Annotated in this window: 52 protein-coding genes (1 of these 52 running past the window's edge); 25 read left to right on the top strand and 27 right to left on the bottom strand. The window is 62.2% G+C overall.

Translation table 11 applies throughout. The annotated features are described in order from the left end of the window. The first annotated feature begins 23 nt into the window (after window positions 1–23). On the top strand, window positions 24–161 hold the full coding sequence (locus AC3WTO_RS10370) for an entericidin A/B family lipoprotein (protein ID WP_129414570.1): 138 nt from the start codon (window positions 24–26) through the stop codon (window positions 159–161). Window positions 162–218: 57 nt separating this feature from the next. Here AC3WTO_RS10370 and AC3WTO_RS10365 read toward each other — a convergent pair whose 3' ends face one another. Beyond that, on the bottom strand, window positions 219–917 hold the full coding sequence (locus AC3WTO_RS10365) for a corrinoid protein (RefSeq protein WP_492460615.1): 699 nt from the start codon (window positions 915–917) through the stop codon (window positions 219–221). A gap of 258 nt (window positions 918–1,175) precedes the next feature. On the opposite strand from AC3WTO_RS10365, the gene AC3WTO_RS10360 reads away from it, so the two are divergent. The 8 genes from AC3WTO_RS10360 (at window position 1,176) to AC3WTO_RS10325 (ending at window position 9,697) form a co-directional block, all read left to right on the top strand. Further along, complete coding sequence (locus AC3WTO_RS10360) at window positions 1,176–2,753, top strand: trimethylamine methyltransferase family protein (RefSeq protein ID WP_492460614.1); 1,578 nt, start codon at window positions 1,176–1,178, stop codon at window positions 2,751–2,753. Window positions 2,754–2,877: 124 nt separating this feature from the next. Beyond that, window positions 2,878–3,579 carry a hypothetical protein gene (locus tag AC3WTO_RS10355; RefSeq protein ID WP_492460613.1) on the top strand — a complete coding sequence of 234 codons (702 nt, stop codon included), beginning with the start codon at window positions 2,878–2,880 and terminating at the stop codon, window positions 3,577–3,579. A gap of 129 nt (window positions 3,580–3,708) precedes the next feature. After that, complete coding sequence (locus AC3WTO_RS10350; protein WP_492460612.1) at window positions 3,709–4,386, top strand: FadR/GntR family transcriptional regulator; 678 nt, start codon at window positions 3,709–3,711, stop codon at window positions 4,384–4,386. 44 nt (window positions 4,387–4,430) lie between these two features. Next, window positions 4,431–5,690 carry a CynX/NimT family MFS transporter gene (locus AC3WTO_RS10345; RefSeq protein WP_492460611.1) on the top strand — a complete coding sequence of 420 codons (1,260 nt, stop codon included), beginning with the start codon at window positions 4,431–4,433 and terminating at the stop codon, window positions 5,688–5,690. Between the two features lie 68 nt (window positions 5,691–5,758). Beyond that, window positions 5,759–6,496, top strand: coding sequence for a dienelactone hydrolase family protein (locus AC3WTO_RS10340; protein WP_492460610.1), 738 nt, complete (start codon window positions 5,759–5,761; stop codon window positions 6,494–6,496). A 106-nt stretch (window positions 6,497–6,602) separates the two neighbouring features. Continuing rightward, window positions 6,603–7,163, top strand: a complete 561-nt coding sequence (locus AC3WTO_RS10335; RefSeq protein ID WP_492460609.1) for an RNA polymerase sigma factor — start codon at window positions 6,603–6,605, stop codon at window positions 7,161–7,163. A gap of 2 nt (window positions 7,164–7,165) precedes the next feature. Beyond that, a complete protein-coding gene (locus AC3WTO_RS10330) occupies window positions 7,166–9,232 on the top strand; it encodes a vWA domain-containing protein (protein ID WP_492460608.1) in 2,067 nt (688 codons plus the stop codon). A 198-nt stretch (window positions 9,233–9,430) separates the two neighbouring features. Then, complete coding sequence (locus AC3WTO_RS10325; protein WP_492460607.1) at window positions 9,431–9,697, top strand: hypothetical protein; 267 nt, start codon at window positions 9,431–9,433, stop codon at window positions 9,695–9,697. 114 nt (window positions 9,698–9,811) lie between these two features. On the opposite strand, the gene bmt is transcribed toward AC3WTO_RS10325, so the two are convergent. From bmt to AC3WTO_RS10310, 3 genes are all read right to left on the bottom strand, one after another. Further along, window positions 9,812–10,834, bottom strand: coding sequence for a betaine--homocysteine S-methyltransferase (gene bmt / locus AC3WTO_RS10320; RefSeq protein WP_492460606.1), 1,023 nt, complete (start codon window positions 10,832–10,834; stop codon window positions 9,812–9,814). Window positions 10,835–10,955: 121 nt separating this feature from the next. Next, entirely contained in the window at window positions 10,956–11,552 is a 597-nt protein-coding gene (locus tag AC3WTO_RS10315) for a DUF1989 domain-containing protein (protein ID WP_492460605.1), read from the bottom strand. A 37-nt stretch (window positions 11,553–11,589) separates the two neighbouring features. Further along, window positions 11,590–12,447, bottom strand: a complete 858-nt coding sequence (locus AC3WTO_RS10310) for a helix-turn-helix domain-containing protein (RefSeq protein ID WP_492460603.1) — start codon at window positions 12,445–12,447, stop codon at window positions 11,590–11,592. 230 nt (window positions 12,448–12,677) lie between these two features. On the opposite strand from AC3WTO_RS10310, the gene AC3WTO_RS10305 reads away from it, so the two are divergent. Together AC3WTO_RS10305 and AC3WTO_RS10300 are read left to right on the top strand one after the other, a co-directional pair. Beyond that, the gene (locus AC3WTO_RS10305) at window positions 12,678–13,688 is read left to right on the top strand and encodes a fatty acid desaturase (protein ID WP_492558410.1); all 1,011 of its coding nucleotides are present in this window, start codon (window positions 12,678–12,680) and stop codon (window positions 13,686–13,688) included. Window positions 13,689–13,755: 67 nt separating this feature from the next. After that, window positions 13,756–14,568: a phosphate/phosphite/phosphonate ABC transporter substrate-binding protein gene (locus tag AC3WTO_RS10300; RefSeq protein ID WP_492460600.1), complete on the top strand. Its 813-nt coding sequence runs from the start codon at window positions 13,756–13,758 to the stop codon at window positions 14,566–14,568. A 26-nt stretch (window positions 14,569–14,594) separates the two neighbouring features. Here AC3WTO_RS10300 and AC3WTO_RS10295 read toward each other — a convergent pair whose 3' ends face one another. From AC3WTO_RS10295 to AC3WTO_RS10280, 4 genes are all read right to left on the bottom strand, one after another. Next, window positions 14,595–15,620 (bottom strand): purine-nucleoside phosphorylase, encoded by a 1,026-nt coding sequence (locus AC3WTO_RS10295; RefSeq protein ID WP_492460599.1) that lies wholly within the window; start codon window positions 15,618–15,620, stop codon window positions 14,595–14,597. A 102-nt stretch (window positions 15,621–15,722) separates the two neighbouring features. Continuing rightward, window positions 15,723–17,102: a M24 family metallopeptidase gene (locus AC3WTO_RS10290; RefSeq protein ID WP_492460598.1), complete on the bottom strand. Its 1,380-nt coding sequence runs from the start codon at window positions 17,100–17,102 to the stop codon at window positions 15,723–15,725. Between the two features lie 3 nt (window positions 17,103–17,105). Further along, a complete protein-coding gene (locus AC3WTO_RS10285; RefSeq protein ID WP_492460597.1) occupies window positions 17,106–19,691 on the bottom strand; it encodes a GcvT family protein in 2,586 nt (861 codons plus the stop codon). Between the two features lie 81 nt (window positions 19,692–19,772). Then, on the bottom strand, window positions 19,773–21,350 hold the full coding sequence (locus AC3WTO_RS10280; RefSeq protein WP_492460596.1) for a trimethylamine methyltransferase family protein: 1,578 nt from the start codon (window positions 21,348–21,350) through the stop codon (window positions 19,773–19,775). Window positions 21,351–21,629: 279 nt separating this feature from the next. Here AC3WTO_RS10280 and AC3WTO_RS10275 point away from each other — a divergent pair, with 279 nt between their 5' ends. The 4 genes from AC3WTO_RS10275 (at window position 21,630) to AC3WTO_RS10260 (ending at window position 26,860) form a co-directional block, all read left to right on the top strand. Next, window positions 21,630–23,534 carry a phospholipase D-like domain-containing protein gene (locus AC3WTO_RS10275; RefSeq protein ID WP_492460595.1) on the top strand — a complete coding sequence of 635 codons (1,905 nt, stop codon included), beginning with the start codon at window positions 21,630–21,632 and terminating at the stop codon, window positions 23,532–23,534. Window positions 23,535–23,646: 112 nt separating this feature from the next. Then, window positions 23,647–24,837, top strand: coding sequence for an MFS transporter (locus AC3WTO_RS10270; RefSeq protein ID WP_492460594.1), 1,191 nt, complete (start codon window positions 23,647–23,649; stop codon window positions 24,835–24,837). Window positions 24,838–25,024: 187 nt separating this feature from the next. Beyond that, window positions 25,025–26,404 carry an aspartate aminotransferase family protein gene (locus AC3WTO_RS10265; protein ID WP_492460593.1) on the top strand — a complete coding sequence of 460 codons (1,380 nt, stop codon included), beginning with the start codon at window positions 25,025–25,027 and terminating at the stop codon, window positions 26,402–26,404. 87 nt (window positions 26,405–26,491) lie between these two features. Further along, window positions 26,492–26,860 carry a hypothetical protein gene (locus AC3WTO_RS10260; protein ID WP_492460592.1) on the top strand — a complete coding sequence of 123 codons (369 nt, stop codon included), beginning with the start codon at window positions 26,492–26,494 and terminating at the stop codon, window positions 26,858–26,860. 312 nt (window positions 26,861–27,172) lie between these two features. On the opposite strand, the gene mmsB is transcribed toward AC3WTO_RS10260, so the two are convergent. Together mmsB and AC3WTO_RS10250 are read right to left on the bottom strand one after the other, a co-directional pair. Further along, window positions 27,173–28,057, bottom strand: a complete 885-nt coding sequence (gene mmsB / locus AC3WTO_RS10255; protein ID WP_492460591.1) for a 3-hydroxyisobutyrate dehydrogenase — start codon at window positions 28,055–28,057, stop codon at window positions 27,173–27,175. 117 nt (window positions 28,058–28,174) lie between these two features. Continuing rightward, the gene (locus tag AC3WTO_RS10250; RefSeq protein ID WP_492460590.1) at window positions 28,175–29,353 is read right to left on the bottom strand and encodes an isobutyryl-CoA dehydrogenase; all 1,179 of its coding nucleotides are present in this window, start codon (window positions 29,351–29,353) and stop codon (window positions 28,175–28,177) included. 145 nt (window positions 29,354–29,498) lie between these two features. Here AC3WTO_RS10250 and AC3WTO_RS10245 point away from each other — a divergent pair, with 145 nt between their 5' ends. Together AC3WTO_RS10245 and AC3WTO_RS10240 are read left to right on the top strand one after the other, a co-directional pair. Continuing rightward, window positions 29,499–30,101: a dimethylsulfonioproprionate lyase family protein gene (locus tag AC3WTO_RS10245; protein ID WP_492460589.1), complete on the top strand. Its 603-nt coding sequence runs from the start codon at window positions 29,499–29,501 to the stop codon at window positions 30,099–30,101. A 2-nt stretch (window positions 30,102–30,103) separates the two neighbouring features. Further along, a complete protein-coding gene (locus tag AC3WTO_RS10240) occupies window positions 30,104–31,573 on the top strand; it encodes a cobyric acid synthase (RefSeq protein ID WP_492460588.1) in 1,470 nt (489 codons plus the stop codon). A 105-nt stretch (window positions 31,574–31,678) separates the two neighbouring features. Here the strand turns inward: AC3WTO_RS10240 and AC3WTO_RS10235 are convergent, their stop codons facing one another. The 4 genes from AC3WTO_RS10235 to AC3WTO_RS10220 form a co-directional block, all read right to left on the bottom strand. Continuing rightward, window positions 31,679–32,092, bottom strand: coding sequence for a VOC family protein (locus AC3WTO_RS10235; protein WP_492460587.1), 414 nt, complete (start codon window positions 32,090–32,092; stop codon window positions 31,679–31,681). A 105-nt stretch (window positions 32,093–32,197) separates the two neighbouring features. Next, complete coding sequence (locus AC3WTO_RS10230; protein ID WP_492460586.1) at window positions 32,198–33,019, bottom strand: helix-turn-helix domain-containing protein; 822 nt, start codon at window positions 33,017–33,019, stop codon at window positions 32,198–32,200. Window positions 33,020–33,175: 156 nt separating this feature from the next. Beyond that, window positions 33,176–33,346, bottom strand: a complete 171-nt coding sequence (locus tag AC3WTO_RS10225; RefSeq protein ID WP_492460585.1) for a hypothetical protein — start codon at window positions 33,344–33,346, stop codon at window positions 33,176–33,178. Window positions 33,347–33,502: 156 nt separating this feature from the next. Next, window positions 33,503–34,288 carry a TSUP family transporter gene (locus AC3WTO_RS10220; protein ID WP_492460584.1) on the bottom strand — a complete coding sequence of 262 codons (786 nt, stop codon included), beginning with the start codon at window positions 34,286–34,288 and terminating at the stop codon, window positions 33,503–33,505. A gap of 279 nt (window positions 34,289–34,567) precedes the next feature. Here AC3WTO_RS10220 and AC3WTO_RS10215 point away from each other — a divergent pair, with 279 nt between their 5' ends. Beyond that, window positions 34,568–34,993, top strand: coding sequence for a tellurite resistance TerB family protein (locus AC3WTO_RS10215; RefSeq protein ID WP_492460583.1), 426 nt, complete (start codon window positions 34,568–34,570; stop codon window positions 34,991–34,993). Window positions 34,994–35,016: 23 nt separating this feature from the next. Then, entirely contained in the window at window positions 35,017–35,502 is a 486-nt protein-coding gene (locus AC3WTO_RS10210) for an NUDIX domain-containing protein (RefSeq protein WP_492460582.1), read from the top strand. Here the strand turns inward: AC3WTO_RS10210 and AC3WTO_RS10205 are convergent. The 5 genes from AC3WTO_RS10205 to AC3WTO_RS10185 form a co-directional block, all read right to left on the bottom strand. Further along, on the bottom strand, window positions 35,499–36,218 hold the full coding sequence (locus tag AC3WTO_RS10205) for an isochorismatase family protein (protein WP_492460581.1): 720 nt from the start codon (window positions 36,216–36,218) through the stop codon (window positions 35,499–35,501). The genes AC3WTO_RS10210 and AC3WTO_RS10205 overlap by 4 nt on opposite strands. A gap of 4 nt (window positions 36,219–36,222) precedes the next feature. Then, complete coding sequence (locus tag AC3WTO_RS10200) at window positions 36,223–37,926, bottom strand: ABC transporter ATP-binding protein (protein ID WP_492460580.1); 1,704 nt, start codon at window positions 37,924–37,926, stop codon at window positions 36,223–36,225. After that, entirely contained in the window at window positions 37,923–38,792 is an 870-nt protein-coding gene (locus tag AC3WTO_RS10195) for an ABC transporter permease (protein ID WP_492460579.1), read from the bottom strand. Before AC3WTO_RS10195 ends, AC3WTO_RS10200 begins: the two co-directional genes overlap by 4 nt. Further along, window positions 38,789–39,736: an ABC transporter permease gene (locus tag AC3WTO_RS10190; protein ID WP_492460578.1), complete on the bottom strand. Its 948-nt coding sequence runs from the start codon at window positions 39,734–39,736 to the stop codon at window positions 38,789–38,791. Before AC3WTO_RS10190 ends, AC3WTO_RS10195 begins: the two co-directional genes overlap by 4 nt. Window positions 39,737–39,887: 151 nt before the next feature. Next, a complete protein-coding gene (locus AC3WTO_RS10185; protein ID WP_492460577.1) occupies window positions 39,888–41,369 on the bottom strand; it encodes an ABC transporter substrate-binding protein in 1,482 nt (493 codons plus the stop codon). Window positions 41,370–41,694: 325 nt separating this feature from the next. Between AC3WTO_RS10185 and AC3WTO_RS10180 the strand changes: the two genes are divergently transcribed. Next, window positions 41,695–42,204: an OsmC family protein gene (locus AC3WTO_RS10180; protein WP_492460859.1), complete on the top strand. Its 510-nt coding sequence runs from the start codon at window positions 41,695–41,697 to the stop codon at window positions 42,202–42,204. A gap of 97 nt (window positions 42,205–42,301) precedes the next feature. On the opposite strand, the gene AC3WTO_RS10175 is transcribed toward AC3WTO_RS10180, so the two are convergent. Further along, on the bottom strand, window positions 42,302–43,579 hold the full coding sequence (locus AC3WTO_RS10175; RefSeq protein ID WP_492460576.1) for an acetylornithine deacetylase/succinyl-diaminopimelate desuccinylase family protein: 1,278 nt from the start codon (window positions 43,577–43,579) through the stop codon (window positions 42,302–42,304). Window positions 43,580–43,808: 229 nt separating this feature from the next. Here AC3WTO_RS10175 and AC3WTO_RS10170 point away from each other — a divergent pair, with 229 nt between their 5' ends. Together AC3WTO_RS10170 and AC3WTO_RS10165 are read left to right on the top strand one after the other, a co-directional pair. After that, window positions 43,809–44,240, top strand: a complete 432-nt coding sequence (locus tag AC3WTO_RS10170; RefSeq protein ID WP_492460575.1) for a L,D-transpeptidase — start codon at window positions 43,809–43,811, stop codon at window positions 44,238–44,240. Between the two features lie 150 nt (window positions 44,241–44,390). Further along, window positions 44,391–44,990 (top strand): demethoxyubiquinone hydroxylase family protein, encoded by a 600-nt coding sequence (locus AC3WTO_RS10165; protein WP_492460858.1) that lies wholly within the window; start codon window positions 44,391–44,393, stop codon window positions 44,988–44,990. A 98-nt stretch (window positions 44,991–45,088) separates the two neighbouring features. On the opposite strand, the gene AC3WTO_RS10160 is transcribed toward AC3WTO_RS10165, so the two are convergent. The 3 genes from AC3WTO_RS10160 to AC3WTO_RS10150 form a co-directional block, all read right to left on the bottom strand. Further along, a complete protein-coding gene (locus AC3WTO_RS10160) occupies window positions 45,089–45,586 on the bottom strand; it encodes a RidA family protein (protein WP_492460574.1) in 498 nt (165 codons plus the stop codon). A 69-nt stretch (window positions 45,587–45,655) separates the two neighbouring features. Further along, window positions 45,656–46,069: a c-type cytochrome gene (locus tag AC3WTO_RS10155; RefSeq protein ID WP_492460573.1), complete on the bottom strand. Its 414-nt coding sequence runs from the start codon at window positions 46,067–46,069 to the stop codon at window positions 45,656–45,658. A 50-nt stretch (window positions 46,070–46,119) separates the two neighbouring features. Beyond that, window positions 46,120–47,661: a flavin monoamine oxidase family protein gene (locus AC3WTO_RS10150; RefSeq protein WP_492460857.1), complete on the bottom strand. Its 1,542-nt coding sequence runs from the start codon at window positions 47,659–47,661 to the stop codon at window positions 46,120–46,122. Window positions 47,662–48,047: 386 nt separating this feature from the next. Here AC3WTO_RS10150 and AC3WTO_RS10145 point away from each other — a divergent pair, with 386 nt between their 5' ends. The 3 genes from AC3WTO_RS10145 to AC3WTO_RS10135 are packed head-to-tail and all read left to right on the top strand — an operon-like array spanning window position 48,048 to window position 52,600. Then, entirely contained in the window at window positions 48,048–50,897 is a 2,850-nt protein-coding gene (locus AC3WTO_RS10145; RefSeq protein ID WP_492460572.1) for a molybdopterin oxidoreductase family protein, read from the top strand. Next, entirely contained in the window at window positions 50,894–51,661 is a 768-nt protein-coding gene (locus AC3WTO_RS10140; protein WP_492460571.1) for a 4Fe-4S dicluster domain-containing protein, read from the top strand. Before AC3WTO_RS10145 ends, AC3WTO_RS10140 begins: the two co-directional genes overlap by 4 nt. A 3-nt stretch (window positions 51,662–51,664) precedes the next feature. Continuing rightward, window positions 51,665–52,600, top strand: a complete 936-nt coding sequence (locus AC3WTO_RS10135) for a dimethyl sulfoxide reductase anchor subunit family protein (RefSeq protein ID WP_492460570.1) — start codon at window positions 51,665–51,667, stop codon at window positions 52,598–52,600. 57 nt (window positions 52,601–52,657) lie between these two features. On the opposite strand, the gene AC3WTO_RS10130 is transcribed toward AC3WTO_RS10135, so the two are convergent. From AC3WTO_RS10130 to AC3WTO_RS10115, 4 genes are all read right to left on the bottom strand, one after another. Continuing rightward, window positions 52,658–52,825: a hypothetical protein gene (locus AC3WTO_RS10130; protein ID WP_492460569.1), complete on the bottom strand. Its 168-nt coding sequence runs from the start codon at window positions 52,823–52,825 to the stop codon at window positions 52,658–52,660. A 324-nt stretch (window positions 52,826–53,149) separates the two neighbouring features. Beyond that, complete coding sequence (locus AC3WTO_RS10125) at window positions 53,150–54,085, bottom strand: lipid A biosynthesis lauroyl acyltransferase (RefSeq protein WP_492460856.1); 936 nt, start codon at window positions 54,083–54,085, stop codon at window positions 53,150–53,152. A 20-nt stretch (window positions 54,086–54,105) separates the two neighbouring features. Beyond that, a complete protein-coding gene (locus AC3WTO_RS10120; protein WP_492460568.1) occupies window positions 54,106–55,134 on the bottom strand; it encodes a zinc-binding dehydrogenase in 1,029 nt (342 codons plus the stop codon). A gap of 108 nt (window positions 55,135–55,242) precedes the next feature. Further along, on the bottom strand, window positions 55,243–56,319 hold the 3' portion of the coding sequence (locus AC3WTO_RS10115) for a beta-ketoacyl-ACP synthase (protein WP_492460567.1). 195 nt of this gene lie beyond the right edge of the window; the window shows 1,077 of its 1,272 coding nt (coding positions 196–1,272); its start codon lies off the right edge, out of view — the gene reads right to left on this strand; its stop codon occupies window positions 55,243–55,245.

Raw genomic sequence — 56,319 nt, 5'->3', positions numbered from 1 at the left:
TCACCATAAGGGAGACACCGTCCATGAAACTGTCACGCGTTGCACCGCTCGCCGTCATTGCCGTGGCGCTCGTACTTTCTGGCTGTGCAAATACGGTCCGCGGCGTCGGCAAGGACGTCAAAGGCACTGCCCGCGCTGTCGAGGACACGGTCAAAAACTGACCGGCTCCCCAAATCTGGTAACAAAAAGGCCGCGTCGCAAGGCGCGGCCTTTTTTCGTCAGGCTGAAGCGCGCACGTTGTGTTTGCGCTTCATGAAGTCCTTGGCGGTCTCCACTGCAACAGCCGCATCGCGGCAGTAGGCGTCGGCGCCGACGGCCTTGCCGAATTCCTCGTTGAGCGGCGCGCCGCCAACCAGCACGACGTAGTCGTCGCGAATGCCCTTTTCCTTCATCGTGTCGATGACCACCTTCATGTAAGGCATGGTGGTTGTGAGCAGTGCCGACATGCCGATGATGTCAGGCTGATGCTGCTCAATTGCCTCCAGATACTTCTCGACCGGATTGTTGATGCCGAGGTCGACGACGTCGAAGCCGGCGCCTTCCATCATCATGCCGACCAGGTTTTTGCCGATGTCGTGGATGTCGCCCTTGACGGTGCCGATCACCAGCTTGCCTTGCTTGGGAGCGCCGGTGGCGGCGAGCAGGGGGCGCAAAATGAACATGCCTGCCTTCATCGCATTGGCGGAAAGCAGCACTTCCGGCACGAACAGGATGCCGTCGCGGAAGTCTTCGCCGACGATACGCATGCCTTCGACCAGCGCTTCGGTCAGGACCGCGTAAGGTGCCCAGCCTCGCTCCAGAAGGATGTTCGTGCCTTCCTCGATCTCTTCCTTCAGGCCGTCATAAAGATCGTCGTGCATCTGCTGCACGAGTTCCTCGTCGGAGAGTTCGGACAGGATGATCTCGTCGTCGGACATTTTTGATCCATCTCCCTACGGCCGCACGACCTCGTCGCAAGGCACTGAACGTCGCATCAATACCTATCGCGCGGCGACGCGCATCCATAGCTGATTTGCGACTTTCCGCAAAAGGAAAGCGACCGGGAATCTGTTGTTCTGCTTGTCGATTTTGCGACAGACCTTGGCGCTCGCTGGCCGTTTCGGATAGGGTGCATGACTACGATCCGGAAAGCAGCCGCCGCGAGGCGGTCGAACGGATTTCAAGGAAGAACGATCATGAGCGAGAACGCGGCAGTCGATCAGGAAGCGGCGGCGGGCGGCAGGCGAGGGCGCGGCGACCGTGGCGGCGCCGCGGCACGGCGTGCCGCGCGAACAGGCGGCGGCCCCGGTCAGCAGCTCACCTATATCCGGCGGCAGATCAAGGTCTACGAAGTGCTGGACGAGGAAGGCCTGGCGCTGATCGAGAAGAATGCCGACACGGTGCTGGAAGAAACCGGTATCGAATTCCGCGACGATGCGGAAGCGCTTCAGCTGTGGAAGCAGGCCGGCGCCGATGTGAAGGGTGAGCGCGTCCGCTTTCCGCGCGGGCTCTGCCGCTCGCTGCTCAAGACCGCTCCGAAGCAATATATCCAGCATGCGCGCAATGCCGAACGCTCGGTGCAGATCGGTGGCAATGCCACGGTTTTCGCTCCCGTCTATGGGCCGCCCTTCGTGCGAGACCTCGACGGTAACCGCCGCTATGCGACGATCGAGGATTTTCGCAATTTCGTGAAGCTCGCCTATATGGCGCCGTCGATCCATCATTCGGGCGGCACGGTGTGCGAGCCGGTCGATGTGCCGGTGAACAAGCGTCACCTCGACATGATCTATTCGCACATCAAATATTCGGACAAACCGTTCATGGGCTCCGTCACGGCGCCGGAACGTGCCGAAGACACCGTCGCGATGGCCAAGCTGGTGTTTGGCGACGACTTCGTCGAGAACAACACGGTGCTGACCTCGCTGATCAACGCCAATTCTCCGATGGTGTTCGACGAGACGATGCTCGGGGCGTTGAAGGTATACGCACGCCACAACCAGGCCTGCATCGTCACCCCGTTCATCCTGGCCGGCGCGATGAGCCCGGTGACTGTCGCCGGTACGCTGACGCAGGTGCTTGCCGAAGTTCTGGCCGGCGCGTCCTTCACCCAGCTGATCCGGCCGGGCGCTCCGGTGCTGTTCGGCACTTTCGCTTCGTCAATTTCGATGCAGTCTGGCGCGCCAACCTTCGGCACACCGGAGCCGTCCCTGGTTTCGTACGGCGCCGCGCAACTGGCGCGCCGCCTCGGTCTGCCGTTCCGTACCGGCGGTTCGTTGTGCGCTTCCAAGGTCCCGGACGCGCAGGCGGCTTACGAAAGCGCCAACACGCTGAATTCGACCATCTTGGCCGGCACCAATTTCGTACTGCATTCGGCCGGTTGGCTCGAGGGCGGGTTGGCCTCTTGCTATGAGAAATTCATGATGGACATCGACCAGCTCGGCATGCAGCAGAAATTTGCCGAGGGCGTCGATCTGTCGGAGAATGGCCAGGCGATGGACGCCATCCGCCAGGTTGGCCCAGGCAGCCACTATCTCGGTTGCGACCACACCCAGGCCAATTTCCAGACTGCCTTCTATCGGTCGGCGATCGCCGATAACAATTCCTATGAGCAGTGGCTGGCCGAGGGCGAGAAGACCGCGCCGCAACGCGCCAATGAGTTGGCCCGCCGCTGGCTGGAAAGCTACGAGGCACCGGATCTCGACCAGGGGATCGATGAGGCGCTGCAAGCTTTCATCACCAAGAAGAAGGAGTCGATGCCCGACGCCTTCACTTGAAAGGAGCCCGATTCAGGCCGGGCTAAAGTGGCCAGCATCATTCACAAGGAAGTCTGGCGGAGCGCTTTTTCCGATCCGGGCAAGAAGTGATGCCCGGTCGTTTGCCAATGAAGGTCGGGTCCTCGTGAGAAGCCACCATCTGGCCAGCCTGCCAGAGATTTCGATCGAACTCGCCGCGCATGGTCTGATCCTGCGCGGCGGTTTTGCTTTTGGCGATGGCGACACTGTGCCGGCAGGCGCGGATGGCAGGCCGCCGAAATCCGTTCTTCTGATCGGTCAGGCCGGTGCTGCGCCCTGGCCGCACTTTATGCGGTGGCGGCAACGGCAGCCCCAAGATCCGCGAAACCCGCTCGACACATGGTCACGGGAAGTCATCGACGGTGTCGCAGCCCAATTTAGAGCGACGTCTGTCTATCCGTCCGACAAACCTTACCAGCCGTTCCAGCAATGGGCGATGCGGGCAGAGGGCCTGAAGCCGTCACCGCTCGGCATCCTGATGCATCCCGAATACGGCCTGTGGCATGCTTATCGGGGCGCGCTGCTGTTTGCCGATAAGCTTCCGATTCAAGATGTTCGCAATCCGATTCATCTTTGCGACCTATGTGTCGGAAAACCTTGCCTGAAAGCCTGTCCGGTCGATGCCCATTCGGGCGATGGTTTTGCCTATCAGGCTTGTCTTGCCCATGTTCGCGGAGCGGATGGCGAGTCATGTCGGTCCGGCGGCTGCCTGGATCGCAACGCGTGTCCTTATGGAGTGGAATATCGCTATCCCGCAGGCGTGCAGGCTTTTCACATGGCGAGTTTTGCTGAGCTTTCACCGCGGTAGATTGATCTCCGCGCATCCGTGACCGGCCACGAGACCGATCTGGTCCAATCGTTTCGGTCGGCCGACGGTTGACCCCGATCTGGTGCAGGGTTACTCATCAAGTCATCCGATGACTTGATGAGTAACCCTATGCAACCTGCCAGCCGCACAAATCTGACGGACAGCGCCGCTGAAAGCCTGCGCGCGGAAATTCTCGGCGGACACTGGTCGGTCGGAACCCGTATACCCAATGAGGCTGCCTTGTCCGGCCAGCTTTCGGTCAGCCGCGGCACCGTGCGGGAAGCGGTGCGGGCGCTGGTTTCACAGGGGCTGCTCGAAACGCGGCAAGGGTCGGGTACCTATGTGCGCTCGGCGGTCGATCCGACCGCGGCGCTGGTTCGGGTCAAGCGGGCTTGCCTGCGCGATCAATGGGAAGCGCGGACGGCGCTGGATGTCGAGGCCGCGCGATTGGCGGCCCTCCGATACACGCCGGCCGACATCGAGAAACTCAATCGCCTGCTCGCGGAGCGCGGTACCGTTGCCGAAAGCGGGCAGCATAATTTCGTCTGCCGCGATCTCGCGTTCCACAAAGCGATCGTGGCGATGTCGGGCAACCGCGCAATGGTCGAGCTCTACGATTTCTTCACGGCAGCGATTGCCGAGACCATCCAGGCAACGCTGGCGGGCGACCTGCCGGAGCCGGACGCCCCGATGCACGTACAGATCGTCGAGGCTATCGCGTCCGGCGACCCGGACCGCGCCGGCGCTGCCGTTCGCGCGTTCATGGCACCCGTGCTTTCACAACTCGACCGGCATCTCGCGCAATGAACCAGACCTTCCGTCAAATCGACCCTCTGGCTGGAAAAGCTGCCATGACAGGTATCGACGATCAGCTTGTCGACGCCGAAGCAGACAGCCTGCCGCCGCCGCAAGCGCCGGGGCTCGCAAGCCCGGCGGCGCGTATCCTTCTTGGTGCCAGCCTGGTGTTGATCGCCTTCAACCTGCGCCCGCTGTTCTCCAGCCTCTCGGTGCTGTTGCCGGAGATGATGCAGGCAACCGGTCTTTCCAGCACCGGTGCTTCGCTGCTGACAACGCTGCCGGTGGTCTGCCTGGGCATCTTTGCTCCGTTCGCCCCCAGGCTGGCGCAATACTACGGCGCCGAGCGCACACTGCTCGGCGTCATGGCGCTCGTCACGCTGGGCACGGCTTTGCGCGGCTTCGGGTCCGCGCCGATCCTGTTCGCGGCCACCTTCATCGCGGGTGCGGCGATTGCCGTAGGCAATGTGCTGCTGCCCGGCCTGGTCAAGCGAGACTTCCCGGACAGCATGGCTTTGATGACCGGGCTCTACACGATGGCGTTGTGTGCCGGCGCGGCTGCGGCGTCGGGACTAACGCTGCCGATCGAACACTACATCGCGGGTTCGTGGTCGGCAGCGCTCGCCGCCTGGGCGGTACCGGCTTTCGCGGTGCTGTTGTTGTGGGCGCCGCAGGCATTTGCCAGCCGCCACACGGCAAGTCACAGCGGTTTCCGTGTCACAGGACTCTGGCGCGACCGGCTGGCCTGGCAGGTCACGTTGTTCATGGGCCTGCAGTCGGCACTGGCCTACAGCATCTTCGGCTGGCTTGCCCCGATCCTGCGCGAGCGCGGCTTTGACGCGACCGCAGCCGGCGCGATCGTCTCGGTGTCGGTGATGGCGCAGGTCGTCGCCTGCCTGGCGGTGCCGCCGATCGCCGTTCGCTGCCGCAACCAGAGTCTCGTCAACGTCGTTCTCGTCGCGATCGCGGTCGTCGCACTGCTCGGTATCCTGTTCGCGCCGACCTCGATGACGCTTCCGCTCGCCATCGTGCAGGGGGTGGGGCAGGGCGGCCTGATCGCCGCCGCTATGACGATGATCGTCTTGCGCTCGCCCGACCCGCATGTGGCGTCGCATCTTTCCGGCATGGCGCAGGGGGTAGGCTACGTGCTGGCCGCGATCGGTCCGTTGCTGGTTGGGCTGATCCACGGCTGGACGGGCAGTTTCTCTGCCTCTGCCTTGCTTTTCACTGCTCTCGGTCTCGGCGTCGCCGTCATGGGGTTTGGGGCCGGCCGGGCGCTGCTGGTCGGCGCGCGCACGGAGCGCCGCGAAGGGTAACAATCCGGGTTGCCTGTCGCGGTGCCCGCGCTATCTATCCGCTCCTATCTTAAACATGGAGACGGACGGTGCCATCTGTCAGCAAGCGCGACATCACGATCAAAACCCAGGATGGCGTGGCGCGGGCTTCCGTGTTCCGCAACAGCCAGGTGAAAGCCGGCGTCATCCTCTACATGGACGCCTTCGGTCCTCGTCCGGCGCTTTATGGCATGGCAACGAGGCTCGCAGGGCAAGGCTATGCCGTGCTGGTGCCGGATCTGTTCTATCGCAACACGCCCTATGGCCCGTTCGACGCCAAGACCGGTTTTGTCGAGGAGAAGAGCAAGGCTGCACTGACGGCACTGGTTGGAGGTACGACGCAGGAGATGACCGCGCGCGACAGCGGCGCCTTCATCGCCGCGCTCGAAGCCGAAGCCGTGCGTGGTCTGATCGGCGCCGTCGGTTATTGCATGGGTGGCGGCCGGGCGCTGAATGCGGCAGCGGCTTATCCGGACAGGATCGCCGCAGCCGCGAGTTTCCATGGCGGCCGGCTTGGCACGGATGCGCCCGATAGCCCGGCTTCGAACGCGTCCAAGATCAAGGCGCGCGTTTATGTCGGTTCGGCTGGTGTCGACGGCAGCTTTCCGCCGGAGCAGTCGGCACGGCTGGCGCAGGCCCTGCGACAAGCGGAGGTGGATCACGTCATCGAGAACTATGTCGGCATGCAGCACGGCTGGTGTGTACCCGACCATAGTGTCTACGACGTCGCCGGCGCCGAACGCCACTGGAAGCGGCTGATCGACTTCTTCGGCGAAACCCTGGGCTGATCGCTTCGCCTTTTCGCTGTTCGCCAGCGCCTTCTCGGACATTCTGCGAAAAAATCTTCCCATCCGCCCAAGGATTGGCCAATAGGCGTCGTCCAACAGGCAAATGATGGCGATGATGCTGGACGACGTGGCATCCGACAGCGAGCTGATCGGGCGGGCCAGAGATGGAGACAGGGACGCGTTCGGCCAGTTGGTCGGGCGTCACTATGACTTTGTCTATCGCGTCGCCTATCGCTGGTGTGGCCGCAGGGCCGATGCCGAGGATATCGCCCAGGATGTGTGTGTCCGGCTCGGTCGTGCGATTCGCGACTATCGCGGCGGTAGCGCCTTCACCTCCTGGCTCTATGCCATGACCCTGAACGCCGCGCGTGACCTTGCCCGCAAGAGCGCGCGAGAGAGTGCCAAGACGGAGGCGTATGGTAGCCACGCCCTTATCGTCGGGCAGGCGCAGGCCGTGGAAGCAGCCGATCCGGTCGATGCGCTCTGGGCGGCAGTACGTCTGCTTCCGGACAAGCAGCGCGAGGCTGTGCTGCTGGTTTACGGCGAAGGGCTCAATCACGCGGCGGCAGCCGAAACGATGGCAATCTCGGAGGCGACGGTTTCATGGCACATCCATGAAGCGAAGAAACGGCTGAAGACACTGATGCGCTCAGCCGGGGAAGTGTGACGATGGTCGATGACAACAAACTGAAAAAGTTGCGCGATGCGGCACTGCCGGGGCCAAGCGCGGAGGCGCGTGCGCGCGCACTCGCCGCGGCCATGACGGCCTTCGACGAAAAAGATGAAACGGTCACCCAAGGAATGACGACGAGGCCGCGTCTCACTTTACGAGCACTTACGCTCTGGAGAGAGATCATGCAGAAGAAACTCATTGCCACGCCGGCCATTGCCGGTCTCGTGGCACTGCCGATTGCCGGCTACGCGGCATTTCATCTGATGCAGGATGGCGGTCCGGCGCTCGATGCAGGCGGCACGGTCACCGAAACGCTCGCCGACAAGGCGGCACCGGCGAAACCGGATACACAGACGCAGCCTCCGGTGGTTGCGGCGCCATCAATGGAAGATGTCAAGGTTAAGGCGGCTCCGTCCGTGTCGGCAGCTGCAAAGTCCGAGGCTGCTGCACGCGACGGCGATGCGCAGGCTGCCCCGCGCAGAGAGTTCGCGCGGATGAAAAGCGCCGAGATGAAACAGGCTATGCCTATGGGCGAGAGTGAAGCCGTCTCCGGGTTGGTGCCGCGGCCGGCCGACGCCATGCCGATGGCGGAGCCGACGATTGCCCCGGCGCCAATGCCTGCCGACACGATGCGGCCAGCCGAGGAAAACCGCGACCGCATCCAGGATTTCAAGACCAATCCGGTCCGTTCGGCGAAGGAAGATCCGGTCTCGACCTTCTCCATCGACGTCGATACCGCATCCTATTCCTTCGTGCGCCGCTCGCTGAAGGATGGGCTGTTGCCACAGGCCGACACGGTGCGCGTCGAGGAGATGGTCAACTACTTCCCTTATGACTGGAAGGGACCGAGCAACGCCGAAACGCCGTTCAACACCACAGTCAGCGTCATGCCGGCGCCCTGGAATGCCGAGCACAAGCTGATGCATGTCGCCATCAAAGGCTACGACATGCAGCCTGCGGTGCAACCGAAGGCCAATCTGGTCTTCCTGATCGATGTCTCCGGTTCGATGGATGAGCCGGACAAGCTGCCGCTGTTGAAATCCGCTTTCCGCCTGCTGATCAACAAGCTCAAGGCCGAGGATACCGTCTCCATCGTCACCTATGCCGGCGATGCCGGCACCGTGCTGGAGCCGACCAGCGCGTCGGAAAGGGACAAGATCCTGCGGGCCATCGACAATCTGGCGCCAGGCGGTTCGACAGCCGGTGAAGCAGGCATTCGCGAAGCCTACCGGCTGGCGCAGAAATCCTTCGTCAAGGGCGGCATCAACCGGGTCATGCTGGCGACCGATGGCGACTTCAACGTCGGCCAGACCGATGACGACGATCTGAAGCGGCTGATCGAAAAGCAACGCGAGACCGGTGTTTTCCTTTCGGTCTTCGGGTTTGGCCGCGGCAATCTCAACGACCAGATGATGCAGACCATCGCCCAGAACGGCAACGGCACGGCTGCCTATATCGACACACTCGCCGAAGCCGAGAAGGTGCTGGTGGAAGGTGCCTCCTCGACACTGTTCCCGATTGCCAAGGACGTGAAGATCCAGGTCGAGTTCAATCCGGCCAAGGTCTCGGAGTACCGGCTGATCGGCTACGAGACGCGGGCGCTCAACCGTGAAGACTTCAACAACGATCGTGTCGATGCGGGCGAGATCGGCTCGGGCCATTCGGTGACGGCGATCTATGAGCTGACGCCGAAAGGTGCGACGCCGCAGGTCGACGATCTGCGCTACGGCGAAGCGTCGACCAGCAATGGTGGTGTCGCGAACGCGGACGAGTATGCCTTCGTGAAGATCCGCTACAAGCTGCCGGATGCGGACACGTCCAAGCTGATCACGACGCCGGTGACCGCGGCCAACGAGGTGTCGTCGTTCGATGCAGCCGAAACCGACCAGCGCTTCTCGATTGCCGTCGCGGCCTTTGGGCAGAAGCTGCGTAATGAGGATGCGACCGCGAAATTCGGCTACGACCGCATCCAGGAGATCGCCAACGCGGCGCGTGGCGCCGATCCATTCGGCTACCGGGCGGAGTTCCTGTCCCTGGTGCGGCTGGCGGCGGCGATGAAGTGATTGCTTCACCGTTAGGAGGAGAAGCTTCCGCCCGGAGTGTTGGTTGCGGCTGGTCCGCAACCTTCCTCGCGTCAGCCTCAGGCGGGGACGACTACCAGCTTATTCGGCGGTCGTTAAAATGCCGAACAGTTTCGATACCGCACTGCAATGTAACGTCGGGTAAGGAGCTTTCGAGGGACGCTCTTTAAGGGTTTGGACGTGCGCATAGACGGAATTTCGACTTCGGTGCAGGTTACCGCGGCACAGGCTGCTGAAGTGACCAGGCCGTCACAGGTAACACTCAGCCACACCGTGGAAACCGCACGCAAGACAGCGCTATCGGCGCTGACCAACGAGCGTTTCCGCGCGGCGCTGGAGCAACTCAGCGACCCGCGCGCATCGGAGACGATCGCGCTGATGCGCAAGGATAGCCCGTCGACCGACTTCGGCTCAGCGCAGGCACGCTACGCCGATAACAGCAACTAGCAGATAACGGATTAGAGCAGCGTTTCCATTTTTCATGGAAACGCTGCTCTAAGCTTTTGTTTTTGCCGCATTTTTGTAACGCCAAGTGATAACTTGGCTACAAAATGCTCCAGGTCAGGCCCGCGAGCGGCGGCGCTCGCGACGGCCTTCAGCGGTCTCGTTGGCATTGGCGCTGGCCGCCTTGTTGCGCAGCGGGCCGATGCGCTCGACGATGGCTTCAACCGTCGGGCGCGTGCCTTTCTTGTGCGCATCCAATGCCTTGCGCATCGCCGCCAGATGGGCGAACGAGGTGCCGCAGCAGCCGCCGACGATGCTAGCGCCGGCATCGACGGCCAAACGGACGTAGTCTGACATCAATTCCGGTGTGCCAGAGTAATGGATTTCCGAGCCCCGGAATTCCGGGATACCGCAATTGCCCTTGACGATGACGGTCGCCTCGGGTTTCGCCTCGGTCATGTCGAGCAGGGACGCCAGAATGTCGGAGGCGCCGACACCGCAATTGGCGCCGACACCGAGCGGAGCTTCGGCGAGGCCGTCGACGACGGCGTGGATGTCCTTCGGCAAAAGGCCCATCATGGTGCGCCCTGCGGTGTCGAAGGAGCCGGTGTAGGTGTAGGGCAGGCCGACACGGATGGCGGCTTCGGCAGCCGCGCGAATCTCATCAGGCGCCGACATGGTTTCGATCCAGGCAACTTCGGCGCCGCCTGCCTTCAGGCCTTCGATCTGCTCGGCAAAAGCTTCCACCGCGTCGTCATAGCTCAGCGCGCCGAGCGGGATGAGAAGTTCACCGGTCGGGCCGACGGAGCCGGCAACGATGACCTTGCGGCCGGCCTGGTCAGCGACGGAACGCGCGATTTCAGCAGCCTTCTTGTTCAGCTCGAAGACGCGGTCCTGCGCGTGATGCAGCTTCAGACGGTGGCGGGTGCCGCCGAAGGAATTGGTGAGGATGATGTCGGCACCGGCGTCGACGAACCCCTGATGCAGCCTGGCAATGGTTTCCGGTGCGGTCTCATTCAGGATCTCCGGCGCTTCGCCGGCAGGCAGGCCCATGGCGAACAGATTGGTGCCGGTGGCACCATCGGCCAGCAGCACACCCTTTTCGGCGATCAGGGCATCGATCGGATTGATGGTCGTCATGGCGCGCGCTTTCGAAATCCAGTTTGGATAAGGATATAAAGAAGTCTTTATGTCTAGTCAATGGAAGCGCGTTTCGCCATGCCCGTCGGGAAGACGGCAAAACGCTTGGCCGGTCGTCAAATCACGCGACCGCCGAGAGCTCGACCTCGATCTCGGTGCAGGCATCGCCATTGGTCGGGTGATGGTCGACCGAGCAGGCGGTGACGACGATCAACAGGTCACGCTCGGCGCGCAAGGTCACCGAGCCGCCCGGTGGGTTGATCGAAGCGTCGACCAGCAATGTCCCGTCCGCGGTCGGCAACGAGTTCTGGAAGAAATCGACCGGGTCCGGCGTGAAGGGAAGCGCAATCCCTTCGGCGGCGAGTGCCTTGTGCAGATTGTCCTGGCAGCTCGGGTGTTCATCGAAACCGGCGCGGTGGTAGAGCGCTGCATTGCAGGCCGGAAAAAGCATGTCGTGCGGGCCGCGGGAATCGTTTGCCATCAGCGTCAGCAGTGGCTCGCCGGTGGTACCGTAGAAATGTTCGCCGATCGCCGGGAACAGCCGCTCGATGATATCGCGCGTGTTCGACGTGCTCAGCCAATCCAGCGTGTCTCCGGTCACGAAAGCCCAAAGGTCGGCAACCTGCTGACCCTTGGGGTCGACGACACGGATGAGTTCGCCCTTGCTGACACGGAAGGCACGGCCGGATTGCGGAGGCACGACGATATGGCGACCCAAGGATAGCTCCTGTTGCGATGACAAAGGGAAACTGCCGTCAGGCACGTGAAACCGCAAGGGGCAGGTCGGCCAGGCGTTGGGCAAAGGCGGCAGCTTCATGCGCGTTGATCTCGGCGGCACGGATCAGATTGTCGAAATGACCGGTCAGTGTGCCGATCGGCTGGGTGGCGTTGAGCACAAGGTACATGTCGCCGACATAGATCGCGGCACGGTAGGGGCCGAAGATCGTGTAAGGGATCGAATAGCGCATGCGCCCATCATAGAGATAAAGCCGGAAGGTGGGGTACAGGTCGTCGAGCAGGGCAGCCATGTGCAGCAACTGCTCGCGCCGCTCTTCGGCAGGGAACGCATCCCATACTCCCAGGCCGCGCGCGAAGATCTCCAGCGTATGGCGCGGCATGCATACTTCCATATCCGTTTCCGGCCGCCGGCTGTAGTCGATGCGATATTGCGTTTCGCCCGCCTGCGCCTGCCGGCTCTTGTTGGAGATGCCGGCCTCGTAGTCGACCAGCGCCTCGGTGCGAAGCAGATCCGGGATGCCAGCCGGTACGTAGCGGATCTTGGTGCCGGCGGCTTCGGCATGCCATTTGGCGATCAAGGTGCGCTCGAAGCCTCCCGAGGCTTCCTCGATCTCCAGGCTTTCGCGGATTTCGCCGGTCACGCCCTCGTCCTGCGAGAGGCCGAGCAGCCAGTCGAGCGAGACCTTGAATTCGGCAGCGATGTTGAGCAGCGTTTCGGCACGCGGCAGCCGTACGGACGCACCGGAAAGCAATTGAGACAGCGCCGAGCGATCGATGCCGACCGCGGCTGCGAACGCCGACTGGTTGAGGTCGGAGCGTGTCAAGAGCAATTTCAGTCGCTCCCGAAACACGGTGGAGAGGTCGCGCTTATCCATTGCGTTGTTCCTCCGAAGCCTAGCAAAAAGTTCTACACACTGATGTCATTCACGCAAAAAGGCGTAAATGAATCTCCAGGTTTGTTTACTAAACACATCATATGCTTGCAAAGGTGCGCAATCGCAACATTTTGTGCGCTTTGTCGCGTTGAGGCAGCGCATCACTGCTGACACAATGCTGTCAGGAATCGCAGACCGGTTCCGGCGACTGAAAGGCAGTGGTCGATCGCATGGCAAGCAGACGCAAGAAGATGAGCAGCAAAGCTTCGGTGGAATGGCCTACCGTTTTTCTTGCTGCCGGTTGTTACGGAACCTGGCTCATCGCCGGCCTGTTGATCTGGCCATCCTATCCGCTGGTTGCGCTTGGCCTGCTGACCATCATGGTGGCGCTGCAGTCGTCGCTGATCCACGAAGTGCTGCATGGCCATCCGACCCGCAATGCGCTGGTCAACGAAGCTTTCGTCTTCCTGCCGATCGGGCTGATATGGCCGTTCCGTCGCTTCAAGACGCTGCATCTGCGCCATCATGCGGACGAGCGCCTGACCGATCCGCTCGACGATCCGGAAAGCTATTACAAGGCGCTGTGGCACCATGAAGAACTGCCGGAAGCAGTGAAGCTGCTGCTCAGGCTCAACAACACCATGGTCGGCCGCTTTTTCCTTGGCCCCTGGATGTCGATGGTCGGTTTCTTCATCGACGACACCAAACAGATGCTGGCCGGCGACAAGGCTATCCGCAAGGCCTGGCTGCTGCATGCCATCGGACTGGTCGTGGTACTGTCAGTCATCCAATTCGGTTTCGGCATGCCGTTGTGGCTCTACATACTGGTGCCGATGTGGTTCGGTCAGTCGCTGATCGCGATCCGCACCTATGCCGAGCACCAATGGTCGGAACATCCGGAGGGCCGCACGGTGATCGTGGAGCGTTCGCCGCTGTCCTTCCTGTTCCTGAACAACAACCTGCATTTCGTACATCACAGCAAGCCGACGGTGGCCTGGTACAAGCTGCCGAAGCTGTTCCGCGATGATCGCGAAAAGTGGTTGAAGGCCAACAATGGCTATTCCTATCCGAACTACTTTTCACTGCTGAAGGCCTATGCCTTCAAGGCGAAGGAGCCGATCGTGCATCCCGTGCTGCGGCGTGTGCCGGAAAAGGGCAGGGCGTTTGCGCCGCGTGTGCGGGCTCACAATGTCAACGGCCTCGGCACCGCGCCGGTTCCCGCCGAACCCTCGAAGGAATGAGCCACTCCGGCGAAAGCCTGTGTTTCGCGGCTTGAAACCGGCAACCAGCAGCGGCCATATCACCACCATGAGCGAATTTGTTGCGGCCCTGCCGATGTATGACTGGCCCGAGGCGCGGGCCGAGGTCGATACCCAGTGGGCACGTGTCCGGGCTTCCCTGCGGCGTGCCGGCGTCGATGCCCCTGAAATGCTGGTGCGGCGCAACGCCGATCTGTCCGCCGTTCCCGGTGGCATTCGCGACGCTTCGGGCAAGGTGATCGTTCCCGACCCCGCGACGCTGCCGCCGGACGAACTCGACTTTCATGCTCTCTGGCTGCATCCAGCACTGTTGTTCACGCAGACCTGCTGGGGGCCGATGGAACTCGGGCTGGAGCCTCATGTTCAGGTGGTTGGGCAACCGGACTATAACGGCATCGAGGGCGGGCTGGGCGGATATTACTCCAGTGCGATCGTCATGCGGCAGCCGGGGCAATACGTCGCGGCGCCAGGCGATGGCAGGGCCATGATCCCGCTGGACCTGATCCGTGGCAAGCGTTTTGCCTTCAACGGCCTGGATTCGATGTCAGGCATCATCGCCATGACACGCGACCTGCAGGCGAAGGGCGAAAACCTCGATATCTTCGCCGACCGTCTGGAAAGCGGCGGTCACCGAAATTCCATCATAGCGGTTGCGGAAGGCCACGCCGACGTTGCCACGATCGATTGCCAAAGCTGGGCCCTGGCGCAACGTTTCGAACCGAAGGCGAAGGATGTCGCCGTCGTCGGCTGGACGGCGCGCCGCAAGGGACTGCCCTTCATCACCGCACGAACCACGCCGCCGGCGCTGCTGGCGAAATTGCGCGAGGCCCTCGCGGGCGAAACCGAACTGGTTGCCGGCTGAACTGATGTCAGCCGGCTGTCAGGTCGTTACTTTGCCGGCACGCCTTTTTGCCAATCGGCCCATGCGCCGATGACGGTGTCGGCGAATTTGGAGCCGACGCGATAGGCATTGGCGGTTGCCGGGCCGAAGCCGCCGGAGTTGGCACTCAACGATTCAATCGCCGTCTTGCCTTCCGGCTCGCGATCGAAATTCGACGCGGTACGCAGAAGCGCGATGCGGTCGAACTGCAGCAGGCCGGCATCGGCACCGCGCTGAAGGGCAGTCAGGGAGGCGTTGTCCTCCATCTGGGTGGTGCAGTAGTTGCCGGCGCCGTCGGTCAGCAACGATACCCATTTGCCCATGCTCTCTGCCGTCTTCGAGCCGTGCCAGTAGGTATCGGTCGAGAGCGTGTCGCAGATGCTGACGGCGGGTGCCGCGTTGCCCGGCGCGGCTTTGTAGGTGGCCCGATAGGCCTTGGCCTCATCGCTGTCGGCAAGTTCGACGCCGCTGGTCAGGGCCAGCGCCTTCTCCGCCAGCTTCTCGTTCAGCTTGTAAACCTCCGTGCCCGAACCCCATTTGGGCTTCTCGCCCGGCTTCTGGGCGCCGAGCCCGACAACGCCGTCGGGCCAGTCGGCGGGGATCTGGCGAGGGTCGATTTCATGGCGAAGTCCGGCATCGACGGCAAAGCGTGCCCAATGCGCCGAACCAAGCGTGCCGTCGCTCGGGTCGACGCCGGCAATGCCCGCGATCAGGATGTAGCTCTGCTTGAGGTCGAACAGGCCGCTGTAGATCACTGCCGAAACGGAGCTGGCGGCATTGGCGTAACCCATCGCCGTCGTCATCACGCAGAGCCCCGCCGCATCGCAAGCGACCTCCGGATATTCCTTCGACAGGCCTGGAACCTTGATCCTGGTGTCGAGCTTGCGTGCTTCCAGCCATGGTTTGGTTTCGCCGCCGAACATGGTCACGACGAGGACCTTCGGCGCGATCGGCTGTTCTGCATGGGCTGCGGTCGTAGCGAAAGCCGCAGCAAGCACTGCACTGGCGAGGCCGAGGCGATGGGAAAATGGCATGGCTTGATCCGAGGTTGGTGACGACGGCCCACTATCTGCGCCGGCGTGATCCGCAGCCATGCCGGCACGCGCGCTTTCCACACCAAAATGCAGGGCCAACACTCACTCGGCCAGCAGGCGTTCATCGAGGGGATAGACCGACAGTTTCTGGTGGCCTGTCTCGGTGATGAGGATCTGCTCCTCGAGCTTGACGCCCTCACGCCCGCCCAGGCGGCCAATATAGCTTTCCACACACAGGACCATGCCGGGCTCGATCACGCCATCGGGCGTATCTTCTGTCCAATCGGAAATGTGGGGCAGCGTCGGATATTCGTCGGCAAGGCCGACGCCATGATAAAGCACGCCGTAGCGCGTCGGGAAACAGTCCGGCGGTGGTACCGCCGAGCGCTCGACAAGGTCCCTGAACGAGATGCCCGGTCGCATCAGTTCAGTGTTTATGGCGATCTGGTCCGCGGCGATGCGGTAGAGATCGCGCTGCTCGTTGCCGGGACGGCCGTCGCCGCACAGCCAGGTGCGCGAAAGGTCGGCGCAGAATCCGTAAGGGCCGATGAGATCGGTGTCGAAAGCAACGAGGTCGCCAGCCTCGATGATGCGCGAAGAGCATTCCTGGAACCACGGGTTGGTGCGTGGACCCGAGGAGAGCAGGCGCGTCTCGATCCATTCGCCGCCGCGCGCGATGTTGCCGCGATGCAATTCTGCCCAGAGTTCGTTCTCGGAGATACCGGGTTGCACGGCTGATTGCATTTCGCTCATGGCTGCCTCGCAGGCAACGATGGCGCGGCGCATGGCCAGGATTTCGTCTGGCGATTTGATGAGACGGGCGTTTTCCATCACGGCTTCACCATTGCCGATGGTGATGCCGAGGCGCGCAAGTTCTTCAACCCCTTCGTGATCGAGATGATCGACGGCAATGCGATTGTTGCCGCCGCCATGCTCTCGTAGCAGATCGGCGATGCCGGCTGCCCAGCGGCGGACCTTCATCTCGGTCAGCTCACCGCCGTAGAGATACATCCAGGATACGGCCGGCCGCACCTCGTCGACGATGCCCGAGTGGTCGGACAGGTGTTCGCAGGAGAAATAGTCGAACAGGACGACCGGTCCTTCCGTCGCCACGAAACAATGGCGCGTCGGGTTGTGCGCGACCCAGAGCTGCATGTTGGTGCTGTCGGTGGCGTAGCGGATGTTGACCGGATCATAGAGCAGGGCGCCGGCATAGCCGCGACGCTTCAGTTCGGCCCGGATGCGCTCGAGGCGATACGTTCGCATCGCCGGCAGATCGGGGGCGGGTATGCCGGCGGATGCCCATTCCCGCTCGGCAGTGTCGCCGTAGCCCAGGACATGCTGGTTGAGCGACGCCGCCTTCTCGCGCGAAGCTGCGCGGAGCTCTTCAATGGAGCCGGGCGGCAGAGCGCTGCCCGGCTCGAAAGGCATGATCTTGCGATGGCGGCCGAAATTCCCTGAAGTGCGGCCAGCCGTCGACATCGATCACCCCCGCATCTTTTCGCCGCTTGGATCGAAGGGCGGTTCGATGTTGATGCGCGCAGGGCGGCGGTGTCCGAGGATCTCGATCTCGAACATGCCGGTGCTTTCGTTTTCGGCTAGCGCTGCCGGGACATAGCCTTGCGCCATCGACTTCTGCACATAGTGCGCGTAGCCGCCCGACGTGATCCAGCCGACGACGCGCCATTCGCCATCGACGATGCCACGCACGCCTGAAGCGCCTTGCGCTGCCGTTGAGCCGCGCACTTCCTTGCCTGTCTCGTCGAAGCGCGGCGCGCCGTAACCGTGCGGCTTCTCGACCGTGCCGTAGTCGGTGGCAACCCTGGCCCAGATCGGTTCGTCGCCCATCACGTCGGCATCGGCTGCCTCCACCAGGAAGGAGACGCGCCGCAGTTTCGAGCCCTTGCCATTGGCCAGTTCAGCCTGTTCGCCCGCTGCGGCCTCGCGACCGATGAAGTCGTTCTTCTCCATCTTGATGAAGCGGTCCATCGAACCCTCGAACGGGCCGTAGATGGGCCTGAGCTCGCGGAACCATGTCGGGAAATTCTTCTCGAGACGCATGGCAAGCAGTGCGCGCATGCCGAAATCGACGATGCCGAACTCCGCGCCGGCTTCCTTGATGGCGGCATAGACAAGCCGCTGATAGGCCGGCTGCATCCAGATTTCGTAGCCGAGATCGCCGGTATAGGTGATGCGGTTGACCAGGCATGGCGCACCGCCGACGGCCATCTCGCGGAAATCCATGAACCGGAAGGCCTTGGACGAAACGTCGATATCGGTCAGCTTCTGCAGCAGTTGCTGGCTCTTCGGCCCGGCGATGGAGAGACCGACAAGGGTCTGGTCGAAACGGTGGATGCGAACCGAGCCATCCTTGGGCAGGTGCTTCTCGAACCAGCGCATGTGATATTTCTGCGCTGCGGACGAGCCCCAGATCATGAATGTGTCATCGCCTGTCTTGGCGATGGTGAAGTCGCCGATCAGCTTGCCGAATTCGTTCAGCATCGGTGTCAGCACGATGCGGCCCTTCTTGGGCATGCGGTTGGTCATCAAGCGATTCAGGAAATCTTCCGAACCCGTTCCGCTGACTTCATATTTCGCGAAGTTGGCGATCTCGGTAACGCCGACGCGCTCGCGCACGGCGCGCACTTCATTGCCGATGTGTTCGAAGTCGTTGGAGCGATGGAAGGAGACGACATCCTTAGGCTCCGTGCCCTTCGGCGCGAACCACAACGGCGTTTCCAGGCCCCAGCTGTCGCCCATGACGGCGTTGTTGGCCACCATGGTGTCGTAGAGCGGCGTGGTCTGCGCCGGACGAGCCGCGGGCAGCTCCTCGTTCGGGAAACGGATGGAGAAGCGGCGCGAATAGTTTTCACGCACCTTGGCGTTGGTGTAGCGCAGGCTTGCCCACTCGCCGAAGCGAGCAACATCCATGCCCCAGACGTCGAAACCCGGATCGCCGTTCACCATCCAGTTGGACAGGGCGAGGCCGACGCCGCCGCCCTGGCTGAAGCCGGCCATGACCGCGCAGGCGCACCAGAAGTTGGTCAGGCCCTGTACCGGGCCGACCAGCGGGTTGCCATCGGGCGCGAAGGTGAAGGGGCCGTTGATGATCTGCTTGATGCCGGCATTGGCGATGCCCGGGAAATGCTTGAAGCCGATCTCCAGGGACGGTGCGATGCGGTCGATGTCAGGCTGCAGCAATTCGTGGCCGAAGTCCCAGGGCGTATTGACCGGCGACCATGGCTTGCAGGCCTTTTCATACGTGCCGAGCAGGATGCCGTTACGCTCCTGGCGGGTGTAGATTTCGCCCTTGAAGTCGAGCACGCCGACCATTTCGCGGCCTGTCGACTTGTTGAAATCCTCAACCTCCTTCATCGGCTCGGTGAGCAGGTACATGTGCTCCATGGCCAGCAGAGGCAGTTCGACGCCAACCATGCGGCCGACCTCGCGTGCCCACAGGCCGCCGCAGTTGACGACATGCTCGGCCTTTACCGTGCCCTGCTCGGTAACGACGTTCCAGGTGCCGTCGACCTCCTGGGTCAATTCGATGACGCGGTTGCGCAGCACGATTTCTGCGCCCAGTTTCTTGGCGGCCTTGGCATAGGCGTGCGTGGTGCCGGACGGGTCGAGATGGCCCTCGACGGGATCCCACATGGCGCCGACGAAATTCGTCTCATCCATCAGCGGGAACATCGCCTTGGCTTCCGATGGCGTGATCAGCTCGGTGTCCATGCCGAGATAGCGCCCCTTGGCATGCGCGAGCCGTAGGAAGTCCATGCGCTCCGGCGTGTCGGCCATCATGATGCCGCCGGTCAGGTGCAGCGAGCAGGACTGGCCGGAAAGCTCTTCCAGCTCCTTGTAGAGCTGCACGGTATAGGCCTGCAGCTTGGCGACATTGGGATCGCCGTTCAGCGTGTGGAAACCGCCGGCGGCATGCCAGGACGAGCCGGAGGTGAGTTCCGAGCGCTCGATCAGCATGACGTCGGTCCAGCCGGCTCGTGCCAGATGGTAGAGGACCGAACAGCCGACGACACCACCGCCGATCACAACCGCTTTAACGTGGGATTTCATGGAGTTATTTCTCGATATGGATGGTTTGATTCAGGTTGCGGGCAGCTTGACCCGCTGATTAAGAGTCAGCTGCTCGCCCGCTCAGAAATCCGTCGGTGCGCCGCCCTCGGCGATGCGCTGGTCGACAAAGGCGTTGAGCTCCTCGCGGACGGCCGGATCCATGTAAGGCTCCTCGTAGCTCGCCAGGCGCTCCTTCCAGACGCGGTTGGCCTTCTCCATGGCGGTGGGCGAGCCTGCCTCAGCCCAGGTCTCGAAATTGCGCCAGTCGGACAGGATCGGGGAATAGAAGGCGGTCTTGTAGCGCGTCTGGGTGTGCGGGGTGCCGAAGAAATGCCCGCCGGGGCCGACGTCGCGGATGGCGTCGACGGCAAGCGCATCTTCCGACAGGTCGAGCGGTGTGAGGAATTCCGCCACCATCTGCAGGAGGTCGATGTCGAGGATCATCTTTTCGTAGGAGCAGCGCAGGCCGCCTTCCAGCCAGCCGGCGCCATGCATCATGAAATTGCCGCCGCCCTGAATGACGCCCCACAGCGAAAACACGCTTTCATAGGCAGCCTGTGCATCCACCGTGTTGGCGGCACAGGTGTTGGAGGTGCGGTAGGGCAGGTTGTAGCGGCGTGCCAGCTGACCGCCGACCAGCTGCGCCTTCATGTATTCCGGCGTGCCGAAGGCCGGTGCGCCCGACTTCATGTCGACATTCGAGGTGAAGCCGCCGTAGCCGACGGGTGCCCCCTTGCGAACCATCTGCGTGAAGGCGATGCCGGCGAGTGCCTCGGCATTCTGCAGCACCAGGGCGCCGGCGATGGTGACCGGCGCCATCGCGCCCGACAGCGTGAAGGGCGTTACGAAGACGATCTGGCCCATGGACGACATCTGGATGATGCCTTCCATCATCGGCACATCGAGCTTGAGCGGCGAGTTCGTGTTGATGATGGTGTAGAGCGACGGCTCCTCCATCAGCTGCTCGCGCGAGACGCCGCGTGCGATGCGGGCAATCTCGATGCCGTCGACATTGCGTTCCTTGCCGAGGGAATAGGCGTGGAAGGCCTTGTCGGTCAGGATGGCGAGGTCGCGGATGCATTCGAGATGGCGGACCGACGGGTGGACGTCGATCGGCTCGACCGGGTAGCCCCCCGTGATCTGCAGTATGTTGTGCATCTGCGCGAGCTTGAGGAAATTGCGATAGTCACGCTGGTTGCCAGGCCGGCGTCCGCCATCAAGATCGGAGCAGTTTGGCGCCGACGCCATCTGCGCGAAGATCGTGTTGTTGCCGCCGAAGCGCAGATTGTGCGCCGGGTTGCGGGCATGAATGGTGAATTCGCTGGGCGCGTGGGAGATCAGCTCGAGGATCATGTCCGCATCGAAACGGACGCGGAACTCGCCTTCGCGCACATCGGCGCCATGCGCTTTCATGATGCGGCGGGCCTCGTCGTGCAGCACATCGACGCCGATTTCCTTGAGCACGCGCAGCGAAGACAGATGGATCGATTCCAGTTCGTCGTCGGAGATCAGCCTGGTGGGCGTGAAGGGGATCTTGATCTGCCGGAAGGCGGGCTGATCGAAAGCGGCGGCGCCGGCGGCACGCTTGCCGGCGCGTCCGCCACGACGGGCGCGATCGGTGGCCAGGGCCGGTTCGGCGGGTTGCAGCGCGGCGGTCATGATAATCCTCATGCGATATTGTCGGCGCATAATGGACTGCCGGTCGACCCGCCATTGCGGAGGCGGCGACCACTAGAGCAAGCAAAGCGACATGTGGCCTGTCGTGTCAGCAGCGTTCGCCAGGTCGTCGAAAATCGGCGCGGGCCAATGTGAACCGCGTTACAGTCACGCCATGAGAGCGGTCTAGAGTGCCCGCGCGCCGGGGGCTTCCATGCAGATTGCTTGGCCTCGCCCAAGCTTCATGAGCCTGGCTTTTCGGTGCCAGTCTGGGAGGATGTCATGGCCGATGTGGTGAGGGTGCGGGCAGCGACCAACAACGAGGTCGCTTTCATCGCCTGGGATGTCGACGGCATGATTCCGGGCTGTCTCGGCTTTGAGATCGTGCGGCTCTATCCCGCCACAGGAGAGGAACGTTGCCTGGCTTCCTGGGTGCCTTTCAAAGGACAACGCAACAAGGAGTGGATTCCGCAGGACACCGGCGTGTGGCCGGTGCAGAAGACCTTCTGGCGTGACCTGACGGTGCGGCGGCGGCGCGACAGCCTGACCATGCGGCCCGATGGGGAAATGATCGCCTACCGCGTGCGTCCCGTGGGTGCCATGAAGGCCTGGCTGGAGCCGGTGCCGGTCAGGCCGCCCGAGGTCGATGGAAAGCGTACTTACACCGGCACGCAGCGGCCGCTCGGCTATCTGGGGCAGGGCGCCGTCAGCCCGACCATCTTCCTCGGCTCGATGTTCGGCAAGGCGCGCGTGGCTTTCACCAATGGCGTGCTCTCAACGCAGTGGATGTCGCGTGCACTGGCCGAGGCCGGCATCAAGGTCGGCCAGCGCGACAAGATCCGGGAAGAGCTGCAGGATCGCAGCAGCAAGATTCGCGCCTATCTGCACGGCGACGTGCCCGATGTTCTGACCAGCCTGCTGGCGCGGGCAAAGGCCGAGGGCGGATCGGTGCGGCTGGCACTCTATGAACTTGGCGACGACGCGCTGCGCGACGCCATCATCGCCGCCAAGGACAATGTCGAGGTGATACTGTCCAATTCGGGCAAGGATACCCAGACCAAGAAATGGGACTTCGGCAACGCATCGTATCGCAAGGCGCTGCGCGATGCCGGCGTGCCGGTGACCGACCGGCTCTTCAACAACAACCATATCGGCCACAACAAGTTTGCGGTCTATCGCGACAAACACGGCGTGCCCCAAGCGGTGATGACCGGCTCGACCAACTGGACGACGACCGGCATTTGCGGCCAGTCCAACAATGCCTTCATCCGCGACGATCCCGGAATGGCCAGTATTTTCAACGACTATTGGGAGCGCATGAAGGTGGATGTGTTTCCGCCGCCGCAACGCGAGGACGCGGCCGGCCGCGCCATCCAGACGCAGGGCATCCCGTTTCGGAAAGACAACCATGTCGCCAATCCGCTGCATGGCCAAAGCAAGCCGATCGACGGCATGACGGTGTGGTTTTCGCCGAACGATCCAGAGCGCAACAAAAAGACATTGACGGTTCGGCCAGTCGATCTGGAGGATGTTTTTGCCCGCATCAGGGCAGCAAAGCGGGCGGTGCTGTTCCTTGTGTTCAACCCCTCGCGCCGCGGCGACAACTCGATTGTCGCCGAAGCCGTCGCCGCAGCCGCGGCAAACCGTGACCTGATCGTGCAGGGCGCGATCAGCGACCAGGCGGCGATGCCGAACTACGTGCCGTCGACGCGAGACCCGGTCACGGGCAAGTCGAACAAGGACGGCAAGTCCCCCTTCGTCTTTCCGGAGAAGGTATGGGAGAAGCCGAATGTCTCAATCGTGCGTGCCGCGAACCTGGCGGGTGCGTCGATCGCGACGGATTTCCAGGCCGAAGTGCTGACCATCGGCCATGCCATCGTGCACGACAAGATCGTCATCATCGACCCGATGGAAGACAATGCGACCGTCATCACCGGCAGCCATAACCTGGGTTACAAGGCCTCCTACGAGAATGACGAGAACCTTGTCATCGTCGAGGGCGACAAGACTTTCGCCGCCGCCTATGCCGTGCATTTTCTGGACGTGTTCGATCACTACAAGTTCCGCGCCTGGCGACGCACCCTTGGCAAAGGACCGTCCGCCGACGACGGCCTGCGCATCGACGACAGCTGGTTGAAACCGTACGCGCAAGGCAGGAAAGGGGCGCTGGCGCGATACTTCCCCTGAAGCAGGGGCGGGGTGGAGCAAGCGATCTTGTCCATACGGCCCTTTCCCGCAGCGCGATGAACGGCTAGCACGCGAAAACCGTTGACCTCGAAGATGGGCGCGGCTGGGAGGAATGATGGCCGCTGCGGAGCGCTGCGAGAACGATTCGACGACCAACTGGGCTGCGATCGCCGGTGTGATCGCGACCGTGTCGGTCTTCGCCATCGCGCAGGGCCTGACCTATCCGCTCCTGTCCTTCATCCTGCAACGGCAGGGCGTGTCGCCGGCCATGATCGGTCTCTCCGCTGCCATGACGCCGATCGGCTTCATCGTATCGTCGCCATTGATCCCGTCCCTGGCAAGACGCTTCGGGGCTGGGCGCACCGCGCTGACCTGCGCCGCGCTCTCGGCGCTGACGCTGGCGCTGGTCGGCCTGACCTACAACGTCTATGCGTGGTTCCCACTGCGCTTCATGATCGGTGTCGTCACCAATCCGCTTTATGTGTTGAGCGAAGTCTGGATGATCGCTCTGGCGCCGCCGGCAAGACGGGGGCGTATCATGGGCGTCTATTCGACGCTGATCTCGGCGGGTTTCGCCATGGGGCCGCTGTGCCTGCTGTTCGTCGGCACCGAAGGCTGGGCGCCATTCCTTGTCGGCATCGTCGCCTTCATCATCTGCGGCAGTTGTCTTGCCGTGGTGCTGCCCAAACTGCCCAGGGTCGACCAGAGCGGTCATCATGTCTCGGTCCTGGGCTTCATGCCGCTGGCGCTGCTGTTGCTGGTCGCAGTCGTCGTCGCAGCAGGATTCGAGCAATCTGTGCTGGCGCTTCTGCCGGTCTACGGCACGTATTTCGGCATTGCCGAGACGCGCATGTCGGCGCTGCTGACCGTCATGATCGCCGGCAACATCGCGATGCAGGTGCCGCTGGGGCTGCTGGCGGAACGCATTTCGGCGCAGGTCGTGCGGCTGGGCTGCGTTGTGGCCACGGCGGCCGGTTGCGCGCTGTTGCCGCTGGTGATCACCACGCCGCTGATATGGCCATTCCTGTTCGTGCTGGGAGCCTTGTCCTACGGTATCTACACCATGACCATCATCGAACTGGGGGAGCGTTTCACGGGTCAGACACTCATTGCCGGCAATGCAGCCTTTTCGCTGATGTGGGGCGTCGGCGGCATCGCCATGCCACCGCTCGCCGGCAGCACCATGAACCTGTTCGGCGCACCCGGTTTGCCGGTGACTTTGGGCGCGATCTGCCTTGTTCTCGTGGTTGCCAGCGTCGTGGGCCTGCGCGGTGGGTTGAACAGCCATCGCAGGGTCGGCTAGAGTGGTGCCCATGCGTGCTTTAGTGGCCCATCCTCGCAAGCTCGATATCGCCGTGACGCCTTCGCCGCGCACGCGCCACACCGAGCTTTTGCGGCTGTGTGCCCGCATCGGTTACTCACCGCCTTCCTGTCTTTGAGAATCCGTCTCCGGCGGCTGCCGGGTTGATTCAAAAAGAAAGGCTAATTCTATGACTTATCAGAATTTTTCGCTGAAGCAGCTTCAGCAGATCGATGCCGCGCATCACCTGCATCCGTTTACCGACCACAAGGAACTGCGCGATGCCGGCTCGCGCATCATCACCCATGCCAAGGGGCCGTTCATCTACGATTCCGAAGGCACGGAAATCCTCGACGGCATGGCTGGCTTGTGGTGCGTGAATGTCGGTTATGGTCGCGACGAACTGGCCGAAGCCGCATACGCCCAAATGAAGGAACTGCCCTACTACAACTCCTTCTTCAAGTGTTCGACACCGTCGCCGGTGCTGCTCTCCAAGCGGCTGGCCGAGATCGCTCCCAAGGGCGTGAGCCAGGTCTTCTACGGCTCGTCGGGTTCGGAAGCCAACGACACCGCGCTTCGGCTGGTGCGTCATTTCTGGACGCTGGAAGGCAAGCCGGAAAAGAACCGCATCATTTCGCGCAAGAATGCTTACCATGGTTCGACCGTGGCCGGCACTTCGCTCGGCGGCATGGAAGGCATGCACAGCCAGCTCGGCGGTGCCGTGCCCAACATCGTCCATGTGATGATGCCTTATGCCTACGAACTGGCGCTGCCCGGCGAGAGCGATCATGATTTCGGCCTGCGTGCCGCCAAGGCGGTCGAAGACGCGATCCTCGAGGCAGGGGCTGACAATGTCGCGGCCTTCATCGGCGAGCCGATCATGGGCGCTGGTGGCGTCAAGATCCCGCCGGCAAGCTATTGGCCGGAAGTCCAGCGCATCTGCCGCAAGCACGACGTTCTGCTGATGCTGGACGAGGTGATCACCGGTTATGGCCGCACCGGCGAGTGGTTTGCCGCCGACTATTACGGCATCCAGCCGGACACCATCACGACCGCCAAGGCACTGACCTCCGGCTATCAGCCGCTGTCGGCGCTGCTGGTCGGCGATCGTGTCGCCGCGACGCTGATCGAGAAGGGCGGCGAGTTCTACCACGGCTATACCTATTCCGGTCATCCGGTGGCTTGTGCGGTGGCGATCGCCAATCTGGACATCATCGCCAACGAGGGGCTGGTCGAGCGGGTCAAGAACGAGACAGGGCCTTACTTCGCCAAGGCCCTGCAGGAACGCATCGCCGGCCATGATCTGGTTGGCGAGGTCCGCTCGGTCGGTCTGATGGGCGGCATCGAGATCGTCAAGGACAAGGCGGCCAAGGAGCGGTACGCGCCAGCTGGAAGCGCAGCTGTCACGGTTCGCGACCATGCCATTGCCAACGGCCTGATGCTGCGCGCCACCGGTGATACGATGATCCTGTCGCCGCCGCTGATCTGGACCCGCGACACGATCGACATGTGCTGCGAACGTCTTGGCAAGGCGCTCGATCTCGCCAAGGAAGATTTGCGCAAGGCATAGTCGGACCTGACAGTTTGTCGCATGAAGCCGGCGGAACGATCCGCCGGCTTTTGCATTGGCCATGTCAGGCAGATCCTTTCAACCCGGATGATCTTCGTGAAAAGCAGTTCTCGGAAAAGGTCCCGTCAGCCGGCGGGTACCAAAGCGGTTGCCGATCTGATGCTCGCACCCGCGGTGGTGATGCTGCGTCTGCCGCTGATGGCTGCGGAGGCCGGAGGTATGGGCTGGAGCAACGAAAGCGCGCGTGCGGTTTCGGAAAAAGTGGCGGCTGTGGCCGAAGGTGTCGCCGCGGCGCAGCTGTCGCTTGTGGATTCGTTCAGTCGTTTCTGGCCCGAGATCATGACTGGGCAAGCGCCTTCGCTGCTCAACGGCGTTGCGCTGGAGCGGTCGGTGCATGCTGCTCTCAAGCCGGCAAGCCGACGTGTGAAGGCTAATTTCAAGCGGCTGGGCGGGTGATCCGCGGCGAAGCAGATTTCGATTTTCGCCAGATGTCGCGTTCGATCTGCTGTTGCGTTCTAACGGCAAAAACCGCGCCCTCGAGGGAACGCGGCTTTGCCAGATACGCATGGCGTTTCGCTACTAAAAACCTGCGAAACTAACGGCTCCGGTACGCGAGACCTGATCCGGAGCGCGGGGCAGAGTGTTTCGTCTGCCTTGAGCTTCGTTCTACAGGCACATCGTTACCGCGTGGTTAGCGAGAGCTTAAGCAAATCTAAATTTGCTCATTATTTGAAACGCACTTTAGGAAAATTGAATGGATCGAACGGCTTATCCGTTCGATCCGCGCAGGAAATTGATGATGCCGGAAAAGTCGGCGCCGCCGCCGCCCTGTGCGTTGAACAGTGCGTAAAGCTGCGCGGCCTCGGCGCCGAGCGGGGTCGCCGCACCTGCGGCTTGGGCCGCTTCCTGGCTGAGCTTCAGGTCTTTCAGCATCAGGGCCGCCGCAAATCCCGGTTTGTAGTCACGGTTCGCGGGAGAGGCGGGAACCGGGCCGGGCACAGGGCAGTAGGTGGTCAAGGACCAGCACTGCCCGGACGATGTCGACGCGACATCGAAAAGCGCCTGGTGCGAGAGGCCGAGTTTTTCGCCAAGCACGAAGGCCTCGGCGACGCCGATCATCGAGATGCCGAGGATCATGTTGTTGCAGATCTTGGCGGCCTGGCCTGCGCCGTCGTCGCCGCAATGGACGATACGGCCGGCCATCGCCTGCAGCACAGGCTCGGCGCGGGCGAAAGCTTCCTTCGAACCGCCAGCCATGAAAGTCAGCGTCCCCGCAGCCGCGCCGCCCGTGCCGCCCGAAACGGGCGCGTCGATGGAGAGAAGGCCGTTTTCGCGCGCGATCGTATGCGCCTTGCGCGCCGATTCGACATCGATGGTCGAGGAATCGATGAACAGGGCGCCTTTCGGCGCCCACGGCGCGATCTCGCTGTAGACGGACAGCACATGCTTGCCGGCCGGCAGCATGGTGATGACGACATCGGCTTCTTTGACCGCGCCCTGGCCATCCTCGGCAATCGTCAGTCCATGTTCCCTCGCCAGTGCGAGATTTTCCCGGATGAGGTCGAAGCCGATGACCCTGTGGCCGGCCTTGACGAGATTGGCGGCCATGGGATTGCCCATGTTGCCGAGGCCGATGAAGGCGATGGTCGTCATTGGGGAGGTCCTCCGGAATTGTGATCAGGCAGTCGGCAGTAGGCAATTGGCAGTCGTGGCGCAGAGGCAGTGCGAAGTGGATGGCAACATCCGTTTCGACGGCCGACTGCCGATTGCCTACTGCCTTCCAATCAGATGCCGCGCCACGATCACGCGCATGATCTCGTTTGTGCCTTCGAGGATCTGGTGGACGCGCAGGTCACGAACCAGCTTCTCGACGCCGTAGTCCTGCAGATAGCCGTAGCCGCCGAACAGCTGCAGCGCCTGGTTGGCGACCTCGAAACCGGTGTCGGTGACGAAGCGCTTGGCCATGGCCGACCATTTCGAGGCATCGTGCGCCTTGGCGTCCAGCTTGGAGGCAGCCGCATAGAGGAAGATACGAGCGGCCTGCAGTTCGGTCTCCATGTCGGCCAGCCGGAACTGCAGTGCCTGGAACTGGTTGATGGCGGAGCCGAAGGCCTTGCGTTCGCCGGTATAGGTCAATGCCTTGTCGAGTGCCGACTGTGCGCCGCCAAGCGAGCACGCGGCGATGTTCAACCGGCCACCATCGAGACCGGCCATGGCGATCTTGAAGCCCATGCCTTCGTCGGACAGCAGGTTTTCCGCTGGCACCTTGCAATCCTCGAAGATCACGGTGCGGGTCGACTGCATGTGCCAGCCCATCTTGTGTTCGTTGGCGCCGAAGGAAAGGCCCGGGGCGTCCTTGGGGACGACCAGCGTCGAGATGCCCTTGGGGCCATCTTCGCCGGTGCGCACCATGGCGACATAGACGTCGGAATCGCCTGCACCCGAAATGAACTGCTTGGTGCCGTTGACGACATAGTCGGAACCATTGCCGCCCGAACGGCTCGCCCTGGTCTTCAAGGCTGCGGCATCGGAACCCGAGCCGGGCTCGGTCAGGCAATAACTGGCCAGCCATTCCATCGACGTCAATTTCGGCAGGAAGCGCTGGCGCTGTTCGTCATTGCCGAAGCGGTCGATCATCGACGCCGCCATGTTGTGGATCGAGATGAAGGAGGAAAAGGCCGGGCACGCTCGCGACAGCGCTTCGAAGATCAGCACGGCGTCGAGCCGCCCGAGAGCCGAGCCGCCGACATCGTCGCGAACATAGATGCCGCCGAGGCCGAGCGGCCCGGTTTCGCGGATCACGTCGGCCGGAAAATGTTTGGCCCGATCCCATTCGAGTGCGTTCGGGGCGACCCGCTCGTCGGCAAAGGCTTCCGCCATGGTCTGAATGGCGCGCTGGTCTTCGTTGAGTTCAAACTGGCCGATGGCCGCCGTTGTGACGGTATCCATGGCATCCTCCCGGATATGTCGTTTTTGGCTATGCGTGGACTGCAATCTAGACCAATGATGCGCCCGCGCAACCCGACCTTAGGGATCAATCCAGCGAAGGAGCGAGGCAAAGCGGCTGTGCATGTATGCGAGAGCGGAGTGTGAGGTGACGACGAATTTTGCAGAACTGCTGGAGGCTTTCCATGCTTTCCTGCGGCTCGATGAGACCTCTCTTGCACGCGATGCGGCGGTTGCCATCGACTGGGCGATGGCTGTGCGTCCGCTTGAAGCAAAGACTGTACCCTGCATCCGCCATCTCGACCGTATCCGCGAGATTGCGCCGAGCGCGTCGCAGCCGCTCGTTCGCCTGCTCGCCGACAACCGGGAGGCATTGCGCTGGGGGCAGACCTATACACACGCGGATTTCGGCACGGATTTTCTCGACAATTACGGTTGGGTGGAAGTGTTCGGCACGCGTGGTCATTTCGCCAATGAAGCGGTGGCCGGCGGTTTCCTGATTCTCGGACCACAACTCGTCTATCCCGACCACCACCACCAGGCCGAGGAAATCTACATCCCGCTGACCGCTGGCGCCGCCTGGCGCAAAGGCGAGGGCGCTTTCGAGGGGCGCAGTGCCGGCGAGATGATCCATCACCCCTCCAACATCAACCATGCGATGAAAACCGGTGCCGAGCCGCTTCTTGCCCTCTATCTCTGGCGGGGCGGGCCGTTGGCCGCGAAGTCGACCATCACCGGTGGAGTGAGCTGATCATGGCGCGCGCGATCATGCTTCAGGGCACGGGCTCGGATGTCGGCAAGACGGTACTGGTCGCCGGGCTTTGCCGCGCAGCACGCAAGCGCGGACTGAAGGTTCGGCCCTTCAAACCGCAGAACATGTCGAACAATGCGGCTGTGGCCGAAATCCCTGGCGAAACCGGCGGCGGCGAAATCGGACGCGGGCAATGGCTGCAGGCCCTGGCCTGCGGTGTCGCGCCCACCGTGCACATGAACCCTGTGCTGTTGAAACCACAGACGGATATCGGCTCACAGGTGATCGTGCAGGGCAAGATGTTCGGCGAGGCCCGCGCAAGAGACTACCAGACCATGAAGGGTCGTCTGCTGGAGGCGGTGCTGGGCTCCTGGGAGAAAGTGAAGGAGGGCGCCGATCTTGTCATCGTCGAAGGGGCCGGTTCGCCCGCGGAAATCAATCTGAGGCCGCGTGACATCGCCAATATGGGCTTTGCCACACGCGCCAACGTGCCGGTGGTTCTGGTCGGTGATATCGATCGTGGCGGGGTGATCGCCTCGGTGGCGGGCACGCATCTGATCCTGCCGGAGGCAGACAGGCGGATGATCGCCGGCTACCTCATCAACAAGTTCCGCGGCGACGTCAGTTTGTTCGATGACGGCATCAAGGCCATTGCAGGCTTCACCGGCTGGCGCTGCTTCGGTGTGGTGCCCTGGCTGAAAGCGGCGTCACGGTTGCCATCGGAGGATTCGGTGGTGCTGGAGCGGCTGGCTTCGGGTGAAAAGCGTGCCCTCAAGGTTGCCGTGCCGATGCTGTCGCGCATCGCCAATTTCGATGACCTCGATCCTTTGAAGGCCGAACCGCAGGTGGAGGTGGTGTTCGTGCCGCCCGGAAAGCCGCTGCCGGCCGATGCCGGGCTGGTTGTCATTCCGGGTTCGAAGTCGACCATCGGCGATCTCCTGCATCTGCGCGAGCAAGGCTGGGACCGGGACCTCGCTGCCCATGTCAGGCGTGGCGGTCATGTCGTCGGTATCTGTGGTGGTTTCCAGATGCTTGGACGCATCGTCCGTGATCCGCAAGGTCTCGAGGGCAGCGTGCGGGAAACCGCCGGGCTGGGCCTCCTTGACGTCGAGACCGTGATGGAGCCGGAAAAGACCGTTCGCACCAGCAATGCGCGTTCAGCCGTCTTCGACTTGCCGTTGGAAGGCTACGAGATCCATCTCGGCCGCACCACGGGGCCGGATTGCCGGCGCCCGGCTACGATCATCAACAATGTTCCGGACGGGGCTGTCTCGGCGGACGGCAAGGTGTCCGGCACTTACCTGCACGGACTGTTCGGGGCGGATGCCTTCCGAGCGCGTTTCCTGGAAAGCCTCGGCATCACCAGCGGCGGCATCGACTACAGGGCGAATGTCGAGGCAGCGCTGGACGATATTGCTGCCGCATTGGAGATGCATCTCGACTGCGATGTGCTGTTTTCCCTGGCTCGCTAGAACGCTTCAAGTTGAAGGCGGCATGGCGGATTTCGCGCCGGGCAGCGAATTGCCCAGCGCGAAATCCGGGCGCGCCACGCCCTTTCGGGAAACCTTGCCGACGGGTCAGTTCGGCTTGTCGCCGGTCTTCGGCCAGTAGGTGCCGAGGGACCAGACATTGCCCTCCGGATCGCGGCAGATGAATTCCCGGCTGCCGTAACCACGATCGGTCAGGCCTTCGAGAATCTCGGCGCCTGCCGCCTCAGCGCGCGTGAAAGCCGCGTCGGCGTCATCGACGGCGATGTAGATGGAACGCCCGTTGGGGCCGGGCTCGCCGACGATCTCGCCGAAGCGGTCGCAGCGCGAGGAGCCCAGCATGATCATGGCCGAGCCGAGGGCAAGCTCGGCGTGCTGGATGACGTCGCCCTCGCCATAGCGGGCGTGCACGGTGAAACCGAAGGCCTTGTCGAGCCAATCGATCATCATCGGCGCATCGCGAAAGCGCATGACGGGGTAGAGGCGGGGCGGTTCGACGGACATTGCATGCTCCTGTCAGGTTGATCGATGCTCTATCCTGGCAGGGGCACGACGGGAGCGTCTTGAACAAATGTTACCTGGTTCGTTCAGGTCGCACGGTAGTACGGATCACGCCGACAGCGTGCTCGGGGTGGTGCCGGCAAAGTCCCGGAACTCGCGGGCAAGATGCGCCTGGTCGGCGTAACCGCATTCGGCGGCGATGCCGGCCCAGTTGCCGTCACCGCGGCGCGACAGGTCGAGCGCGCGGTTGAAGCGCGCCATACGTGCCAGTGTCTTGGGAGACATGCCGGTGGCGTCGCGGAAGCGATCGGCAAGGTGCTTGCGGCTCCAGTCAAGTTCGCTGGCAATCGCGCCTATACGGGTCTGGCCACCGCTTTCCAGCACCCGCTCCACCGCCCAGGCGACCTGCGGTCCCTGCGTCGGTGCGGCAGCCAGCCTGCGGCTGATGAAGGCTTCCACGAGGTCGAAGCGGCGGTCCCAGTCGGGTTCGTTGCCGAGGACTTCGCGCAAGGCATGACCTTCCGGCCCCAGGACCTCGTCCAAGGGAACCATGCGGTCGGCCAGTTCACTGAGCGGCATCCGAAAGAAGCGGCGTGCGCCGGCAAGCGTGAAATTGACCTGCATGCAGCAGCATTGGCCGAAGGAATCGATCAACACGGGACCAGCATAGAGGCCGGCAGCGAAACTGTCGTAGCGGTCGTCTTCGCCAGGTGTGCGACCGAGTGCGATTGCAAACGGAGCCTCGAAATTGATGATCAGCGGTATTGCCAGCGGGGCGTATTCGACCTGCCGGTAGTGGCCGCCGGCCGTTTCACGATAGCCGCAGATGTCGGTGACGAAGGATTGCAGCGCCAATGCCGAAGGTCGCCGCAGCACGATAAATCGTTGCGGCGACGCGTCTTCGTCCTTGATCCTGTTTTCGGCGGGCATCGCCATCTCCCAGAGCAATTCCGGAAACCTGTATAACGGTTTCCCGTCCGGAATTGCTTAGAAACAGAGAGTTCGAGCGTTTCCGCGAAGACCGGCAACGCTCTGATAGCGGAAGCATAACGATTGCCCGCGGAAACCGAAAGCAGTGCGCTCCTGTCAGGCGCCGCGCAGCAGGCAGGCCGCCGCCAGGATGACATAGGCAAGTGTCATGACCCAGAAGGCAGAGATCGCACCGAGGCTGAACACACCAAGCGCCATCAGAACAGCGATGACGGCGATAACGACGGTGATGATGAAAACGATCTGGGTGGGTGCGCTGAGATTCATGTCTGGACCCTCTCTCCACATGATTCGTGCAACGCAATTCTATCAGCGGTTGCGCCGAAGCGGAATGCGATCGAAATGCAACCGTATTCCGCCCCATCTCTTTGTTTTGACGCGATTCCGGACACAAAACCGCTGCGTACTTTTGCTGGAATTGCTCTAGATCCCAATCAGGACGCGCAGTGGATTGGTCGGGTCGATCAGCAGTTTCGCGGCGAGCGCAACGCAGGTCAGCACCAGCAACGGCTTGATCAGCTTCGAACCGACACGAACAGCCAGGCTGGCACCGAGCCTGGCGCCAATGAACTGGGCGATGCCCATCACGATGCCGACCTTCCAGACGATGACGCCCACGGTTGCGAAGACCGCGAAGGCACCAATGTTGGAGGCGAAGTTAAGCAGCTTGGTGTGAGCGGTGGCTTTCAGCACGCCGTAGCCGGCGAGCGCCACGAAAGCCATCATGAAGAAGGAACCGGCGCCTGGGCCGAACAACCCGTCGTAGAAGCCGATTGCCGGAACGACGGTGAGGCCGAGCAGAAAGGGAGTCAGCCGCTCGGTGCGATCGACATCGTTCATGTTCGGCTTCAGTGCAAAGTAGAGCGCTATGGCGATCAGGATCAGCGGCAGCGCAGCGCGCAGCACATCGCCCGGCACGACGGTTGCGGCCAATGCACCGAGCACGCTGCCAATCAGGGACATCAGCGCCGAGGGCCATTGCTTCAGCGGATCGACCTGACCCTTGGCTGCATAAGCTAGCGTTGCCGAGCCTGAGCCGAACAGTCCCTGCAGCTTGTTGGTGCCAAGCGCTTCGATCGGCGAAAACCCCGCCAGAAGCAGTGCCGGAATGGTGATCAGTCCGCCGCCGCCGGCGATGGAATCGATGATGCCGGCCACGAAAGCGGCAAGGCCGAGCATGGCGATGGTTTGGATGGTGAGGTCGATCATCGGCGGAAAGACGCCAGGGAAGAGGAACAATCAGGCAGACTGCGGCGTTCGATCATAGCAGGCCCGTTTGCGCAAGGGCCAAACCACGCCGGAGCGCCGCGCGGCCTTCTGGACGCGCAAAGGTCGCTCCAGCACTTTGATTTGGCGCATGACCGGTGGCGCATGCCACCCCGGGTAGCGCATGGCACCCTAGGTGGTGCAGGCCGTCCCCTTTCCGAAAATCGATTCCGATTTTCGGGGTCATGCGCTAGGAATGAACATCGATTCGGGAGGACCGCGATGGCGATTGCGCTGCTGGACAGGATTCGTTCGATCTTCGAAGGCGACCCTGGCGTGCGCAAGGTGGCGGACGATCCGGTTCTGTCCGCCGAGCTCTTGATGCTGTTTCGTATGATCCTAGCGGATGGATCGGTCTCGGAAAGCGAGATGGCGGTGTTCCGCCGCATCTGTTCCGATTCTTTCGGCATCCCGGAAGACAGCGTCGACGCCGTGATCGAATACCTCAACGAGTATGGGTACGAGACCAACGGCTCGCAGGCGATTGCCATGTTCCGCGACCTCGATGTCGAGCGCCGGCGCCTGCTGGCCCAGCACATGGCCGAAATCGCCAAAGCCGACCGGCACCTCGCCGACAACGAGGTGAAGCTCCTGCGGCGCACGCTCGAATTGCTCGACATCAGCCCGGTCGACGTCGTGAAGTCGTAGCGGCAAGGGATGAGGGCAGCAGCGTGAGCTTTGCTGAAAGCTATCTCGGGCGACTGCGGCAGCTGGTCGGGAACCGGCTGGTTCTGGTGCCAGGCGCACGCATCGTCGTCGAGCGCGAGGACGGCCACATCCTTCTGCACAAGCGCACCGACTTCAACGCCTGGGGATTGCCTGGTGGCAGTGCCGAAGAAGGCGAGAACATCGAAACCATCATCATTCGCGAAGTCGCAGAGGAAACCGGGCTGATCGTGCGGGATGTCAGGCCTTTCGCCTTCGGCAGCGATCCCCGATACGAAACCTTCGAGTTCCCGAACGGGGACCGCACCCAGTTCTTCGCCCTGATCTTCTATACGCGTTCGTTCACCGGCGAAGCCGCCGTCATGGATGACGAGAGCAGCGCCGTCGGTTGGTTCTCTCCCGATGCGCTGCCTGACACCTTGCCCAATATGGCGCGCAGCATCGAGGCTTACGTTCGCTTCAGGAAGACCGGCGAATTTCAGATGATCTAAGGCGCTGGATGTGGCGGCGACGGAGGTGCTGCCTTCTGCGAAGACGCTTCGGCAATAAGCGTCAGCACTTCCTGGCAGGAGCGGACGTCGCCGAAGCTGCGATAGATGTTGTAGAGCGTGGCGTTGTGATCTTCGTCCCGCCGTGCGGCATTGGCGTCTGCGACCATGATGACACGCAACCCAACGGCATAAGCGTCGCGTGCGGATGATTCGCAGCAGATGTTGGTCACGGTTCCGGTGATCAGGACTGTATCGATACCACGCGCCTGAAGGTGCGACAGCAGGACCGACGACCCTGGAAAGAAGGCGCTGTACTGGCGCTTTTCGACAACGAGATCGCTGTCGGTTACCTCGAATTCGTGCCAGGGCCGTTCCCGAATGGGACCGCTTCCGCCTGACGCGCGGTGCAACTGCACTATTCTGGTCCCGAAAAACTCCTCCTCGATACGCGCATTGGCGGGTTCTGCCGATGGCACGACCCAGGCCACGCAGCCACCAGCATCGCGCAATGTCTGCGCCAGCCGGGTTATGTTCGGGATGATGCCGCGACAATAACCGTTCTGCGTGACAAATGACGGCACCATATCGATGACAACCAGTGCCGTGCGGCCCGGCACAAGGCTTTGATAAGCGTGGCGTCGTCCGCGCCGTTCCTCCTGCCGAGCATACTCGCGCGCTTCTATCTGCCAGCAGTGCAGCTTGGCGTCCGAGGTCAATGTTCTAACCCTGTTCCTGCATCTTCCTGGCGATCGCCCGATGGAGGTCGGGTGCTGCGGCAACGAGCGCTTGCGCGGCTTCCGATTGCGGGTGATCGAGGATTTCCTTTGTCACGCCGCGCTCAACGATGCGCCCTTCATGCATGACCAGCACCTCGTCGGTGATCGCGCGCGCGACGGTGAGGTCGTGCGTTATGAAAAGATAGGCGATGCCCAGCCGGCCATTCAACTCGGCGAAAAGGTCGAGGATCTGGGCGCGGATCGATACGTCGAGGGCAGAGACGGGCTCGTCGGCAACGATCAGCCTGGGGCGGGTGATGATGGCGCGGGCAATCGACAGGCGTTGGCGCTGACCGCCTGAGAATTCGTGCGGATATTTGTCGAGATCGTCAGGCCCAAGACCCACCTCGTTCAGAGCATGCGCCACCATGTCCCGACGTTCCGCGGGCGTCGGCTTCTTCTCCAGCAGGTGCAGCGGCTCGGCGACAAGCTTCTCGACCTTCTGGCGTGGATCGAAGGAGCCATAAGGGTCCTGGAACACCACCTGCATGTCGCGCCGGGCCGGTTTCAATTCCGCTTCGTTGCGATGGGAGATCGTCTCGCCGCGGAAACGGATTGCGCCGGCGCTCGGATTGTCGAGCGCCAGGATCATGCGCGCCAGTGTGGATTTCCCGCAACCCGAGCGGCCGACCAGGGCGACCGATTGCGCCGGCGCGATGTTGAGCGACACATTGTCGACGGCTTGGACAGGAGCGCCGCGGCCAAAGAATGATGTGCGGCGGCCCGGATAGAGGCGCGAAACGTTCTCGACGGAGACGAGCGGCTTTGTCGACGCTGGGCTGGCCCCGGCGATATTTGATCCAGCGATGTTTCTTTCTGAAGCCCCCCCCTCTGTCGCCTTCGGCGACATCTCCCCCTTGGGGGGGATGCGATGGCGTTTCGGCACATGCATTGATGCCAGGGCCAGTTGCCGCGTGTAGGGGTGCACCTGCCGGGACAAGGTCTGCGCGGTCTCGCCGGCTTCCATCACCTCGCCATGGCGCATGATGGTGATGCGGTCCGACATTTCGGTGACGACGGCCAGGTCGTGCGAGATGAGCAGCAGGCCCATGTCGTTTTCGCGTACGAGATCGCGCAGCAGATCCAGGATCTGCGCCTGCAGCACGACATCGAGTGCTGTGGTCGGTTCATCGGCGATGAGAAGCTTCGGCTTCAGGGCGCAGGCAATGGCGATGACGACGCGCTGGCGCTGGCCGCCCGAGAGTTCATGCGGGTAGCGCGTGAGGGGAAATTTGGCTTCCGGCAGTCCGACCCGGTCGAGGATTTTTCGCGCCCGGTCTTCCGCCTCGGCACGGCCGGCTTTGGTGTGCCAGCGAATGCCCTCCGCGACCTGTTCGCCGATCGTCTTGACCGGGTTGAGTGCCGTCATTGGCTCCTGGAACACCATGCCAATATCATCGCCGCGCAGGGCGCACATCTGATCCTCGGTGGCGGCAAGGACGTCGATGCCGTCAAAGCGCACGCTGCCGGTCGCCTTGGCCGTGAAAGGCAGCAGTTGCATCACGGTCATCGCTGTCATCGATTTGCCAGAGCCGGATTCTCCAACCAGGCCGACGACTTCGCCAGGCGCGACCGCAAGGTCGACGCCCTTCAGGATCGGCCGGTTGCCGATGGCGAGCGTCAGGTTTTCGATCTCGAGCAAGCTCATCGGCGGCGCCGTGATTTCGGATCGAGGATATCGGCGACGCCGTCACCCAGCAGGTTCAGGGCGAGAACGGTGATGACGATAGCCATGCCTGGAAAGATCGCCATCCATGGCGCCTGGGCCATGCGGGTCTGTGCCTCGAACAGCATGCGGCCCCAGCTTGGCATCGGCGGCTGAGCGCCCAGACCGACATAGGACAGGCTGGCCTCCGCCAGGATGCCAAGTGCGAACTGGATGGTGCCCTGCACCAGAAGCAAGGTCGCGATGTTGGGCAGGATATGTTCCAGCGTGATCAGAGCCTTGCTTTTGCCAGCAGCGCGGGCGGCGAGAATGTATTCGCGCGGCCAGATGGCGAGCGCACCGGCGCGGGCGACGCGGGCAAAGACCGGGATGTTGAAGATACCGATCGCAATGATGGCGTTGATAGCGCCCGGACCGAAGATCGCGGTGATCATGATGGCCGACAAAAGCGCCGGGAAGGCGAAGACGAGATCGTTGAGCCGCATCAACGCTTCGTCGATGAGGCCGCCACGCGCCGCGGCCCAGCACCCCAGCGGCACGCCGAGACCAATGCCTATGCCGACCGCGACCAGGGCAACGGCGATGGAGTTGCGCGCACCGATCATGATCATCGACAGAACGTCACGGCCGAAATGATCGGTGCCGAACCAGTGTGCGGCCGATGGCGCCAGCAGCTTGTCCGAGATCACAAGCCTGGTGACATCGTAGGGCGTCCACAGGAAGGAGAGGGCGGCCATTCCCGCCACCAGCAAGGTGACGAGGAAGCCAGCGATGAAGGACTTGTGGCGCAGGGCCTTGGCGGCCAGCGAAGCCGGGGTTTCGCGTGGGATTTCCGTCTGCAGCGTCACGACCGTCCCCGCAGGCGCGGGTCGACGATAGCATAGGAGAAGTCGACCAGAAGATTGACGAGGATCACGGTCGCGACCAGCAGCATGACGACGCTTTCGACGACAATCAGGTCGCGCTGCGTGATGGCCTGGAAGATGAGCCGGCCGAGACCCGGCAAATAGAAGACGTTCTCGATGATGATGGTGCCGGCAAGCAGGAAGGCGAACTGCAGGCCAAGAATGGTCAGCACCGGGATCAGCGCATTGCGCAGCGCATGCCGCCAGAGCACCGCGCGATAAGGCATGCCCTTGGCGCGGGCGGTGCGGATGTAGTCTTCCGACAGCACCTCGATCAGCGCCTGGCGGGTGACGCGCGCGAGAATCGCCGCCTGCGGCAGTGCCAGGGCAATGGCGGGCAGGATCAACGCCTTCAATGCAGGCCATACGCCGGCGCTCCAGCCCGGAAAGCCACCAGCCGGCACCCATTTCAGCCATACTGCGAAAAGGTAAATCAGAAGCAGCGCGAACCAGAAATTGGGTATGGCCACTCCGATCTGCGAAACACCCATCGAGACGGTGTCACCGAAGCGGCCCTGGCGCGCCGCGGCATAGAGGCCTACCGGAATGGCAATCAGCGTCGACAGGGTGAGCGCGATCAGGGCCAGAGGCAAAGAAACGGCGACGCGTTCGCGCACCAGATCGATGACCGGCACCGAGTAGGTGTAGGAGCGGCCGAAATCGAGCACGACGAGATTGCCGATCCAATGGAAATAGCGCAGCAGCAAGGGGTCATTCAGCCCCATCTGCGTGCGCACCTGCTGGACCTGCTCGGCGCTGGCATTCATGCCGAGCATCAGGCGCGCCGGATCGCCAGGCAGGATCTCCAGCACCGCAAAGACGACGATGGAGGCCAGCACCAGCGTGGCGAAGGCGATGGCGATGCGCTTGAGAAGATAAGCGGTCATGCACGGCATACCCTTCCTTCTCCCCGTTTGTGGGGAGAAGGCGGCCTGGCCGACGGGAGGAGAGGCAACATTATGTTCTGCAATGTCTGGCGCCGTCCCTCATCTGCCTGCCGGCATCTTCTCCCCGCGAAAAGGGAGAAGAACATTGCCATCAGTCGTTCCACTTCACCTTGGTGAGGTCGTTGGCGGGTACGGGCTGGTTCTGCCACAGGCCTTCGATCTTGGCATCCCAGACGCCGACCTTCGGCAATTCGAACAGGAAGCCCACCACGGCGTCGTCGGCGAGGATCTTCTGTGCCGTGCCGAGCAGTTCCTTGCGCTTGGTCTCGTCGGCGGTGACATCGAGCGCCTCGATCACCTTGTTGAACTCCGGGTTCTGGTAATTGAAGTAGTAGTCCTTGCGGGCATAGATGCCGATGTCGTTGGGCTCGACATGGGAGACGATGGTGAGGTCGTAGTCCTTCTTGGTGAAGACCTGGTCCAGCCACTGCGCCCATTCCACCGGAATGATCTCGGCCTCGATGCCGACATCCCGCAGTTGCGATGCGATGATCTCGCCGCCCAGGCGCGCATAAGGTGGGGGCGGCAGCTTCAGCGTCACTTTCGTGCCGCCTTCCAGGCCCGCTTCCTTGAGAAGTTTCTTCGCTTTGGCAGGGTCGTGCGGATAGGTGCCGGTCAGGTCGACATAATCCTTGCTGGATGGCGACATATGCGAGCCGATCGGCTGGCCGAGGCCTTCTGAAGCACCGTCGATGATGGCTTTGCGGTCAAGCGCATAGGAGATCGCCTGGCGGACCTTGAGCTGGTCGAATGGCGGCTTGCCGTTGTTCATCGCGAGAATGGTCTCGCCCTCGGTCGAGCCGACCACGACCTTGAAGCGTGGATCGGACTGGAATTGGGACAGGCTGTCGCTGGTCGGCATGTTGGGGAAAGCCTGCACGTCGCCGGACAGCATGGCCGGGACTGCCGCCGAGGCGTCGGGAATGAAGCGGAATTCCGCCTTGTCGAGGAAGACAGGATCGCCCCAATAATTGTCCGATTTCACCAGCGTGACGGAAGATCCCTTTGCCCAGTTCTGGAACTTGAAGGGGCCGGTGCCGATCGGCTTTTCCTTGTTGGTCTCGGCGCTTTCAGGCGCCACGATCACCGCATCACCCCAGCCCAGATTGTACAGGAAGGAGCCCTGCGGCTGTTTCAGCGTCACCCTGACGGTTGCCGGATCGACGACTTCGACGGTGTCGATGGCTGCAAAGAGCTGCTTCTGGGCGTTCTGTGAATTCTCGGCGCGGGCTCGGTCGAGCGAGAACTTGACGTCCGAAGCGTCGAAATCAGTGCCGTCGTGGAACTTCACACCCTTGTGCAGTTTGAATGTGTAGACTTTGCCGTCTTCTGAAATCGTCCAGCTCTCGGCGAGATCGGGCAACACCTCTCCGTTGGGTCCGATGCGGGTCAATCCCTCGAAGATGTTGGCATAGGTGACTTCGCGTATGGCAGCAGCTGCGCCGGCGGTAGGGTCGAGATGCGGCGGCTCCAGCACCATGCCAAGCACCAGATCGGTGCGGGCAGCGAACGCTGCCGTGCCTGAAGCAAGCGCCACCGCAGTGGCTGCCAAGACCGTCTTCCAGAGCCTCATCGCGATTCCCCTCATTATCCTGCTTGTTTAAGGTGTGTTGAGATTCAAACGACGCCGACCTGCAGATGGCAGCTTTCCGCGCTGCCGGTGCTCACGTACTTGAACGTACGCTCCGCTCCGGTTCTCGAAAGCCACCATTTTCGGCTCGTCCTGGTTTGAATCTCAGCGCACCCTAGCTCGGGCGGGATAGAAGCGTGAAATTCCAACGGAGTAAATCGCGTTTGTTTTCATCGATGATGCCGGTGAGGAAATCTTGTGCCAATATACCGGCTCTATCCGGTGCGCCACGACCGGCGGTGACGCGCCGCAGGCGGAGGGTGTGATGATGGATGCGGCAACACTCAAGACATTGCAGGCTCCCCTCAAGGAAGCCTATCGCGATATGCCGGAAAAAGCGCTCATCACCTTGCGTGCCAAAGGTTCGATCGACGACCAGTCGATCGCCTGCAAGGTGGAAACCGGCCGTGCCCTGGCAATAGCCGGCCTCCATCCGGCTACAGGTGGCAGCGGGCTGGAGTTGTGCTCCGGCGACATGTTGCTCGAGGCGCTGGTTGCCTGCGCGGGCGTGACACTGAAGGCTGTCGCGAGCGCGCTCGAATTCAGACTGGACGGCGCCACGCTAGTCGCGGAGGGCGATCTCGATTTTCGTGGCACTCTGGGCGTCGCCAAGGACGCGCCGGTCGGATTCAGGGCGATAAGGCTGGGGATCGAATTGCAGACCGACGAACCGCAGGAGCGCATCGATTCGCTGGTGAAACTCACCGAACGCTATTGCGTGGTGTTCCAGACGATCAACCAGCGGCCGCAGCTGTCGGTCGCGGCGCGGCGGCTTTAGAGCGTTTCCGTTTTTCACGGAAATGCGGAAACGCTCTAAGTTTTGTTTTCGTCGCTTTTTTGTAACGCCAAGTGATCCCACCTGGCTACAAAATGCTCTAGCTCCGTCCACCCCGTAACAGCACGTTCAGCCCGATCGCCATGACCTTGGCCGATTGCACCATGTCCTCGATGCCGACCCATTCGTCGGGCCGATGGGCAAGGTCGAGGATACCCGGGCCGTAGGCGATGCAATCGAACAGGTGGCCGATGCGGGCAACGTGTTTCTGGTCGTAGGTGCCAGGAGAGATCACATAGTCGGGTTCGCGCTCGAACACCTGCATGATGCCCTCGGCGACCGCCTTGACGACCGGTGCGTCGCGCTCGGTCATGGTCGGCTGCACTTCCATGACGTCGCGGATGCGATAATCGAATTTCGCTCGCTCACGCTTCAGCCGGTCGAGAATATCGACCACTTCGCGCTTCACCTCATCGAGTTTTTCTTCGAGCAGGAAGCGGCGATCAATGGTGAGGCGGCAGGAATCCGGCACGTTGGGAGAGGGGAGCCCCGGCCGGAAATCCTCGGTCTGGCCACCGTGGATCGAATTGATGTTCATCGTCGAACGCCGCGCACCTTCGGGGACCACCGGCATCGACGTCTGCTTGCGGTCCAGCGCGGGAAAGAGGTCGGCCTCGAAAGCCGCGAGAACGGCGCCCATATGACGCACCGCATTGTCGCCGAGGAAAGGCATCGAGCCGTGAGCGATCTCACCCAGCGTCTCGATCTCGGCCCACCAGACGCCGCGATGCCCAAGGCAGATGCGTTCCTTGTTGAGGGGCTCGGGGATGATGACGTGGTCTACCCGGGGCTTCGAGAAGTAGCCCTTGCTGGCCAGGTAGGCGACGCCGCCGAAACCACCGGATTCCTCATCCACCGTTCCTGAGATCTCGATGGCGCCAGGGAAATCCGGATAGGCCTCCATGAAGGCTTCGACCGCGATGATCGAGGCCGCAAGCCCGCCCTTCATGTCGCAGGCACCGCGACCATAGACGCGCCCGTCTTTCACCACGCCGGCAAAAGGATCGACAGTCCAGCCTTCGCCCGCCTCGACCACGTCGATATGCGAGTTGAAATGCACGGTAGGGCCGGGCGTGCGACCGTCGAAGCGGGCAACCACGTTGACACGTGGATAGCGATCATTGTCGCCCGGTGTGCCTTCGCCACGGATCAGCTCGATCCCGAAACCACGTTTTTTCAAACGCTCGGCGATGAATTCCGCGCAGGGCCGATAAGCCTCGCCCGGCGGGTTCACTGTGGGAAAACGGATCAGGTCGGCGGTCAGCGCGACCAGGTCGTCGGTGCGCGCTTCGACGCCTCGTAAGAGTCGGTCGGTCATCGCGGAAGTTGAGCAGGGAAAGCCTATCCCATGCAAGTGCCTGCTCGTTGATCCAGCTGGCGGTGTTTCGTGCGTTGGAAGCCGGCAAAATGGTTCACATTCGCGTCAACGGCCCGGTCATATGCACCAGGTCTCTTGTGTAAAGCAGATCACTGTTCTTTTAACCTTTGAAAGATAAAGTGAGAGATCGGAATTCTGGGGAAGCAATGCAGGGAGAGGGGCCAGACTCATGAAGAAGTCTGTTCTTGTGGGGGGTATTCTAGGAGCGGTATTGTTGGTGAGTGCTGCCGAGAGCCGTGCCGACGGCCTGGTCGCCAGGGTCAACATATCGACGCAGACGATGACGGTAAGTCGCTACGGCGAGGTCCTTTACCGCTGGAATGTGTCAACGGCCCGAAAGGGTTACGTCACGCCGAGCGGCAGCTGGAAACCGAAGCGTCTGCACAAGATGTGGTATTCCAAGAAATACGACAACTCGCCCATGCCGTTCTCGGTCTTTTACAATGGCGGTTATGCCGTGCACGGCACCAATGCTGTCCGGCAACTTGGTCGTCCGGCTTCGCACGGCTGCGTGCGTCTGGCCACCGCCAATGCCGCGACCTTCTATTCGCTGGTTCGCGAAGTCGGCATGAACGATACGCGCATTGTCGTCACATATTAGGTTGTAGCCTCTTGAGCGCGGTGTCAAAGCCGCGTCGGGGGTGACCTGTCATAACGGATTGCGGCGCGGCGGTAGTCCTTGAGCCTGATAATACGCTCAATGGAGTCCGGCGCGTCGTTTGCTGAAGACGAACAACGAGTAGCATTGATGATGCTCGACCAATCACGGAAGTCCGGCAGCCGTGATCCAGCGATCACCATCCGTCGCATACTCAAGGTCAACCACGCAGGCGAATTTGGCGCAATTCGGATTTATGGCGCCCAGATTGCGGTCGCGCGGCGGCTGTTCCCTGATATCGTGCCGCTGCTGAAAGACATGCGCGACGACGAAATCGATCATTGCCGTCTGTTTCGCGATGCAATGCCTGCCAGATGCGCCAGACCCTGCCGCGTCATGTCGCTCTGGAGCCTCGGTGGCTACGTGCTCGGCTTTCTGACCGCGCTCTGCGGTCGCAACATGGTCTGGATTTGCACGGAAGCCGTCGAAAGTACGGTTCATCGCCATCTGGAAGATCAACTGACCTTTCTCGCCTCGCGCGATCCGGACCTTCACGCCCTTATCGCTTCGATACAGGAACAGGAATTGGCGCACCTGCGCGAAGCCGAAAAGAACCAGAACAGGCAAGGTCTGAGCCATGCCATGTTGTTGCCCGTCATAGGCGGCCTTACCGACCTTATGATCTGGCTTTCGACATGGGGTGATTCAACCTGGATGCGTGCGGAGATGGCCCGAGCCAGAAAGACGGACTAGGCGTCCATGCTCGTTTGTCAGGCGCTTCACCGGCCCGGCTGTCGACGGCAATGAAGATGGGCTGCCACGAGGCAGCCCATCCACAAATTCCACAAAGCTTACGGCCTGACTGCGGTGACTTCGATCTCGACGAGGAAACCGGGTGCCGCAAGGCCGGCGACCTGGAAGACCGAGCGTGTCGGCAGGTTCGGCTGTTCCTCGGTACCGAAGAACTGAGTGTAGCCTTCCATGAAGCCGCCGAAGTCCATCTTGCCGCCCTTGGCCGGGTCACCGACCAGGAAGACCTGCATCTTGACGACGTCGCCCATCTTGAGGTCGAGGCCGGCAAGCGTCTTTTCGATCGACTTCAGCACCGACTCGGTCTGTGTCTTGGTGTCGCCATAAGCAGCAAGCGAACCCTTTTCAGCTTTTTCGTCAGCGACCGAGGGTACCGCCCCGCTGACGTAAACCGTGGTCTTGCCCGCCGGAACTTCGACCGCCTGGGAGATCGGGAAGTCCGAGTTCGGGATCTTGTGACGGATGACGTCTTGCGCCATCGCGCCGCCGGTCATGGCCATCAGTGCCGCAATCAAAGCGGCGCCGGTCCGTGCTTTCATAGCCGGTGTTCTCCTTCTTGCTGATAATCTGGGGCGAGGTGGGCCCTGAAGCCCACTTCTGGTCGTTTATTAGCGGGCGTCCTTCACGTCCTGTGCAGTCGCGGCATCCTTGTAATCATTGCCGAAATGCGTGCGGACGTAGTTCACCACAGCAGCAACCTGTTCGTCGTCGAGCATCTGGCCGACGGGCGGCATGCCCTTCTGACCATGCAGGATGACATAGATCGGGTAGCCGGCCGATTCCAGGTTGGTGTTCTTGGCAAGTGCCGGATACTTGCCGGCGCCGACCGCTCCTTCGCCCTTTTCCATATGACAGGCCTGGCAAAGGTTGGCGTAGAGGGCTTCCCCTGTCTTCTGGGAAAATGTGTTGCCGGTGGAGAAGGTGGCGCCCGCCGAGTCGGCGAAAGCCGCAGAACTGGAGAGTGCCGTGAGGATTGCCGCGGTCGCGGCGAGGCCGAATGGCCTGTTTGTCTTGGTAGTCATGATGACGTGCCTTGCAAAATTGAGGGAAAGAGGGATGGGCCGTGCGGCCGTCACCCCTGCAGAACGCGTTTATGCAGGCGCTCGATGGCGTTCAGGGCCGAGAGAATCGCTCCTTCCTGCCAGGCAGGAATGTAAGAGGCATGCTCGCCGGCCAGCATGATGCGTCCGTCGAGCTGGCACAGGTTGTCGTAGTGCTCCTTGCGGGCCTCTTCGGTCCAGTCACCGGCGCAACCCAGCGTGTAGGGCGAGCGATGCCAGGCCCAGGATACGCCGTTTTCAAACTCATCCTTGTACTGCGGATGGATCTGGCTGCCGTATTCGACCGCGCGCTTGACCCGGTCCTGTGGCGACATCGCCGTGAATTCGTAGGAATTCGGGCCATTCCAGGTGTAGCAGCCAAGCAGCACAGCCTTGCCGGTCGTGTTGAAGCCAGTGCTGGGATAGGAGATCTGCGTGATCGGCAGGTCGGTGTAGGAAACGCCGCCGAAGATGAGGTCGTCTTCTTCCCAGAAACGGCGCTTAAACTGCAGGCCGACCTTGACGGACGAAGCATAGGGCACGGCCGCGATGGCCGCCTGCATTTCGCCACTGACCTTGATGTCGATCTGGCTCAGGATGGTCAGCGGGATGGTGCAGATGCACCAGTCGGCACTCGCCTCCTGCGTGGCGCCGGGCTTGGTCGTATCCTCGTAGGTGACCGTCACGCCCTTTTCGTTCTGGTCGATCTTGGTCACCTTGGCATTGAAGGTGATCAGGTCGCCGACTTCCTTGGCGAAGGCTTCGCCGACTTTGCCCATGCCGCCTACGGGCTGGAACATGGTGGTCTGGAATTCGTAGAGCGCGAAATTGGCGAGGCTGCCCCAGAGTTTGGACTTCAGGATGTCGGACAGCCCGATCGGATCGCCGGGAACGGGTGCCGCGCCGAGGCCGCCGCCCGGGTCCTTCTCGTAGCCGCGATATTCCGCGGAGGTCAAGGCCTTGGCATAGGCGTAGTCCTTATCGAGCGCCCCCCACGATTTGAGCGCTTCGAGGAGCATTTCCTGGTCTTCCTTGGTGACGTCACCCTCGAGCTTGCCCTTCTGGGTGACCTTGGCCAGCAACTCGGATGTATGGCCCTGGAAATCGGTCTTGATGTCGCGCACACGCTGCGGCTTGCCGCCGAAAGCCGTCGAAGAATGCAGGAAAGCATTGTGGTTGATCTGCTGGAACGGCTCCAACTGGACGCCCAGTCGCTTGCAATAGTCGAGCAAGCCGTTGTGGTGGTACGGGATACGCCACGGGCCGAGATTGACGTAGAGGCCGTCTTCGAATTCGCAGGTCTGCTTGCCGCCGCCAAGTTCACTGAACGTGTCGCCGCCGCGCACTGTCCAGTTACGGCCGCCGGCGCGGTTGTTGTATTCCAGAATCTTCACCTTGTAGCCGGCTTGGCGCAGCTCCAGCGCCGCCGTCATGCCGGCGAGGCCGGCGCCCAGGATCAGCACGGTGGCGCCTTTCGGATCGCCTTCCAGCTTGATGCGCCCCTTGTAGCCGGACTCGGCCGCGAGGCCCATTGTGGTCATGGCCTGGTACATGGCAGCGGACCCCGCCGTCATGCCAATGAGCGTGAGCAGCTTGCGCCTGCTCAATCCATTAAGTGTATGATTCTGTAACACGTCTAGTCCTTTCTGGCCGCCAATAGCGGCGTCCGCCCCTGCCGGAAGCACCCCCGTTCCATCCAGCAGCACGGTCGAAGCTAGGACGCTGCCAAAGCAAGTCAACGCGGCGCCGGGAGATGGTTCAACGGATGCAAGTGAATTGGCGCAAACCGCGAACTCGCCATTCGGGCGGTGTGGGCGGGTATTTTCCCGATTTATCAATGTGATGGGAGAATGTGCTCAAATAGCCATTACCCATGGATGAAATTGCTGTCGGGAACCCTGTTCGCGCATTTCCTTTCCGATTGTGTGCCGGTACGTTTCGACGTGGAGGAGTTCGCTCGATGAATCGCACCGAACGGGTGGCGCTGTCCGAACCGATAGCCGACGAGGTCCGCAAGACGACCTGCTACATGTGCGCGTGCCGGTGCGGCATCAACGTGCACATCAAGGACGGCAAGATCCGCTACATCGAAGGCAATCGCGACCATCCGGTCAACAAGGGGGTGCTGTGCGCCAAAGGGTCGGCGGGCATCATGCAGCATTACGCTCCGGCGAGGCTGCGCGCGCCGTTGAAACGGGTGGGACCGCGCGGCTCCGGCGAATTCGAGGAAATCAGCTGGGACGAGGCGCTTGAGATCGCCGGCGGCTGGCTCGACGGCGTGCGCCGCGACGATCCGAAAAAGCTTGCCTTCTTCACGGGACGGGACCAGTCGCAATCCCTTACCGGTTTCTGGGCGCAGCAGTTCGGTACGCCGAACTACGCCGCACATGGCGGCTTCTGCTCGGTCAACATGGCCGCCGCCGGCATCATGACGATTGGCGGAGCATTCTGGGAGTTCGGCGCGCCGGACTGGGAGCGCACCCGGTTGTTCGTGCTGTTCGGAGTGGCGGAAGACCACGATTCGAACCCGATCAAGATGGGCATCGCCAAGTTGAAGCAGAACGGAGCCCGCTTTGTTTCGGTCAACCCGGTGCGGACCGGCTATTCAGCTGTTGCCGACAACTGGATCGGTATTCGCCCGGGCACGGACGGGCTGCTGATCCTGGCCATCGTGCACGAACTGCTCAAGGCGCGACGCATCGATGTCGACTATTTGGTGCGCTACTCCAACGCCACATGGCTGGTCGTCGATGCCCCCGGCACTGCCGAGCACGGTCTATTTGCGCGCGATGGCGACGGCAGGCCACTCGTCTTCGAGAGTGTTACGGAACAGGTCGTCGCGGTCGGCAGCAAGGGAGCGAGGCCCGCACTTTCCGGGCGCGTGCAACTCACCGACGGCCGCTTCGCGGTACCGTCCTTTCAGTTGCTCGCGGAAAAATACCTCGATCCGAAATACGCGCCGGAGGCCGTTTCCGCCGAAACGGGTGTGGCTGCGGACACGATCCGCGGGCTTGCAGCGGAAATCGGCCGGGTCGCGTTCGAGGAAGCCATATCGATCGAGCAGCCATGGACGGATGTGCATGGCCAGCGTCACGAGGGTTTCATCGGGCGGCCGGTGTCATTCCACGCCATGCGCGGGTTGTCGGCTCATTCCAACGGTTTCCAGACAGCCAGGGCGCTGCACATGCTGCAGGTGCTGATCGGCGCGGTCGATTGTCCCGGCGGTTTTCGGTTCGAGCCGCCTTATCCCAAGCCTGTCTCCGCGCATCCGACGCCGCACGGCAGAGCCGAGCATTTCGGATCGAACAAGCCGCTTTCAGGACCGCATCTCGGTTTTCCGCGCGGGCCGGAAGACCTCCTGGTCGATGCCGAAGGGCGACCGACGCGCATCGACAAGGCATTTTCCTGGGATGCACCGTTCTCGGTGCATGGGCTGATGCACATGGTGATCGCGAATGCCCATGCCGGCGATCCATACCCGGTCGACGTGCTGTTTCTCTACATGGCCAACATGGCCTGGAACTCCTCGATGAACACGGCGGGCGTCATCCGCATGCTGGAGGACAAGGACCCGGCAACCGGCGACTACAAAATCCCGAAAATCATCTATTCCGACGCCTATGCCTCCGAGATGGTTGCTTATGCCGACCTCGTCCTACCCGACACGACCTATCTGGAGCGCCATGACTGCATCTCGCTGCTCGACCGGCCGATTTCGGAACCGGATGCCGTGCAGGACGCCATTCGCTGGCCGGTGATCGAACCGGACCGCAATGTGCGCGGTTTCCAGAGCGTGCTGATCGACCTCGGAGCGCGGCTGCGTCTGCCCGGTTTTGCCGACAATCACGGCAAGCCGCTCTACAAGGATTATGCCGACTACATCGTTCGCCATGAACGCCGGCCGGGCATTGGCCCGCTGGCGGGGTTCCGTGGCCTGACCGGCGACCGCGTTGGGCGCGGCGCGACAAATCCGCAGCAGTTGCAGCGCTATATCGAGAACGGCTCGTTCTTCTCCGCGCATATTCCGATGGAGGCGCAGTTCTTCAAACATGCCAACCAAGCCTACCAGGACTTCGCGGTGCGCTTGGGCTTCTTCGACACCCCCCAGCCGGTAACGTTCCAGCTCTACCAGGAATCGCTGCAGAAGTTCCGGCTGTCCGCTGAAGGCTTGCGCGAGCCGCTGGCGCCGGAGACGCACCGGCAGCGTATCCTCGATGCTTTCGACCCGTTGCCCGACTGGTATCGACCGTTCGGCGAGGCGATGGTCGACCGGCAGGAATTTCCCTACCACGCCATCACCCAGCGCCCGGCTGCGATGTATCATTCCTGGGGTTCGATGAATGCGTGGCTGCGGCAGATCCATACCGCCAACCCGCTCTATGTGCCTGAACAGATCTGCGAGCAGCTGAGCCTCGTCGATGGGGACTGGGTGTGGCTGATCTCACACCACAGCCGCATAAAGGTGCCGGTAGCGCGGATGGCGGCGGTGAATTCCTCGACGGTGTGGACCTGGAACGCCATCGGCAAGCGGGAAGGGGCGTGGGGGCTGAATCGCAATGTTCCGGAGGCGCAAAAAGCCTTCCTGATGAATCACTTGATCCACGAACTTCTTCCGCCGAGGCAGGACGGGCTCCGCTGGTCGAATTCCGACCCGATCACCGGCCAGGCGGCCTGGTACGACCTCAGGGTCCGTATCGAGAAGGCCGACAAAGGGGCGGTGAGCGAGCCACATTTCCCAGCTATCGCCGAGCCTGACGGGGAGCCGCCAAGTCCGGCGGAACTGCGCTACGGGCAGGAGTGGGCACAATGACCAGCCTGCCTGTACAGCCGACGGCAAGGAAGCTCGGCCTCGTCATCGACCTCGATGTCTGTGTCGGCTGCCATGCTTGCGTGGTGAACTGCAAGGAATGGAATACCGGCGGCTACGGCGCTGCCTTGTCGGACCAGCAACCCTATGGCGCCGATGTCTCGGGCGCATGGCTGAACCGGGTGCATTCCTTCGAGGTGGTGCCGGCGGGCGGTGAAATCGTCGGCGAGGCAGGCGACGCTCGCATCGTGCATTTCCCCAAATCCTGCCTGCATTGCGAAGATGCGCCCTGCGTGACTGTGTGCCCGACCGGCGCTTCCTACAAACGCGCCGAGGACGGCATCGTGCTGGTCGACGAGGACAAATGCATCGGCTGCGGCCTTTGTGCCTGGTCGTGCCCTTACGGCGCGCGCGAGATGGATCTCGCTGCCGGCGTGATGAAGAAATGCACGCTGTGCATCGACCGGATCTACAATGAGACGATCGAGGAAGTAGACCGGCAGCCGGCCTGTGTGCGGACCTGCCCGGCCAATGCACGGCATTTCGGCGATCTTGGCGATCCGTCCTCGGCCGTCTCGATCCTGGTCGCCGAGCGTGGCGGTATCGACCTGATGCCGGAGCAGGGAACGCGCCCGGTGAACAAATATCTGCCACCCCGGCCGAGGAAGCCACTGGCCGCGTGCGCCGGCCAAGTGGCTCGGGGCGAGGACACCAGCGGCGCGACGGGCTTCTTTGCCTGGCTCGACGGCATGCTGGACCGTATCTGATCCATGCATCCGGCTGCATCCATCATCGCCTTCACAGTGCTATCGGGCCTCGGCTACGGGCTAGCGGCTATCCTGGGAATCGGGTTGCTCGACCCAGCGGCAATCGCGACCAAGGCAGCCCATGTCCTTGCGTTGGGCCTGATTGCCTGCGGGCTGCTGTCCTCGACGCTGCATCTCGGCAATCCGCAACGCGCCTGGCGCGCGTTCTCGCAATGGCGCTCGAGCTGGCTGTCGCGGGAGGGCGTGCTGTCGGTCATTGCTTTCGTGCCTTTGACCCTTTCGGCATGGCTTTGTGTTGTCGAAGGACGCTACTCCGCACCAATCGGGCTTGCCGGGTCGGCATTGTCGCTTGCCACCGTCTTCTGCACCTCGATGATCTATGCCTCGCTGAGATCGGTGCAGGCCTGGCATACGCGACTGACGACGGTCTGCTATCTGTTGTTCGCGCTGGCAGGAGGGGCGCTGCTGGGCAGCGCATTCGGGTTGGCGGGCAGCGGAACGGCAAGCCTGGTGCTGTTTCTTGCGCTGGTGTTGTCGATCGCGGCCTGGACGGCCAAGATCGCCTGGTTGCGCCATCTCGATACCCTCCAGCCTCTGTCGACACCGGAAAGCGCTACGGGTCTCGGCGCGATCGGTCGTGTCCGGCTGTTCGAGCGGCCGCATGTCACCGAGAATTACCTGACCCATGAGATGGGTTTCCGCGTGGCCCGAAAACACGCCGCCAAGCTGCGCAGGCTTGCGCTGCTGTTGGGCGGATTGCTGCCGGGAGGGCTGGTGTTTCTGGTGCTGGCCGTGCAGATGGCCGGCGAAGAAGCCGGGGTCGTGTCAATGCTGACGGTGGTGGCTGCGGTGCTGAGCCATGCTGTGGGGATGGTGACCGAACGTTGGCTGTTCTTCGCCGAGGCGCGTCACGCAGTGATGAATTACTATGGCGGCTAGAGCTAGGCACGCAAGTTCGCTATCGCCCGCCGCCGTCAGGTTGCGTGATCGATCGGCTTAGCTGCCGGCTACGGCAGGCTTGGCCATCTTTTTCTTGCGCACGCTGCGCAGACGTTTGGCCAGCCGCCGCAATGCCGCGAATTTCTCGCCCGGCTTTGCCGGTTGCTGGCTGCCCCACGGCGTCCATAGCCCCGGGTCTTTCTTCCTTGTGTGTTCGTCCGTCATCGCCCTGCCGCCCTGCCTGTGACCGCACTGTCGATTACAAAAGTTAATGATCAAGTGTGGCAGAAGTTGCGAGTTTAGGCGATCCTTGTCTGCAATGCCTGTCACATTCGCGCGAGGATTGTGCGCGTCGCAGAGATTTCGCCGCCAGATCGAAAATGTGAGCGCGATGGATCGACCTTCAGCTGCATCTTACCGCTTCGGGCGTGTCCGCGAAGACCAGCGCCCCCAGCTTCGCTGATCTTCGATTCGTCAGTTTTTTGCTCTGGTTCTCTGCTTTGCGCAGTTCCGGACGGAAAACCGCTACGCACTTTTCCTGAAATTGCTCTAGCGGGTGCGGCCCCTGATCTGCCAGCGCTTGTGGAACCACATCCACTGCCCTGGGTCCTGACGCACCCAGCCTTCGACCGTGTCGTTCATCAGTTGGACCATCGCGGCCACATCCAACTGACCGGCGGCGTTGCGCGGCAATTCGAGCTTGTCACACAAAGTCAGCCGAAAGCGGTTGCCGGGGAGGCGCACCGAGAAGACAGGATAGACGTCGCAGTCGAACTGACGGGCCAGCTTCGGCACCAGCGGGCTGGTCTGACACGGCTGGCCGAAAAAGGTGGACAGAACGCCGTTGGTGAACTTCTGGTCGACGAGGGCGCCGACATTGCCGCCACGCTCCAGGACCTGCGCCATGGCAAAGGAGACACCGTTCTTGGAGGCGAGCAGTTCGCCCATCGTCGCGGCGCGCGTGCGGAAGATATATTCAGCGAGGTAAGGGTTGTTCGGCGCCCGGAACAGCGCCGAAACCGAGAGATCGAACGTAGCAGCCGCGACCGGCAATAGCTCGAAATTGCCCATATGCGCGGTGAAGAAGATGTGCGGCTTCTTCTCGTCGCGGATCTTCAGGAACAGTTCCTTGCCGATGACCTCGACGCGACCGGGTGTCTCGGCGTCGGGGTCGTAGTCGAACAGCTGTTCGAGGAAGACATATTCACCCGCCAGCCGGCCCATATTTCCCCACATGTCCGAGGCGATCTTTTCGATCTCGGCGTCGCTCTTGTCGGGATAGGCATTTTTGAGGTTGGCAATGGCGACACGGTGACGCCCCACCTTGGGGCCGATCGTGCGCGCTGCGCGGTCGATGAAGTTGAGGGCGCGATCCGGCGGCAGCATACGCATGATCGCCAGGATCGCCATCGCGACGCGCGCGGTAAGCCAGTATTCGGCAACTTTCAGCCCGCGCAGCGTCTTGTAGACGAGGGGGCGCAGCATTGGTTCGCGCGCGTCGGCCATCAGCCCACGCGCAGGATGATCTTGCCGAAAACGTCACGGCCTTCCATGCGCTTCAGCGCCGCGTCGATGCCGTTGAAATCGACTTCGGTGTCGATCACCGGTGCGACAAGGCCGGCTGCCATCTTTTGCATGGCGTTCGCCATGTTCTCCATGCGGCAGCCGAAGGACCCGAGCAGTTTCAACTGCTGCTGGAACAGCATCATCAGGTTCACTTCGGTCGAAACGCCGGAAGTCGAGCCACAGGTGACGAGACGGCCGCCACGCTTCAGCGAAAACATCGAGCCGGCCCAGGTGTCCTTGCCGACATGCTCGAAGACGACGTCGACGCCCTTCTTCCTGGTGATCTTGCGCACCGCGCCTTCGAAACGGTCTTCGCGGTAGTTGATGACGTGATCGGCGCCGAGCGCCTTGGCCTTTTCGATCTTGTCATTGGAGCCGACCGTGGTGATGACGGTGCAGCCGATCTTCTTGGCGAGCTGGATGGCAGCCGAACCGATGCCGGAGCCGCCGGCATGAACCAGGATCGTTTCGCCGGGTTCCAGTCTGGCGTTGTCGAACAGCATATGCTCGACAGTGCCGAAAGTAACCGGCGCAACAGCCGCGCCGACGGCATCGACGCCGGGAGGTGCCGGAACCAGCAGGCGAGCCGGCAGGTTGATCTTCTCCTGCGCGAAGCCATCGAGATGGAACCCGTGTACGCCACCGACATGTTCGCACAGATTGTCGCGCTTCTCACGACAAGCGCGGCACAACCCGCAGGTGCGTGCGCCATAGATCGAGACCAACTGGCCCGGAACCAGGTTGGAGACGCCTGGGCCGATCGCCTCGACCTCACCGGATGCCTCCGCGCCGACCGTCAACGGCAGCTTGCGCTTGGCGAAGGCCATGCCACGCCAGCCCCATACGTCGATGTGGTTCAACGCCACGGCCTTGATGCGCAGCGTCACTTCACCGACGGCAGGAGGCGGGGGAGGAGCGACGTCGACCAGTTCCAACCGGCGATCCTCGATGAGTTGCAGTGCGCGCATGTGATCTCGCGTCCAGTTCGTCTTAGAGAGTGCAATAGGGGAATGGGGCAGTAGGGCAACAAAATGCCCTATTCCCTTATTGCCCTAGTGCCTTTGCTGAGAGGCGCCTTAAACGGGTTCCCGTGCCATGACAAGGCAGGTGTTCTGGCCGCCGAAGCCGAAGGAGTTGGACAGAACCGTGCCAACCTTCGCCTCGCGCTTCCTGTTCGGCACGACATCCAATGCAATCGCCGGATCGGGATTGTCGTAGTTGATGGTGGGCGGAATGACACCTTCACGCATGGTCATCAGCGAGAAGGCGGCTTCAATGGCACCGGCCGCCGACAAGGTGTGGCCGATCATCGACTTGTTGGACGAGATCGGGATCTGGCTGATCCGCTCGCCGAAAACCGTCGATAGAGACAGATGCTCCATCTTGTCGTTTTCCGGCGTCGAGGTGCCGTGCGCGTTGATGTAGTCGATCTCGTCCTCGGAAAGTCCGGCATCGGCGAGCGCTGCCTTGACCGCGGCAATCGCCGGCGAGCCGTCCGGCTTGGACCGGGTACGGTGGAAATCGTCGGCTTTCTCACCGCAGCCGCGCAGGATGCCGAGCACGGTGGCGCCGCGTGCGAGCGCGCTTTCGAGTGATTCCAGCACAAGAGCGGCCGAACCTTCGGCCAGAACGAAACCGTCGCGGTCCTTTGAGAAAGGCTTGGAGGCCTTTTCCGGAACGTCGTTGGAGGTCGAAAGCGCGGACAGCAGCGAGAAGCGGATCAACGCCTCGGCCGTGGCCGAGCCGTCAGCGCCGACCGACAGCGCGCGCTCACATTCGCCGCGGCGGATCGCTTCGACCCCAAGCTGGATTGCAGTGGCGCCGGAAGCACAAGCGGTGGACAGAGTGATCGGCAGCCCGATGGTGCCGAAAGCGTCGGAGAGGCGATCGGCAATCGTGCCGAACTGCGCGGAATCGAACATGTCCGACGAGTTCAGCCCGCGCGCCACTTCGAGGATGCGCTCGGAGGCGTCTGCTCGGTCGCCGCCTTTGTAGAGAGCCAGCCGGTCGCGCCAGTCGAGCTCGACGGGCGGCGAAGCGAGAAAGAGCGGACCGCCGAAATTCTCAGGGTCGATGCCGGCTTCGGCGACCGCTTCGCGCGCCGCGGTCTCAGCCAGCTCGTAGGTGAGGGCGCTGGCCCCCTTGCTGCTCGA

The organism is Mesorhizobium sp. EU05-FHT14A09 (assembly GCF_058790995.1).
This window is presented reverse-complemented; position numbering and strand designations above follow the sequence as displayed.

Excerpts from the sequence above, each read along its gene's own strand:
- AC3WTO_RS10170 (WP_492460575.1), top strand. The coding sequence starts at position 43,809 with ATGAAGAAGTCTGTTCTTGTGGGGGGTATTCTAGGAGCGGTATTGTTG.
- AC3WTO_RS10220 (WP_492460584.1), bottom strand. The coding sequence starts at position 34,288 with ATGATCGACCTCACCATCCAAACCATCGCCATGCTCGGCCTTGCCGCT.
- AC3WTO_RS10240 (WP_492460588.1), top strand. The coding sequence starts at position 30,104 with ATGGCGCGCGCGATCATGCTTCAGGGCACGGGCTCGGATGTCGGCAAG.
- AC3WTO_RS10275 (WP_492460595.1), top strand. The coding sequence starts at position 21,630 with ATGGCCGATGTGGTGAGGGTGCGGGCAGCGACCAACAACGAGGTCGCT.
- AC3WTO_RS10350 (WP_492460612.1), top strand. The coding sequence starts at position 3,709 with ATGCAACCTGCCAGCCGCACAAATCTGACGGACAGCGCCGCTGAAAGC.
- AC3WTO_RS10360 (WP_492460614.1), top strand. The coding sequence starts at position 1,176 with ATGAGCGAGAACGCGGCAGTCGATCAGGAAGCGGCGGCGGGCGGCAGG.
- AC3WTO_RS10370 (WP_129414570.1), top strand. The coding sequence starts at position 24 with ATGAAACTGTCACGCGTTGCACCGCTCGCCGTCATTGCCGTGGCGCTC.
- AC3WTO_RS10295 (WP_492460599.1), bottom strand. The coding sequence starts at position 15,620 with ATGCCATTTTCCCATCGCCTCGGCCTCGCCAGTGCAGTGCTTGCTGCG.
- AC3WTO_RS10215 (WP_492460583.1), top strand. The coding sequence starts at position 34,568 with ATGGCGATTGCGCTGCTGGACAGGATTCGTTCGATCTTCGAAGGCGAC.
- AC3WTO_RS10140 (WP_492460571.1), top strand. The coding sequence starts at position 50,894 with ATGACCAGCCTGCCTGTACAGCCGACGGCAAGGAAGCTCGGCCTCGTC.
- AC3WTO_RS10285 (WP_492460597.1), bottom strand. The coding sequence starts at position 19,691 with ATGAAATCCCACGTTAAAGCGGTTGTGATCGGCGGTGGTGTCGTCGGC.
- bmt (WP_492460606.1), bottom strand. The coding sequence starts at position 10,834 with ATGACGACCATCAATCCGATCGATGCCCTGATCGCCGAAAAGGGTGTG.
- AC3WTO_RS10155 (WP_492460573.1), bottom strand. The coding sequence starts at position 46,069 with ATGACTACCAAGACAAACAGGCCATTCGGCCTCGCCGCGACCGCGGCA.
- AC3WTO_RS10125 (WP_492460856.1), bottom strand. The coding sequence starts at position 54,085 with ATGCTGCGCCCCCTCGTCTACAAGACGCTGCGCGGGCTGAAAGTTGCC.
- AC3WTO_RS10335 (WP_492460609.1), top strand. The coding sequence starts at position 6,603 with ATGGCGATGATGCTGGACGACGTGGCATCCGACAGCGAGCTGATCGGG.
- AC3WTO_RS10120 (WP_492460568.1), bottom strand. The coding sequence starts at position 55,134 with ATGCGCGCACTGCAACTCATCGAGGATCGCCGGTTGGAACTGGTCGAC.
- AC3WTO_RS10180 (WP_492460859.1), top strand. The coding sequence starts at position 41,695 with ATGGATGCGGCAACACTCAAGACATTGCAGGCTCCCCTCAAGGAAGCC.
- AC3WTO_RS10300 (WP_492460600.1), top strand. The coding sequence starts at position 13,756 with ATGAGCGAATTTGTTGCGGCCCTGCCGATGTATGACTGGCCCGAGGCG.
- AC3WTO_RS10260 (WP_492460592.1), top strand. The coding sequence starts at position 26,492 with ATGATCTTCGTGAAAAGCAGTTCTCGGAAAAGGTCCCGTCAGCCGGCG.
- AC3WTO_RS10265 (WP_492460593.1), top strand. The coding sequence starts at position 25,025 with ATGACTTATCAGAATTTTTCGCTGAAGCAGCTTCAGCAGATCGATGCC.
- AC3WTO_RS10160 (WP_492460574.1), bottom strand. The coding sequence starts at position 45,586 with ATGAAAGCACGGACCGGCGCCGCTTTGATTGCGGCACTGATGGCCATG.
- AC3WTO_RS10305 (WP_492558410.1), top strand. The coding sequence starts at position 12,678 with ATGGCAAGCAGACGCAAGAAGATGAGCAGCAAAGCTTCGGTGGAATGG.
- AC3WTO_RS10330 (WP_492460608.1), top strand. The coding sequence starts at position 7,166 with ATGGTCGATGACAACAAACTGAAAAAGTTGCGCGATGCGGCACTGCCG.
- mmsB (WP_492460591.1), bottom strand. The coding sequence starts at position 28,057 with ATGACGACCATCGCCTTCATCGGCCTCGGCAACATGGGCAATCCCATG.
- AC3WTO_RS10230 (WP_492460586.1), bottom strand. The coding sequence starts at position 33,019 with ATGCCCGCCGAAAACAGGATCAAGGACGAAGACGCGTCGCCGCAACGA.
- AC3WTO_RS10175 (WP_492460576.1), bottom strand. The coding sequence starts at position 43,579 with ATGACCGACCGACTCTTACGAGGCGTCGAAGCGCGCACCGACGACCTG.
- AC3WTO_RS10135 (WP_492460570.1), top strand. The coding sequence starts at position 51,665 with ATGCATCCGGCTGCATCCATCATCGCCTTCACAGTGCTATCGGGCCTC.
- AC3WTO_RS10165 (WP_492460858.1), top strand. The coding sequence starts at position 44,391 with ATGCTCGACCAATCACGGAAGTCCGGCAGCCGTGATCCAGCGATCACC.
- AC3WTO_RS10290 (WP_492460598.1), bottom strand. The coding sequence starts at position 17,102 with ATGTCGACGGCTGGCCGCACTTCAGGGAATTTCGGCCGCCATCGCAAG.
- AC3WTO_RS10250 (WP_492460590.1), bottom strand. The coding sequence starts at position 29,353 with ATGGATACCGTCACAACGGCGGCCATCGGCCAGTTTGAACTCAACGAA.
- AC3WTO_RS10145 (WP_492460572.1), top strand. The coding sequence starts at position 48,048 with ATGAATCGCACCGAACGGGTGGCGCTGTCCGAACCGATAGCCGACGAG.
- AC3WTO_RS10345 (WP_492460611.1), top strand. The coding sequence starts at position 4,431 with ATGACAGGTATCGACGATCAGCTTGTCGACGCCGAAGCAGACAGCCTG.
- AC3WTO_RS10200 (WP_492460580.1), bottom strand. The coding sequence starts at position 37,926 with ATGAGCTTGCTCGAGATCGAAAACCTGACGCTCGCCATCGGCAACCGG.
- AC3WTO_RS10310 (WP_492460603.1), bottom strand. The coding sequence starts at position 12,447 with ATGGATAAGCGCGACCTCTCCACCGTGTTTCGGGAGCGACTGAAATTG.
- AC3WTO_RS10150 (WP_492460857.1), bottom strand. The coding sequence starts at position 47,661 with ATGACGGCGGGGTCCGCTGCCATGTACCAGGCCATGACCACAATGGGC.
- AC3WTO_RS10130 (WP_492460569.1), bottom strand. The coding sequence starts at position 52,825 with ATGACGGACGAACACACAAGGAAGAAAGACCCGGGGCTATGGACGCCG.
- AC3WTO_RS10235 (WP_492460587.1), bottom strand. The coding sequence starts at position 32,092 with ATGTCCGTCGAACCGCCCCGCCTCTACCCCGTCATGCGCTTTCGCGAT.
- AC3WTO_RS10270 (WP_492460594.1), top strand. The coding sequence starts at position 23,647 with ATGATGGCCGCTGCGGAGCGCTGCGAGAACGATTCGACGACCAACTGG.
- AC3WTO_RS10280 (WP_492460596.1), bottom strand. The coding sequence starts at position 21,350 with ATGACCGCCGCGCTGCAACCCGCCGAACCGGCCCTGGCCACCGATCGC.
- AC3WTO_RS10185 (WP_492460577.1), bottom strand. The coding sequence starts at position 41,369 with ATGAGGCTCTGGAAGACGGTCTTGGCAGCCACTGCGGTGGCGCTTGCT.
- AC3WTO_RS10365 (WP_492460615.1), bottom strand. The coding sequence starts at position 917 with ATGTCCGACGACGAGATCATCCTGTCCGAACTCTCCGACGAGGAACTC.
- AC3WTO_RS10190 (WP_492460578.1), bottom strand. The coding sequence starts at position 39,736 with ATGACCGCTTATCTTCTCAAGCGCATCGCCATCGCCTTCGCCACGCTG.
- AC3WTO_RS10225 (WP_492460585.1), bottom strand. The coding sequence starts at position 33,346 with ATGAATCTCAGCGCACCCACCCAGATCGTTTTCATCATCACCGTCGTT.